The 46806-nt window shown below is 40.9% G+C and carries 46 protein-coding genes, 1 tRNA gene and 1 riboswitch (1 of these 48 cut by a window edge); of the genes, 5 read left to right on the forward strand and 42 right to left on the reverse strand.

The window, feature by feature from the left end:
- The 6 genes from HYS07_00420 to lysS form a co-directional block, all read right to left on the reverse strand.
- A protein-coding gene (locus HYS07_00420) for a protein arginine kinase (GenBank protein MBI1869638.1) crosses the window boundary here: on the reverse strand, window positions 1–317 show its beginning. 730 nt of this gene lie to the left of the window's left edge; 317 of the gene's 1047 nt are visible here — the first part of the coding sequence; its start codon is at window positions 315–317; its stop codon lies off the left edge, out of view.
- A 14-nt stretch (window positions 318–331) separates the two neighbouring features.
- Window positions 332–829, reverse strand: a complete 498-nt coding sequence (locus tag HYS07_00425) for a UvrB/UvrC motif-containing protein (protein ID MBI1869639.1) — start codon at window positions 827–829, stop codon at window positions 332–334.
- A gap of 117 nt (window positions 830–946) precedes the next feature.
- Window positions 947–1846, reverse strand: coding sequence for a branched-chain-amino-acid transaminase (gene ilvE / locus HYS07_00430; protein ID MBI1869640.1), 900 nt, complete (start codon window positions 1844–1846; stop codon window positions 947–949).
- A gap of 172 nt (window positions 1847–2018) precedes the next feature.
- Window positions 2019–2705, reverse strand: a complete 687-nt coding sequence (locus HYS07_00435; GenBank protein MBI1869641.1) for an ABC transporter ATP-binding protein — start codon at window positions 2703–2705, stop codon at window positions 2019–2021.
- Window positions 2698–3951: a lipoprotein-releasing ABC transporter permease subunit gene (locus HYS07_00440; protein ID MBI1869642.1), complete on the reverse strand. Its 1254-nt coding sequence runs from the start codon at window positions 3949–3951 to the stop codon at window positions 2698–2700. Before HYS07_00440 ends, HYS07_00435 begins: the two co-directional genes overlap by 8 nt.
- A gap of 113 nt (window positions 3952–4064) precedes the next feature.
- On the reverse strand, window positions 4065–5492 hold the full coding sequence (gene lysS / locus HYS07_00445; GenBank protein ID MBI1869643.1) for a lysine--tRNA ligase: 1428 nt from the start codon (window positions 5490–5492) through the stop codon (window positions 4065–4067).
- 132 nt (window positions 5493–5624) lie between these two features.
- Between lysS and HYS07_00450 the strand changes: the two genes are divergently transcribed.
- Together HYS07_00450 and HYS07_00455 are read left to right on the forward strand one after the other, a co-directional pair.
- Complete coding sequence (locus HYS07_00450; protein MBI1869644.1) at window positions 5625–7121, forward strand: TolC family protein; 1497 nt, start codon at window positions 5625–5627, stop codon at window positions 7119–7121.
- Between the two features lie 46 nt (window positions 7122–7167).
- Complete coding sequence (locus tag HYS07_00455) at window positions 7168–7410, forward strand: sulfurtransferase TusA family protein (GenBank protein ID MBI1869645.1); 243 nt, start codon at window positions 7168–7170, stop codon at window positions 7408–7410.
- 60 nt (window positions 7411–7470) lie between these two features.
- Here the strand turns inward: HYS07_00455 and HYS07_00460 are convergent, their stop codons facing one another.
- The 6 genes from HYS07_00460 to HYS07_00485 form a co-directional block, all read right to left on the reverse strand.
- Window positions 7471–8151: an endonuclease V gene (locus tag HYS07_00460; GenBank protein MBI1869646.1), complete on the reverse strand. Its 681-nt coding sequence runs from the start codon at window positions 8149–8151 to the stop codon at window positions 7471–7473.
- Window positions 8152–8536: 385 nt separating this feature from the next.
- Window positions 8537–8699, forward strand: a riboswitch (cyclic di-GMP riboswitch).
- A gap of 195 nt (window positions 8700–8894) precedes the next feature.
- Window positions 8895–9437 (reverse strand): LptE family protein, encoded by a 543-nt coding sequence (locus HYS07_00465; protein MBI1869647.1) that lies wholly within the window; start codon window positions 9435–9437, stop codon window positions 8895–8897.
- Window positions 9438–9453: 16 nt separating this feature from the next.
- A complete protein-coding gene (gene bamD / locus HYS07_00470; GenBank protein ID MBI1869648.1) occupies window positions 9454–10494 on the reverse strand; it encodes an outer membrane protein assembly factor BamD in 1041 nt (346 codons plus the stop codon).
- Between the two features lie 199 nt (window positions 10495–10693).
- The gene (locus HYS07_00475; GenBank protein MBI1869649.1) at window positions 10694–11686 is read right to left on the reverse strand and encodes an electron transfer flavoprotein subunit alpha/FixB family protein; all 993 of its coding nucleotides are present in this window, start codon (window positions 11684–11686) and stop codon (window positions 10694–10696) included.
- A complete protein-coding gene (locus HYS07_00480) occupies window positions 11687–12469 on the reverse strand; it encodes an electron transfer flavoprotein subunit beta/FixA family protein (protein ID MBI1869650.1) in 783 nt (260 codons plus the stop codon).
- Between the two features lie 157 nt (window positions 12470–12626).
- A complete protein-coding gene (locus HYS07_00485) occupies window positions 12627–13781 on the reverse strand; it encodes an acyl-CoA dehydrogenase family protein (protein MBI1869651.1) in 1155 nt (384 codons plus the stop codon).
- A 177-nt stretch (window positions 13782–13958) separates the two neighbouring features.
- On the opposite strand from HYS07_00485, the gene HYS07_00490 reads away from it, so the two are divergent.
- Both HYS07_00490 and HYS07_00495 read left to right on the forward strand, forming a co-directional pair.
- Window positions 13959–14729: an enoyl-ACP reductase gene (locus HYS07_00490; GenBank protein MBI1869652.1), complete on the forward strand. Its 771-nt coding sequence runs from the start codon at window positions 13959–13961 to the stop codon at window positions 14727–14729.
- A 124-nt stretch (window positions 14730–14853) separates the two neighbouring features.
- Complete coding sequence (locus HYS07_00495) at window positions 14854–15618, forward strand: enoyl-ACP reductase (GenBank protein ID MBI1869653.1); 765 nt, start codon at window positions 14854–14856, stop codon at window positions 15616–15618.
- A gap of 87 nt (window positions 15619–15705) precedes the next feature.
- Here the strand turns inward: HYS07_00495 and fabF are convergent, their stop codons facing one another.
- The 11 genes from fabF to recG form a co-directional block, all read right to left on the reverse strand.
- A complete protein-coding gene (fabF, locus tag HYS07_00500) occupies window positions 15706–16950 on the reverse strand; it encodes a beta-ketoacyl-ACP synthase II (GenBank protein ID MBI1869654.1) in 1245 nt (414 codons plus the stop codon).
- 253 nt (window positions 16951–17203) lie between these two features.
- Complete coding sequence (locus tag HYS07_00505) at window positions 17204–17449, reverse strand: acyl carrier protein (GenBank protein MBI1869655.1); 246 nt, start codon at window positions 17447–17449, stop codon at window positions 17204–17206.
- A gap of 72 nt (window positions 17450–17521) precedes the next feature.
- Complete coding sequence (fabG, locus tag HYS07_00510; GenBank protein MBI1869656.1) at window positions 17522–18262, reverse strand: 3-oxoacyl-[acyl-carrier-protein] reductase; 741 nt, start codon at window positions 18260–18262, stop codon at window positions 17522–17524.
- A gap of 67 nt (window positions 18263–18329) precedes the next feature.
- The gene (gene fabD, locus HYS07_00515; protein MBI1869657.1) at window positions 18330–19268 is read right to left on the reverse strand and encodes an ACP S-malonyltransferase; all 939 of its coding nucleotides are present in this window, start codon (window positions 19266–19268) and stop codon (window positions 18330–18332) included.
- A gap of 106 nt (window positions 19269–19374) precedes the next feature.
- On the reverse strand, window positions 19375–20349 hold the full coding sequence (locus tag HYS07_00520; GenBank protein MBI1869658.1) for a ketoacyl-ACP synthase III: 975 nt from the start codon (window positions 20347–20349) through the stop codon (window positions 19375–19377).
- Window positions 20350–20355: 6 nt separating this feature from the next.
- A complete protein-coding gene (gene plsX / locus HYS07_00525) occupies window positions 20356–21372 on the reverse strand; it encodes a phosphate acyltransferase PlsX (protein ID MBI1869659.1) in 1017 nt (338 codons plus the stop codon).
- A 65-nt stretch (window positions 21373–21437) separates the two neighbouring features.
- On the reverse strand, window positions 21438–21629 hold the full coding sequence (gene rpmF, locus HYS07_00530; GenBank protein ID MBI1869660.1) for a 50S ribosomal protein L32: 192 nt from the start codon (window positions 21627–21629) through the stop codon (window positions 21438–21440).
- A 14-nt stretch (window positions 21630–21643) separates the two neighbouring features.
- The gene (locus HYS07_00535) at window positions 21644–22102 is read right to left on the reverse strand and encodes a DUF177 domain-containing protein (GenBank protein ID MBI1869661.1); all 459 of its coding nucleotides are present in this window, start codon (window positions 22100–22102) and stop codon (window positions 21644–21646) included.
- A 175-nt stretch (window positions 22103–22277) separates the two neighbouring features.
- Window positions 22278–22775: a pantetheine-phosphate adenylyltransferase gene (gene coaD, locus HYS07_00540; GenBank protein ID MBI1869662.1), complete on the reverse strand. Its 498-nt coding sequence runs from the start codon at window positions 22773–22775 to the stop codon at window positions 22278–22280.
- 167 nt (window positions 22776–22942) lie between these two features.
- The gene (rsmD, locus tag HYS07_00545; GenBank protein ID MBI1869663.1) at window positions 22943–23518 is read right to left on the reverse strand and encodes a 16S rRNA (guanine(966)-N(2))-methyltransferase RsmD; all 576 of its coding nucleotides are present in this window, start codon (window positions 23516–23518) and stop codon (window positions 22943–22945) included.
- 1 nt (window position 23519) lies between these two features.
- A complete protein-coding gene (gene recG, locus HYS07_00550; protein MBI1869664.1) occupies window positions 23520–25622 on the reverse strand; it encodes an ATP-dependent DNA helicase RecG in 2103 nt (700 codons plus the stop codon).
- A 273-nt stretch (window positions 25623–25895) separates the two neighbouring features.
- On the opposite strand from recG, the gene rpmB reads away from it, so the two are divergent.
- Window positions 25896–26126 carry a 50S ribosomal protein L28 gene (rpmB, locus tag HYS07_00555; protein ID MBI1869665.1) on the forward strand — a complete coding sequence of 77 codons (231 nt, stop codon included), beginning with the start codon at window positions 25896–25898 and terminating at the stop codon, window positions 26124–26126.
- A 9-nt stretch (window positions 26127–26135) separates the two neighbouring features.
- On the opposite strand, the gene HYS07_00560 is transcribed toward rpmB, so the two are convergent.
- From HYS07_00560 to HYS07_00650, 19 genes are all read right to left on the reverse strand, one after another.
- On the reverse strand, window positions 26136–27302 hold the full coding sequence (locus HYS07_00560) for a type II secretion system F family protein (protein MBI1869666.1): 1167 nt from the start codon (window positions 27300–27302) through the stop codon (window positions 26136–26138).
- A gap of 25 nt (window positions 27303–27327) precedes the next feature.
- On the reverse strand, window positions 27328–28992 hold the full coding sequence (recJ, locus tag HYS07_00565; GenBank protein ID MBI1869667.1) for a single-stranded-DNA-specific exonuclease RecJ: 1665 nt from the start codon (window positions 28990–28992) through the stop codon (window positions 27328–27330).
- Between the two features lie 210 nt (window positions 28993–29202).
- On the reverse strand, window positions 29203–30636 hold the full coding sequence (locus tag HYS07_00570) for a type II/IV secretion system protein (protein MBI1869668.1): 1434 nt from the start codon (window positions 30634–30636) through the stop codon (window positions 29203–29205).
- Between the two features lie 166 nt (window positions 30637–30802).
- Entirely contained in the window at window positions 30803–32419 is a 1617-nt protein-coding gene (locus HYS07_00575; GenBank protein MBI1869669.1) for a hypothetical protein, read from the reverse strand.
- 195 nt (window positions 32420–32614) lie between these two features.
- A complete protein-coding gene (locus tag HYS07_00580) occupies window positions 32615–33418 on the reverse strand; it encodes a hypothetical protein (GenBank protein MBI1869670.1) in 804 nt (267 codons plus the stop codon).
- 104 nt (window positions 33419–33522) lie between these two features.
- Window positions 33523–33930, reverse strand: a complete 408-nt coding sequence (locus HYS07_00585; GenBank protein ID MBI1869671.1) for a VanZ family protein — start codon at window positions 33928–33930, stop codon at window positions 33523–33525.
- Window positions 33931–33960: 30 nt separating this feature from the next.
- Window positions 33961–34689 (reverse strand): metallophosphoesterase family protein, encoded by a 729-nt coding sequence (locus HYS07_00590; protein MBI1869672.1) that lies wholly within the window; start codon window positions 34687–34689, stop codon window positions 33961–33963.
- Between the two features lie 170 nt (window positions 34690–34859).
- A complete protein-coding gene (locus HYS07_00595) occupies window positions 34860–35141 on the reverse strand; it encodes an acylphosphatase (GenBank protein MBI1869673.1) in 282 nt (93 codons plus the stop codon).
- 1 nt (window position 35142) lies between these two features.
- Window positions 35143–35631 (reverse strand): thioredoxin-dependent thiol peroxidase, encoded by a 489-nt coding sequence (gene bcp / locus HYS07_00600; protein MBI1869674.1) that lies wholly within the window; start codon window positions 35629–35631, stop codon window positions 35143–35145.
- A gap of 181 nt (window positions 35632–35812) precedes the next feature.
- Window positions 35813–37627 carry an adenylate/guanylate cyclase domain-containing protein gene (locus HYS07_00605; GenBank protein MBI1869675.1) on the reverse strand — a complete coding sequence of 605 codons (1815 nt, stop codon included), beginning with the start codon at window positions 37625–37627 and terminating at the stop codon, window positions 35813–35815.
- A gap of 227 nt (window positions 37628–37854) precedes the next feature.
- Window positions 37855–38736, reverse strand: a complete 882-nt coding sequence (locus HYS07_00610; protein ID MBI1869676.1) for a diaminopimelate epimerase — start codon at window positions 38734–38736, stop codon at window positions 37855–37857.
- Window positions 38733–40382 carry a cation:proton antiporter gene (locus HYS07_00615; GenBank protein MBI1869677.1) on the reverse strand — a complete coding sequence of 550 codons (1650 nt, stop codon included), beginning with the start codon at window positions 40380–40382 and terminating at the stop codon, window positions 38733–38735. Before HYS07_00615 ends, HYS07_00610 begins: the two co-directional genes overlap by 4 nt.
- 182 nt (window positions 40383–40564) lie before the next feature.
- On the reverse strand, window positions 40565–42763 hold the full coding sequence (glgB, locus tag HYS07_00620) for a 1,4-alpha-glucan branching protein GlgB (GenBank protein ID MBI1869678.1): 2199 nt from the start codon (window positions 42761–42763) through the stop codon (window positions 40565–40567).
- 29 nt (window positions 42764–42792) lie between these two features.
- Window positions 42793–42867 (reverse strand) — tRNA-Pro (locus tag HYS07_00625).
- A 181-nt stretch (window positions 42868–43048) separates the two neighbouring features.
- A complete protein-coding gene (locus tag HYS07_00630; GenBank protein ID MBI1869679.1) occupies window positions 43049–43696 on the reverse strand; it encodes a protein-L-isoaspartate(D-aspartate) O-methyltransferase in 648 nt (215 codons plus the stop codon).
- Between the two features lie 12 nt (window positions 43697–43708).
- A complete protein-coding gene (locus tag HYS07_00635) occupies window positions 43709–44398 on the reverse strand; it encodes a glycosyltransferase family 2 protein (protein ID MBI1869680.1) in 690 nt (229 codons plus the stop codon).
- A 14-nt stretch (window positions 44399–44412) separates the two neighbouring features.
- Complete coding sequence (locus HYS07_00640; GenBank protein MBI1869681.1) at window positions 44413–45240, reverse strand: lysophospholipid acyltransferase family protein; 828 nt, start codon at window positions 45238–45240, stop codon at window positions 44413–44415.
- Window positions 45218–46351, reverse strand: coding sequence for a hypothetical protein (locus tag HYS07_00645; protein MBI1869682.1), 1134 nt, complete (start codon window positions 46349–46351; stop codon window positions 45218–45220). Before HYS07_00645 ends, HYS07_00640 begins: the two co-directional genes overlap by 23 nt.
- Entirely contained in the window at window positions 46348–46641 is a 294-nt protein-coding gene (locus HYS07_00650) for a hypothetical protein (protein MBI1869683.1), read from the reverse strand. The genes HYS07_00645 and HYS07_00650 overlap by 4 nt, the downstream gene beginning before the upstream one ends.
- Between the last annotated feature and the right edge of the window lie 165 nt (window positions 46642–46806).

Here is a 46806-nt window from a genome sequence, read left to right on the forward strand (position 1 = left end):
TGTTCATCTGCGCTGATGGTCACAGCCCGATACTCTTTGGCTTGAGCATGTTCGCGACTGATCAAATGCCTCTCAAGCAAAATTTTTCTTTCAATCTCCGAAAGATCCTCGAATCGAATCAAGAGGTATTTAGGCGAAGGAGGATAATGACGAATCGCTTTTTCAATCGTTTCGAGCAATTCCTTAATTTCGTCTTCTGTCGCCCAATGGGAAAATGGAAACCCAACGACATTGCGGGCCAGCCTCACACGGCTCGAAACCACAATGTCAGCATCGGGCCCGCTTCCTTCCAGCCATGCCGCAGTTTTACTGATCATGGTATCAATATCAATCACGAATGCCTCCGCTTGGCTTCTTTTAATTCTTTGATACGGTCTCTGAGTCGAGCAGCATCTTCAAAGGCCTCACGGGTAATCGCCTTCGTCAGCTCATCCTCTAAAGTCTTTAACTCTGTTTCCTGAGAGGTATGTTTTGACCAACGTTTGGGCACCTTACCGACATGGCGAGAGGCCTTATGAATGGCCTCAAAGAGAGGCTTCAAAAAATCCTGAAAGGCCACATAGCATTCTGGACAGCCAAATCGGCCAATGTCCTTGAACTCCCGATAGGTCATGCCACATCGAGAGCACTCTTGGGTCCCATGGGCTATTTCAGTTTCTTCAATTTCCGCCAGGCCGCTTAAAAGATCTGAGACAGAGAATTTGGAATAAATATCAATCCCTTTCCCTTTGGCACAGCCTTCACATAGATTGATCTTGACCATCTGATTATTAACAATCTCAGTATAATGAACTGTGGCTTTTTTCTTTTGACAGACTTCACATTGCATAAGGGACAAACTCCTGAATTAAAGTCAAAAATCAAAATGCAAAAATCAAAATGACAAATCAAAATCTAAAATGATCACCCATGACAAGGACACAGAACCATTTTAATTTTTAATACGTCATTTTGCATTTTGATTTTTGATTTTTGATTTTCTCACCATCACTCCCTCCCGAGCAGTCAATTCCTTATAAGCCTTCGCAATCGCCAACGTATGACTTCCAGGCTTGCCATTTCCAATCACTCTTCCATCAATATTAACTACGGGAACAACCTCAGCTGCGGTTCCGGTGAGAAAACATTCATCGGCATTATACAAATCATGACGAGAAAGAGTCTGAGCTGAAACTTCAAATCCAAGAGGTAAAGCCAGATCCATCACGGCATTTCGTGTGATCCCATCGAGAAATCCATTTTCCAAAGAGGGCGTCATCAGTTTTCCCTGCTTCAAAATAAAAATATTATCCCCCGTGCATTCGGCCACAAAACCATTTTGATTGAGCATAATGGCCTCCTGATAGCCCGCATGAAGCGCTTCAATCTTGGCCAGAATATTATTCAAATAATTGAGCGATTTTACCCTTGGGTTCACTCCCTCGGCCCAATTTCTGCGGGTGGCCACAGTAATAACGTGCATTCCATCTTGATAAGTCTCTTCGCTGTAAAGGGCAATCTTATCAACAATGATAATGATCTGGGGACGAGAGCATTGATTGGGATCGAGTCCCAGAGAACCCACCCCCCGCGTCACCACCAGACGAATATAAGCATCATGATAAGGATTTTCCAAAACAGAGGCTATCACTGCTTCGATGAGCTCTTTTTTAGACACAGGAATGGTGAGTAAAATTGTTTTGGCTGACTCATACAAACGATCCATGTGCTCCTCCAGCTTAAAAATCTTATTTTTATAAACCCGAATCCCCTCAAATACTCCATCCCCATACAAAAAACCATGGTCGTAAACAGAAATTTTTGCTTCCTCTTTTTTAAAGAACTGCCCATTGATATACACTTTCATCGAATACACCTCTTTTTTGATTTCGAGAAGAGTCCATGGTCCACGGTCCACAGTCCACAGAAATAAACTCTTCCTTTTAAACTATCGACTGTCGACTGTGGACTGTCGACTATTTTCATTCACTTATGTGGACAAAACATTTGCTGAACAAATTATAACACAATCCTTACTCTTAGCCTTGAATCGTTCCATCCTTCAAATAAAGCACCCGATCGGCCCTTTTTAAAAACTCAGGATTATGTGTGACCATCAAAATGGAAAGACCTTGAGTTTTTCTTAAATTTTCTAAGAGATCTAGAATCGCCTCTCCGTTTGCCGCATCCAAGTTCCCTGTCGGCTCGTCGGCTAGCAGAATTTGAGGCCGATTCATCAAAGCCCTCGCAATTGCAATTCGCTGCTGTTCTCCCCCTGAAAGTTCCTGAGGACGATGGAGTTTTCGATTGGCTAAACCCATCAGCTCAAAAAGCTCATCCATCCTTTTTAATGCATCTTTGGAGAGACGATGCTGAGAAAGTAAAACCGGCAGAAAAATATTTTCATAAGCCGTCAGTTCAGGCAAGAGATGATAAAATTGAAAAATAAATCCAATATGCTGATTACGCAAAAGCGAAAGGGCACGATCCGAAAGCTGGGTCAAATCTTTCCCCAGGACAGAAATTCGACCTAAACTGATATCATCCAAACCTGCCACCAAATGAAGCAAGGTGCTTTTGCCACTCCCGGAAGGGCCCACGATCATGACAAACTCACCCTTATGAAGAGAAAAATTAATTTTTTTAAGAACCTCAACTGAATTTTTTCCTAAAAGAAAGGATTTTTTGACACCTTCAACTTTGATTAAGGAACAATCATCATTCATATCGAATCGCTTCCACAGGCTTTAATCGAGCTGCTTGAAAGGCAGGATATAAGGCAGCCAAGAGGCTTAGTACTAAAGCAGACAGGGCAATGAGAAGAGACTGCTTGATATCAATGAGCGCAGGAATTTTATCCAAATAATAAACATCTCTTGGAAAAAATTCGAATCCTGTCCACTTCTTCACTGCATTGGCAATGGGATTTAAATTTAAAGAGAGAAAAATCCCCCCTGCAAAACCCAAAAAAGTTCCCACAGCCCCAATTAAAAACCCCTGAAATAGAAAAATCCTTAAAATAGATCCCGAGGTTGCACCTAAAGCCCTCAAAATGCCCACTTCCTTCACCTTTTCCATGACCATCATAATGAGACTTGACGAAATATTAAATGCGGCAACCAGAATAATCAAAAGTAAAATCCAAAACATCATCCATTTCTCTGTGACAACGGCTCGAAATAAATTCTTATTCATCTCAAGCCAGGTTCTCACCAAAACCGTTTTTCCTATTTTGTCTTTAATCAACTGCTTGATTTGAAAAACATCACTTGAATCGCGAATATTCACACTGATCCCTGAAACAGATTTTCCTAAGGCGTAAAGCTCCTCGCCTAACTCAAGAGAAATATAAATGAGATTCAAGTCGTACTCATACATTCCGGAATCAAAAATACCCGTGACTTGAAAACGCAAGGCATGAGAAGAAAGCCCCAGGGGAGTAGGAATAGAAACAGGAGATAAAAGTTCTACCGTATCCCCTAATTTCAAATGAAAGAGATGTGCAAACTCATTTCCAATAATCATCCCCCTTTTCCTGGAGCCCGTATCAAAAGTAAATTTCCCTTGAGCGATATAAGATTGAATGGACGTCGTCCCCTCTTCTAAAAGGGGGTCAATCGCCCGAATAAAAACCCCATAGACCTTTTCATGAACCCTGGCCAAGATCTGGCCTGAAACAAAAGGAGAAGCGGCTTCGACCTCAGGAAGTCCTTTAAGGAGATCCAAAACTTTTTGGGGTTCCTCAATCGGATGATCTCCCCCGACGGTAATCGGAGAATAAACGCCTAAAACTCTTTTTTTTAAATCCCGATCAAAGCCACCCATGACGGAAAGGACCACGATCAAAGCCATGACCCCCAAGGCAATTCCAAAAATAGAAAAAATATTAATCAGGGAAATCCATCGATGGCGATGACGACCTCGCAGGTATTTGACGCTGATAAATAAGGAAAATGGAAGACGTGTCAGCATAAGATAAGTTAAAAGTTAAAAGTGAAAAGTGAAAAGTGAAAATAAAAAACTAAAAAAGTTTGGGGTCTTTGTTTTGAATTTTTCATTTTTAACTTTTCATTTTTAACTTTTTTTTACTCTGGCCTTAATTGCGGAAAGAGAACCACCTCTCGAATCGATGGCGCTCCCGTTAGAATCATCACCAATCGATCAATGCCAATTCCTAATCCCCCCGCACAGGGCATTCCATATTCCAAGGCCCGTACAAAATCTAAATCAGAATCCTTTCCTGATTCGCGTGTCTTTTCCTCAAAGCGCTTGGCTTGTTCAAGAGGGTCATTTAACTCAGAATAGGCATTGGCCACTTCCAACCCCTGAATAAAAAGTTCGAAGCGTTCTGCACGTGTCGGGTCTGTCAATTTAGTTTTTGCCAAGGGACAAAGCTCCAAGGGATAATCAATAATAAAAGTCGGTTGAATCAATTTTTCCTGGACCACCTTATCAAAAATTTCATTGATGACTTCCATGTTAGACCATTGGGGATCAACAAAAAGACCTAATCGCTTAGCCTCTGGAATAGGATTTTCTAAAGGAAGGGCATCTAACCCTGCATGAATTTTAATCGCCTCAAAATAATCGAGACGCTGCCAGGGCAAATTAAATTTTAAAATTTCTTTTTCCCCTTGAATCTCTCGAGTTCCAATCACTTGATCGCACAAATTCAAAAAAAGATTCTCCGTCAAATTCATCATATCCTCGTAATCATCATAGGCGGAATAAACCTCGAGCATGGTGAATTCAGGATTATGAAATCTAGAAAGACCTTCATTTCGAAAATTGCGATTAAGCTCATAAACCTTTTCAAGCCCGCCGACCAAGAGTCGTTTCAGATAAAGCTCGGGCGCAATTCTCAAATAAAGATCTGTGTCTAATGCCTCATGATGAGTCACAAAAGGTTTTGCAACAGCCCCTCCAGGAATGGCCTGCATCATCGGGGTCTCAACTTCTTGGAAATCAAGACTGTCTAAAAACTTTCTAACATGACGAATAATCCCGGAGCGAAGCTTAAAAAGTTTACGAACTTCCCCATTAGAAATAAGATCGACATAGCGTTGACGATAGCGAATCTCAACATCTTTTAACCCATGCCATTTTTCAGGTAAAGGACGAAGCGACTTGGAAAGAAAAACAAAATTTTTAACAAGGACCGTTATCTCGCCCGTATGGGTCTTAAAAAGTTCACCTTCGATCCCCAAAATATCGCCAATATCCACCTTCCCAAAAAGGGTAAAGAGTTCCTCTGCGATGAGATCTTTTTTGAGGTAAAATTGAATTTTCCCGCTGCGATCTTCCAAGTTGCCAAAAAGCGTCTTCCCATGCCCCCGTAAAGCTATCACTCGCCCAGCCAATTTGACGGCTAAACCTTCATTAAAAGAACTCGAGCATTCAGAAAGTGAATGGCTTCTTACAAATTTTCGCCCATAAGGTTCAATGCCTTGAGAAAGAAGAAAGGAAAGTTTCTCTTTCCTTTGACGAAAATATTCATTTTCAACATCGCTCATTAAAAACCCCTTTAAGCATTGGAATACAGCGTGAAAGCTTAGTATAGCGTAAGAAGGGTGTCAAGCACAGTCAACGAAAAATAACTCCTTCCCGCTTTGTTTCAAAATATGATAGTCTTTTCCAAAATTCATATGAAAAAATCTAGCCTGATCATAGCAATCGTTTTACTCGCTTTTGCCGGAACTTTTCTTAATGCTTATGCAGATGAAAGAACTGATTTTTCTCTTCAGCAAGCCCTAGACCAAGCCCTTGAATCTAACTTATCTCTGAAAGTAGAACGAATATCTCCTCCCATTTCAAAATTAGATATCCAAAAAAACAAAGGCGTCTTTGATCCCAATTTTTCTTTAAAATCAAATTATGATGATGGCCGAACACCTCTAACCAAACAATATTCGATTGCAGCTGGAGGACTTCTTCAAACCCAATCCAAAACCATGACTTCATTAGGTGAACTGAGAGGAAAAATTCCATTGGGAACCCAATATCTTTTGAATTTTAAATCCATTCGGGACTCGAGCACCTTTAACCGATTTGACGCTGAATACAGTCAGGTCGCTTCATTCACGCTTATACAGCCTCTTCTAAAAGATTTTGGAACCGGCACCAACACAGCCTGGATTCGGATATCGAAGAACAACTTCACAAGTTCCAAGTTAAAACTCAAACAAACGATCATCGATTTAGTGAGCCAGGTCGAGTCAACTTATTGGGACCTGGTTCTGGCACGTGAAGACCTCGAAGTGAAAAAAGAATCTTTGAAATTGGCCCAATCGCTTTTTGAACAGACTGAAACAAAAGCAAAAATTGGAACGGTGTCTCCTTTAGAGGTTGTTCAGGCCCGTGCAGGAGTCGCCACCCGAGAAGAATCATTACTGCTTGCAGAGCAAGCCATTAAACTTCAAGAAAATAATCTTAAGAAACTTTTATTTAAAGATATGCTCCTTCATCGAATGACCCAACCCATCCCAACTGAACAAGCTCAGCCTGAATACCACGAAGCATCCATTGATGAAAGAATAAAATGGGCCCTGGAAAATCGACCCGACTTAAAACAAATGAAACTCGAACTTGAAAATCAAAATATTCTTTTGAAATACTATCAAAATCAATCTCTTCCCCGTCTTGATCTTCAAGGGACACTCGGCTTGAATGGGCTCGGGGGTGGATTTGCCAACGCTCTCGATAACACCTTCAGTGAAGATAATCCCCTCTGGGGAGTCGGCATCAATGTGACTTATCCTTTAGGAAATAGAACTGAAAAAGCAAACGTTCAGCAAAGTAAACTCCAAATTAAAAAATCTCTTTTGGAACTTAAAAAGCTAGAAGATAATATCATCATTGACACCGATACGCTCACCAGTCAGGTCGCCACGTTATGGAAGAAAATTCAGGCTTCCGCTCTCTCCAAACAATATGCTGAAGAAGCCTTAAAGGCCGAACAAAAAAAATACGAGGCAGGAATCTCCACCAGCCATAATGTCCTAGATTTTGAAGAGGATCTTGCCATTGCGAAGTCTAATGAACTTCATTCACAAGTTGATTATATGAAGGCTTCAATCGAACTCGATCGAACCCAGGGAACGACTTTAGAGACAAATCATATTCATATTTTTGAAGAAGAATGATCACAAAATCAAAAATCAAAAGTCAAAAATCAAAATTAAGGTAGAAATTTATTTACAAAAAAACTCCGAAATTAAAAATCAACTCAATACCTTAGGGCTCTTGTGTCCTGAGCCCATCATTGAAACTGCAAAAAGAATAAAGAAAATAAAGAAGGGACAAGTCCTTGAAATCCTCTCAGATGATTGGGGAATGAAAACAGATCTCCCAGCCTGGTGCAAAAGTACCGGACACATTTTGATAGAGATTAAAGAAGAAAAGAATTATTTGAAATGTCAGGTTAAAAAATGAAGAATGAAAAATGAAAAATTGAATACCACAAACGTTTTTAATTTTTTTACTTCTTACTTTTTACTTCTTACTTTTTACTTTTAATTGTCCCACCCATCGATCCGCCTCACGGGTTGGTTTAGGAATACGATATCCATCACAAAAGGAAAGCACGAAATCAACGGCGCTCTTGTGATTCATTTGATGACCAGGAGACACAAAAATAGGTCGAACTCCTTTTCTTGTTCTTAAGACGACACCCACTTGTTTTTCTTGATCAATCAAAGGCGAAAAGCATCCTTTGTCTATCCCCGGCTCGTGGTAGGTCCCTATCAACCGTGATTTTGCACATCCAATGGTTGGCTTATCTAAAATAATTCCAAGATGACTTGCAATCCCTAATCCCCTAGGATGGGAAATCCCTTGACCATCAAAAAAGACTAAATCAGGTTCATGTTTTAAAAGTTGAAAAGCCTTTAATAAAATAGGCCCTTCGCGAAAGGCCAACAAGCCAGGAATATAAGGAAACGAAATTTTTGACCGTGCAAAGACTCTCTCCAACTCGATACCATCTCGCAAACGATAGATAATAATCCCTGCAATCCCTTCTTCCCTATCAAGATCGAGCGCAATATCCGACCCGGCAACGGTTTCAACATTTTTAGGTCCATCGCTAAGTATGACCTGACGTGCTAAATTCTTCTGAATCTCAAAAGCCTCCCGAGGGGAAACATTCCATGAATGAATTTCTTTAATTTTCATAACCTTCTTTTTGTAGCCATCTAACCCGAATTTCTCATCACATTTCTACTCAGAGCGCCAATTCCGCCTCGTCTGCGTCGTCAGACTCGGTCGGCCACACTCAACATACTGTAAAGTATGCCTCGCATGTCCTCGGTCGTCAACCTCCCCTCCAAAGCGGACTTGACGGTCTCGCTACGAAATCTGATGAGAAATCCGGGCTAAAGTAAATTTTTTATTTTTTCCTAATTTTACCTTCTTTAAATACATTCCTAACTACTTACAGGAAAAGTAATTACAATACTATATCTTTTCATCAAATTTTTCCCAAAAAAAAATTGACAACTCTATCATTTAAGTGCTACGCTTTACCTGATGTAGAGGGAGTTGAAAACTGAATAGCAGGGCCTGAAAAAGGTAAACTATTCGAAAGAATAGGGCGCAAAGTTCCAGACCTGTCAGAGCCGAGAGTCGAGATAGCACATTTGCATGGGAGTCGATCTCATGAAGGTTTGCTAAATCGATTCCAAATCTCGATTCTCGGTTGTTACGGTGGCTGAACTGCCAAGGCTTAGGGGTTGACAAAAGGGTTTGTTCCAGAGCCTATTCTTTCGATGTTAATAAAAAAGAATATGGCTCTATTTTTTTGAGCAAATCATAAAATTAAAGAGAATAGAACCGATCGTGACAGGTCCCAAGACCTGTCCAAGAGAGGTGCTTGAGGGAAGTGTGCCCCCCCTCGCTTTCCCAAGCACCTCTTATTTTTACCATCCTTCAACCACGGCCTCGACAACATGATGGGAGAGATCTTCTTCTAAGGTAGGAAGTTGACTTTTTTCTTGTTCGGTGAGACTACCCACAGCGGTTCTTTCTACTTCTCTAAAACTGCCGGCAATAAAATAGGTGGCCTCCCCTTCCACTCTTCGATCTTTCCAGAGGGGCTGACCCGTTTTTAAATCAATCAAACTAATTTTTGTAATGAGCCGCAACCGATACTCACTCACATCCTTAAAATCTTTTCCTGTAAATCTTAAGGGTTCCCTGCGATACTCCAAAAATTCGCCCTCTAAGCGTACATCCGCATCTTCCTCTTCCACCACTCGAAGGGTTCCATCAATTTGAAATTGATTAATAATTTGGTTGGTTAGGCTCATCTCTATTCCAGGTTCAGGTGTGAGATTTTTGAAGGTTGGAATCACAATTGTTTTCAAATTGGAAGGCAAAATCGAACCCACACGATAACCGCAACCCCCTAAAACCAAGGCTGTAAGAAGTGTAAAAGATACGAAAATTTTTGGTTTAATCAAGTCAGGATCCTTTCTTTTATGAAATTTCAGGGGAAGGAGATTCTTTAGCCCCCAACGCCTCTATTCTCTTTTTTGCAGTTTTTCCCTCTTCCATGTCTGGAAAAGTTTCCAAAAGCTGTTGATAATAAACCTTCGCAGACTTTTTATCTCCAACCTTGTTGTAATAAGCAGCAATTTGTAAAAGCCCTTGGGCCTTACGCGTATTCAATTCTTGAATCTTGGCTTTCACTTCTTCAGTACGGCGGCTTTCAGGATATTCTCTCAAAAATTCCTTAAAAAGTTCAAGGGCCTTGTCCGTTGCAGCCTGATCATAAGAAGCACCGCGGGATTGCTTATAAGCACAAAGCCCCATTCGATACTTCGCCTCATCACGCAAACTACTTTTGTTATGATTTTTTAAAAGCGTTTTATAAGCCTCCATCGCTTCTGGATATTTCTTTTGTTTTTCATAAGCACGACCTATTCCAAACTGGGCTTGATCTGCCAAATTTCCAAAGGGAAAATTTTCTACAACCTTCTTGAAAATTTCAATGGCAATGTCCATGGAGGGAAATAAGGCCAGCTTGATAAGCTTTAACTTCCTTTTCTTTCCAGACAAGAAAAGACTTCCAATTTTATATTCCTCTTCAACAATTTTTTCAATATCTGGGTATGAAGGATACTTTTCTATCAACAGTTGATCGGCTTGATACGCTTCATAATAAAATCCTGCCTTCTGATAATTCTCCGCTTCACGCACCAAAGCCATCGTGGCCCAAGAACTGGTTGGATAGGCCTTAACCAATTTCTTATACTCTTTTGCAGCCCGTTCCCAATCGCCCTTTTTCTCAAAACTTTCTGCATGCTGAAATTGTGCCTTTGAAGAACCCTTCACGGCATATTTTGGATTATACCAATTTCCTGTCTTTGGATCCCAAATCCAAACCGCCTGACTCGAGGTCACAAGAGAGGAAAGAAGAAAAGAGAAGGCTAAAACGGTTACGCAAAGAAGGCGAGGAAAGGAGCAAAACCTTACTCGTATTTTTTCCAATAATCTAGGTTGATGATTCATTTTCATGGAGTCATTTCTAGTGATGAACATTGGGGGACATCTTACGTCAATTCAAAAGAAGCTGTCAATAATGAAAATCCAAAAATCAAACATTAAAAATCAAAATGACAATGTAAAACTTAAAATGTCTCCCTTGCATTAGCATCATAAATTTTGGATTTTAGTATGTCATTTTGCATTTTGATTTTTGAATTTTAAATTAACTTTATTTCCCCAGCACCTCTTTAAATTTCTTTGTAAGGGCAGGAACCACCTCAAACAAATCTCCAACAATCCCATAATCCGCAATTTGAAAGATGGGGGCGGCTGAATCCTTATTAATGGCAATGATTGTATCAGACTGCCGCATTCCAAACAAATGCTGAATGGCGCCAGAAATCCCACAGGCAATGTAAATCTTCGGCTTGACTGTTTTTCCCGTCTGCCCCACCTGATGAGGATAGGGAATCCACCCCAAATCAACTGCAACCCGGCTTGCCCCTACAGCCGCATCCAAGACCTCGGCCAATTCGCGAATGATTTTAAAATTTTCAGGGACTTTAAGGCCCCTCCCTCCTGAAACGATGATACTGGCCTCTGCCACATCTTTTTCCCGACCCGGATCTTTATGAAAAGCAATGACCTTTGACCGTCCCTTTAAAAAGATTTCTTCCAAAACAGGTATTTCATGAATCAAACCCTTCCGGTCTTGATCAGGGTCAAGAGCCCGTATGGATCTGGGCTTGATCGAAATAATCTGAGGCCGATGCCCTTTAAAAAGAACCTCTGCGAGCCTTCTTCCACCAAAACAGGGACGTAACATCTGAAGTTGATTTTCTTTGATTGTAAATTGCGTAATGGAAGACGAGAAACCGCATTTGAGCTTGACCATGAGTCTTCCACCCAGCCAACGCCCAACGCTGGTTGCTCCCAAAACAATCCATTCAGGATCTATTTTTTTAAGCACATCAAAACAAACTTCCGCATAAACCTCACCCGCAAGATTTAAAAATCTGGAATCCTTTGCCCAAAAAATCTCATCTCCCCCACTTTGAATCAACCTTTTAATCTCTTCCTCCTTCTCAACACCTAAAACGACTACAGCAACCTTCAAAGAAAGGGGATCCGCCATCTTCCTTGCAGCCGCGATCAATTCAAAGGAGATTGATTTTATTTCTCCTCCCGCCACCTCCACTAAAACCGCAATATGGGTTTTCAATTAAATCAACTTCTTTTTCAAAAGTTCATTCACCAACTCCGCCGCAGCCTCCTCAGCTCTCCCGGAGAAAATTTTTACTCCCTCTTTTTTTGGAGGATCCTGAACTGCACAAACTTGAGTCTGTGCACCTTGATCCCCAATAAGAGATACCTCCAATTCCAACTCTTTAAGCCCCCATATAGGGATTGGGACATTTTTGGCTGCCATTTTCCCCTTCAAAGAAGGAAGACGAGGCTCATTAATTTCTTTTACAACACTGATGAGGGCAGGAAGCTGGACCTCAATCTCGTAATATCCGCCAATCACCATTTGCTCCAAACGAAGAACCCCCTCCTTAATTTCAATGACTTTACGAACATCCATCACAAAGGGAAGCTTTAAACATTCTGCAATGGCAGAGGAAATAATTCCATTCTCACCATCACTCGACTGTTTCCCTGAAATAATCAGGTCAAAGGGAGAATTTTTCTCAATGGCCCTACTTAAGATGAAAGCTGTTCCTAAAAGATCTGAACCCGCAAAGGAAGGATCACTTAAAAGAATACCTCGATCAGCCCCTACCGAAACAGAAAATCTGAGGAGATTCAGCGCAGTAGGTTTTCCCATACTGATTACAACCACTTCACCTGTTAAACGTTCCTTTAAACGAACGGCCTCTTCAATCGCATACTCATCAGAGGGATTGCAAATAAGGTCAAGCCCTTCCCTCAAAACATGAAAATTTTGCTGAAAGGTCTGATCCTTGGTATCCGGAACTTGTTTGGCAAGAGCGATGATCTTCATATATTAAATCCAAAATCCAAAAATCAAAAACCAAAATTAAGGAGCTTATCTATTTAAATCCAAAATCCAAAAATCAAAAACCAAAATTAAGGAGCTTATCTATTTAAATCCAAAATCCAAAAATCAAAAACCAAAATTAAGGAGTTTTTGATATTTTTTACGTATATTCTTTCAGCAAATTAGCTGCAATCATGTTTCGCTGAATCTGATTAGTCCCTTCATAAATCTGTGTAATTTTGGCATCTCTCATCATTTTCTCAACGGGATAATCTCTCATATAGCCATACCCACCCAAAATTTGAACTGCATCGGTCGTTACCTTCATGGCCATATCTGATGCGAAAAGTTTCGACATCGCAGCTTCTTTGGTAAAACGACTGGTTTGGGAAGCATCAAATGCCTTTGCCACAGCATAAGTAAGCGCCCTTGCAGCCTCAATTTGTGTGGCCATATCTGCCAGCATGATTTGAATCGCCTGAAAAGATGAAATGGGTTTTCCAAACTGCTTACGATCTTTCGCATAGGCCGCCGCTATATCCAAAGCGCCTTGTGCAATGCCTACGGCCTGGGCAGCTACACCGGGCCTTCCATGATCAAAATTTTTAAGGGCAATGACAAAACCCCTCCCCTCTTTACCTAATAAATTTTCTTCAGGGACCTTGCAATCCTCAAAAATCAGGGTTCGCGTTGCCGAGGATCGTATTCCCATTTTATCTTCTTTTTTGCCAAAACTAAAACCTTCCATTCCCTTTTCAAGAATAAATGCGGATGAGCCTCTGGGCCCTTTTGAAGCATCGGTCGTTACAATGACGGTATAAATCTCTGCTTCTCCACCGTTGGTGACCCATTGCTTCGTCCCATTCAAGATATATTGATTCCCTTTTTTCTGGGCTTTCGTCGTAATAAAGCCAATATCACTGCCCGAGCTGGGTTCTGTAATTGAAAAAGCGGCCAATTTTTTTCCTGAAGCAACATCGGGGAGATATTTCTTCTTCTGCGCTTCATTCCCAAACATAATGATGGGATAACTTCCTAAACCGGTCGCTGCGATACTGAGGGCGATACCGCCGCAAGCCCGGCTCATTTCCTCCACAACCAAAACCAGCTCCATCAAACCTCCACCTAGTCCTCCATATTCTTTGGGGATATAAACGGAAGTAAGACCGGTTTCACCAAAAACTTTAACAAGTTCCCAGGCAAATTCATTACTATGATCGTATTTTTCTCGGACGGGAACTACTTTTTCTTCCGCAACCTGGCGGGCCAAAGCCCTAATCTCTTTTTGCTCATCGGTTAAAAAATAATCGAGCATGTAAGCCTTTCTAATTGAGACGCAAGATGTTTGGTTGATTCCATTTTAACACCCCCTTGATTTTTTTCAAGGGGATCGCACAAAAAAAGGTTCAAAGTTCAAAGTTTAAAGAAAACTGATCTCATGCGTTTTTTCCCTTGAACCTTGAACTTTGAACCTTTAGACTCTTTTAAAACTATGGGACTTCTCGAAGGAAAAAACGCGATTGTTTTTGGCGTGGCCAACAAACGCAGTATTGCATGGGCCATTGCTCAAGCTCTTCATCGGGAGGGAGCCCGTCTTGCTTTGACTTATCAAGGAGAGCGAATCGAAGAAAATGTTCGTGAGCTTGCAACAACTCTAAAAAACCCCATTATTCTTCCTTGTGATGTCACTAAAGATCATGAAATCGCTTCCGTTTTTGAAAATCTTTCGAAATTGTTTGATCATTTAGACATTTTAATTCATTGTGTTGCCTATGCACGAAAAGAAGAGCTTGAAGGACGCTTCATTCATACCACACGAGAAGGTTTTCGCATTGCGCTAGACATCAGTGCCTATTCGCTTCAAGCACTGGTTCGAGGAGCCCTTCCCCTTCTTGAGAAAAAAGGAGGAAGCGTTATCGCCCTCACTTATTTAGGGGGATATAAAGTTGTTCCTCATTATAATGTGATGGGAGTTGCTAAATCAGCGCTTGAAACCTCCATTCGATATCTTGCTTACGAATTAGGAGAAAAGAATATTCGTGTCAATGGCATCTCAGCCGGCCCCATCAATACCCTGGCCGCTCGAGGAATTTCCGGATTTACTAAAATGCTTGAAGTTTATCGCCAGAGAGCTCCTCTTAAAAGAAATGTGAGCGCATCGGAAGTTGCTGATACTGGCCTTTTTATGGCTAGCGATCTATCTAAGGGAATCAGTGGGGAAATTATCTACGTCGATGCAGGATATCATATTACAGGGGCTTAAAAATACAGTTTAAAGTTTAAGGTTCAAAGTTCAAGGACTCTACGTGCTAGTTTTTTTCTTTCAACTTTCAACTTTCAACTTTCAACTTTCAACTTTTAACTTTGAACTACTTAAAAAGGATTCTATGTTATTAAAAGATAAAAAAGGGATTATTTTGGGCGTTGCAAACAGTCGAAGCATTGCCTGGTCCATTGCACAAGCCTTTCATGATGAAGGAGCTAGATTTGCCATGACCTGTCAAAATGAAAAAATAGCAAAAAATGTTCGCCGCCTAGCGTCTAAGCTCAGTTCTTGTCCTCTCCTTTCTTGTGATGTCACTTCAAACGAGCAAATCGAAAATGTTTTTCAGTTTCTTAAACAAGAATTTGGCACTATTGATTTTCTTATTCACAGTATCGCGTATGCCCCCCCCAAAGAATTGCGAGCGAAATTTACCGATGTTTCAAGAGAAGGATTTGCTACAACCTTAGAGATAACCGCTTTTTCACTCACTGCAGTCATCCAAAAAGCCATTCCTCTCATGCCCAAAGGAGGAAGTATTATGACTTTGACTTCACTGGGAGGATGGAGAATTGTTCCCAACTATCACGTCATGGGAGTTGCTAAATCAGCTCTTGAGTCGAGTGTACGCTACCTTGCAAATGATTTAGGAGAGCAAAACATTCGCGTGAATGGAATTTCTCCAGGCCCTATTCGAACGGTCTCAGCGATGGGCATTCGAAGATTTTCTCAAATGCTTAAAACCCACCAAGAAAGGTCCCCTTTAAGAAGAAATGTCAAAGGGAGTGATGTTGCTAAATCCGCTATTTTCCTAGCCAGTGATGCTTCAAGCAATATTACAGGTGAGATTTTATTCGTCGATGCGGGCTATCATATTATTGGGATTTAGTCCTAACGAAATTGAGAATTGACAATTGATGATGAAGGTAAAATAAATTAATTCCTAAATTATCAATTTTCAATTATTCATTTTCAATTATTTCTCAAATCTCTTAATAATTAAAGTCGCATTATGCCCACCAAATCCTAAAGAATTTGAAAGGGCTATATTGACTTTTGCTTTGCGGGCTTGATTGGGGACATAATCTAAATCACAGTCCGGATCAGGATATTGATAATTAATGGTCGGAGGAATCACTCCATCACGAATAACCAAAGAACAGACAATCAGTTCAACAGATCCGGCAGCTCCCAAGAGATGCCCCGTCATAGACTTGGTTGAGCTAATGGGCACTTTCTTCGCACTCTCTTTAAAAACTTGCTTAATGGCTTGGGTTTCTAATTTATCATTTAAAGCAGTCGAGGTGCCATGAGCATTGATATAATCGACATCCAAAGGATTAATCTCAGCATCTTCCAAAGCCATTTTCATACACCGCGTGGCTCCTTCTCCGTCTGGAGCAGGCGCCGTCATATGGTACGCATCACCCGTCAGGCCATAGCCAATAAGTTCGGCATAAATACGTGCGCCTCTTTTCTTTGCATGCTCTAATTCTTCCAAAATTAAAATTCCTGCACCTTCTCCCATGACAAAACCATCTCTTTGGCGATCAAAGGGACGACTGGCCCGAAGCGGATCATCGTTACGTGTGGACAAGGCATGCATGGCACAAAAACCACCTAATCCTAAATTTGTAATTGCCGCCTCTGCCCCTCCCGCAATCATGGCATCGGCATCTCCATGAAGAATCAATCGTGCCGCCTCTCCAACCGCATGAGCTGAAGTGGCACAAGCCGTTGCGATACAAGAATTGGGTCCTCTAGCCCCCGTCTGAATGGAAATTTGTCCGGGAGCCATGTTCACGATGAGCATTGGAATTAAAAAAGGGGACATTCGGGAAGGACCCTTTTTAAGCATGATGAGATGCTGCTCTTCAACGGTTGTAATCCCACCGATTCCGGATCCTACAAGCACTCCTACACGATTTGAATCAACCTTATTCACTTCAAGATGAGCATCTTCCAAGGCCATTTTAGCTGCAACGACCGCAAAGCGAACAAAAGGATCCATCCGTTTAAGTTCTTTTGGCCCAATGTATTTCGAGGGATCAAAATTCTTCACCATGCAAGCAAAACGTGTATCAAATTTGCTCACATTAAAACTCTTAATGGGTCCAGCAGAACTTTTCCCTTGAACAATATTACTCCAAAATTCATCAAGGTTATTTCCACTGGGAGTCACAACCCCTAAACCCGTAATCACCACTCTTCTTCCGTGCATCAATTTTTATCTTCCTTAACTATGAAAAACGAGTCCACGGTCAACGGTCAACAGTCTATAGAAAATAAACAATTCCTTTAAAACTGTTGACCATTGACTGTCGACTGTGGACTGGAAACCATTTTCATCCACATGTGTGGCCAAACGTTTATGACTACAACTATAAAAACAGGAGCTCGAAAAAATAAAAAAAGCATTTCCCACTTTTCAATTATATAAAAAAGAAAGGGGAAATGCTCCTCTTATCCAAGCTTTAAGCACTCTTAGATTTCTGCTTTTCCTCTATGTATCGGATGGTATCCCCTACCGTTTTTAGCCTTTCAGCATCTTCATCGGGGATTTCAGCATCAAATTCCTCTTCGAAGGCCATCACAAGCTCAACGGTATCAAGGGAGTCAGCCCCCAAATCCTCAATAAAGGACGCCTCCGGAGTCACTTCTTCCGGATTCACCCCTAACTGCTCCACAATAATTTTTTTAACTTTCTCTTCGACTGACATTCAATGACCCTCCTCTCTTCTCGTAGGCTATGTTTACGACTCAACTTCATCATTTCCAACAAGGTGATCGTTTTAAGTTACCAGGCCTCCACAAACCTGAATCACTTGTCCATTTACATATCGAGATAAATCACTTGAAAGAAACAAAACAACGTTGGCTACATCCTGGGGAAGTCCAAAACCACCCATGGGAATTTTTTTGAGCATTGCTTGCCGTACATCTTCTGGCAACTTCTCTGTCATTGCCGTTTGAATAAAACCTGGGGCTACAGCATTTGCTGTTATTCCTCTAGAGGCAAGTTCCCTGGCTACTGACTTCGTAAAAGCAATCACACCTGCCTTAGAAGCGGCATAATTCGCTTGACCTGCATTCCCCACCAGACCAATCACAGAAGCAATATTTATAATTTTACCCGTCCGATTCTTCATCATCGAACGTGCAACAGCCTTCGTAAAATTAAACGTGCCCTTGAGATTGATATTTAGAACTAAGTCCCAGTCCTTTTCTTCCATGCGAACCAGGAGGGTATCCCGCGTAATGCCTGCATTGTTCACAAGTATATCAATGGTCGAAAATTTGTCAAGCGCATTGTCCACCACAACTTTAACTTCTTCAGCATTGGATACATCCACCTTAAAAAATTCTGATTTACGGCCAAGGGCACGAATCTCATTGACCGTTTCTTGCCCCGCCACTTCATTCATATCACAGACAGCAACATGGGCCCCCTCTTTTGCAAAGGTGAGCGAAATGGCCTTTCCAATTCCTTGAGCAGCACCTGTGACAAGCGTATTCTTACCCTCGAGCAACATCTGGCCCCCCTTTCAAAAATAATTAAAAATTAACAATTGAAAATTGATAATTGTCCATTCTCAATTTTCAATTCTCAATTGCGTTTTTTATTTTCTCCAAACTTTCCACATCCTCGACATTAAACATTTTCGTGTCCGGTGCAATTTTTCTCTGCAAACCGGACAAGACTTTACCACATCCCACTTCAATAAAGAAATCAAAACCTGCTTTAACCATCGAACGAATACTTTGTTCCCAAAGAACCGAATGAGTCACCTGCTCGATTAAAAGATTTCGAATTTCTTGGATGTGAGAAATCTCTTCTCCCAGAACATTACAAAAAAAATGAGCTTGCGGTTGAGAAATAGAGAAACCTTTCAAATATTCTTGTAACTTCGCTTGAGCACTTTCCATGAGAGGAGAATGAAAGGCCCCGCTGACCTGAAGCGAAATCACACGGCGTGCCCCCCTTTCCTTACAAGCATGAGAAGCACGATCAATGCCTCGAGCCGTACCACTGATGACAATTTGCCCAGGGCTATTGACATTGGCAACGGTTACAACATCCTCATCGACAATTGACTGACAAATTTCCTTAATCTGATCATACTCAAGCCCCAAAATGGAGGCCATGGTCCCAGACTTTTCTAAACATGCCTCTTCCATAAATTTCCCACGAGAGGAAACAATTTTAAGAGCATCTTCAAATTTAAGGCTTTTTGCAGCGGTTAGAGCCGTAAATTCTCCCAGGCTCAAACCAGCCACAGCTTCTATTTGAATCTCGGGAAAAACAGATTTTAAAACAGCTAAAGAGGCAAGACTTGTGACAAAAATGGCGGGCTGGCAAACTTTGGTTGAGGTTAATTCTTCTTCGGGTCCCTCAAAACATAATCGACTCAAATCAAAACCTAAAATGTCATTGGCCTTTAAAAATAATTCTCGGGCAACTTCGTATTGCGAAAAAAACTCTTTTCCCATCCCAACATATTGCGCCCCCTGCCCAGGGAACAAAAGTGCGATTTTCAAATGTTAACTCTTCCTGTTAAAATTCAAAGACTCATCCGCTTCAAAAGTTTTTCATCAATCTCTACCACAATTTTGATTTTTGATATTTGATTTTCGATATAGATTCTTACCACCGAATCACCATTCCTCCCCATGTAAAGCCAGCGCCAAAGACAACAATGAGTAAGCAATCTCCCGATTGCATCCTTCCTTCTTTACGGGCATCATCCAAGGCAATGATAATAGAAGCCGCAGAGGTATTGCCGTAGCGATCTACATTGATATAAATTTTTTCGCTCGGAAGAGAAAGCTTTTTGGCCACTGCATCAATAATTCTTTTATTGGCCTGATGAGGAATAAATAAATCAACGTCCTCTCTTTTTAAACCACATTTAAGGAGGGTTTCATCAGCCATTCTGTACATCAAATCAATGGCGTTTTTATAAACTTCTCGGCCATCCATTTTAATAAAATGAAGTCGTTGATCAATGGTCTCGTGAGTTGCGGGCATCATTGAACCTCCGGCAGGAACCTTCAGTAAATCAGCTCCTCGACCATCCGATCCTAGAACCGCGCCTAAAATTTGATGATCCGCATGATTTTTCTTTAAAACCGCCGCCCCTGCCCCATCCCCAAAAAGAATACAGGTTCCACGATCTTTCCAATCAACCATGGAGGAAAGTTTTTCAACCCCAATCACTAAAGCCGTCTGATACTGATCCGACTCAAGAAATTTTTTTGCAACTTCCAGGGCAAAGAGAAATCCCGAACAAGCCGCGTTAAGATCAAAGGCAAAGGCCTTCGAAGCTCCTATTTTTTCCTGAATGATACAGGCCGTCGAAGGACACAGCATATCCGCGGACATGGTCGCAACAATCAAAAGATCGACTTCGGAAGGATTGATTTTTGAATCTTGAAGAGCCTTTTTTGCGGCATGAGCCCCCATATCGGACGCATAAAAATCATGAGAAGAAATTCGTCTTTCTCGAATGCCAGTTCGCTCAAAAATCCATTGATCGGTGGTTTCAATTGTTTTTTCAAGATCAAAGTTGGAAAGAATTTTTTTAGGTAAATAGCAACCTGTGCCAACGATACCCACCATATTTGTCTAAACCCCTTGGGAAAGAGACGAATTCAAGCGATCCATTTCATCTTCAATATGCCGATTCACTTTGTTTTGAATACATTCGTCTGCAACACGAATCGCATTCTTAATGGCCTTTGCATTCGAGCGTCCATGAGAAATAATACAAATTCCATCGATCCCTAAAAGAGGCGCCCCGCCATATTCCGCATAATCAAAACGGCGCTTGAGTCCGTCAAAAGCCTTCTTCACGAGAAGTGCCCCAATTTTTAAAGTCCAGGACTTCACGAATTCCTGTTTCAATAGATTTTGAATAAGACGAGCACTTCCCTCGGTGGCCTTCAAAGCCACATTTCCAACGAATCCATCAGTGACAATCACATCAGCAATATTTCTAAACAAGTCCCGTCCTTCGACATTGCCAACAAAATTAAGCGCAGTTTTTCTTAAAATTTTAAAAGTCTCTTTTGAAAGATCATTCCCCTTTGACTCTTCTTCTCCAACATTTAAAAGACCAATTCTGGGATTTTCCTTTTTGAGGGCATATTTGGCATAGCACATTCCCATCACGGCAAACTGAATCAGATGATGAGGCTTGCAGTCCACCGTTGCCCCTGCATCAATCAAAATATTGGTTCCCGAAAGGTTAGGCATGATGGTCGCAATGGCAGGTCGGTCAATCCCTTTTAAAAATCTTAATTTTAATTTGGTTGCCGCAACACAGGCTCCGGTATTTCCAGCGGAAACAACCGCCTCGGCTTGACCTTTCTTAACCAGTTCAACCGCACGTGTGATGGAAGCATCCTTCTTTTTTCTTAAACCCGCAACCGGGGTTTCATGCATGTGAATGACTTCAGAGGCGGGATGGATTTCAATGTTAAGTTCTTTGGCCCTTTGAGGAGAAATAAACTCATGAATACGCTTAGGATCCCCCACAAGAATGAGGATTCGATCTCGGATGGTTTCTGCCGCCAAAATAGTACCTTCTACAATCTCTTTTGGGGCATAATCTCCGCCCATCGCATCAATGGCTATACTCATTTTACCTCGTTTAATTAATGGTCACCGGTGACCAGCAACCGAAGGGCTGATTCGCCTCATCAAAACTAACTCGCCTTGGCCATTTTAATTTGAATGACTTGACGTCCTTTATAGTACCCACAGAGCGTACAAACCCGATGGGGCAAAGAAGGCTGATGACAGTTTGGACATAAAACGGTCTCGAGTGGCACATATTTATAATGTGTTCTTTTCTTATCTCGCCTGGAACGACTGTGTCGATTCGTTTGTAAAGCCATAACATACCTCCATTCTAAAATAAATCTCCCAATTTTCCTAACGGCCCTTTTAAAACCCTCTTTTCTAGGCAGCCACATTTTCCAAAATTCAAGTTCTTACCACATTCTACACAAAGCCCTTTACAATCTTTTTGGCAGAGGGGCGTAATGGGTAGGCCGATTAATATATCCTCGCGAATAGGCTCTGTCAAGTCAATTATATCCCTTCCCTCAAGTTCACAATCGTACGAAAACCCTTTGTTTTCAATGAGATAGGTAAATGATTCTGAACACAGGCTACAGATTAAAACCACATCCGTCCAGACTACGCCTCCTACAATAAGTTTCCCTGTAATTTTATAAGCCTTTAAAGAGATATGAATATTTTCTTTAAATCTTTCTTCTGAGGGACCAATATCAATAATCCGAGGGGATTCCTCCCCTTCTAAAAGAAGGCCTTCTTCAGGAATACGTTCAATATAAACTTTCATCATCAATAGCCTCCAATAACCCCTCCAACTCCCCTTATTTTAAGGGGAGAGCCACCCTCTTATATAAGAGGGGATGGGGGAGTTAATTCATTTTCATCCTTCTTTATGACTGAAAGTCATGGATGTTTCATATTGAACATCCACTTAAAAAAAGCGTCCAGCGGTAAGTTTTGAGTTATTAAGAACGAAAAAGCTTCGAACGAAGTTTTTTCCCTACATGAGAAGGGACAAAGTGAGAAATGTCTCCCCCTTTCGAAACAATTTCCTTAATCATACGCGAACTTAAATAGGAATAGGATTCTCTGGACATGACAAAAATAGTCTCAATTTCATCACAGAGTTTTTTATTCATAAGTGCCATTTGAAATTCATATTCAAAATCTGAAATGGCCCTTAAACCCCGAATCACAACCGAAATCCCGTTTTGACGACAATAATCAATGAGTAAACCATCAAAATGAACAATCTTAACCCCCTTTAAATCGTTTAAGGACTCACGAATCATCTGTAAACGTTCTTTCAAAGAAAAGAGGGCTTTCTTCCCTTCATTTTGAAAAACAGCCACGGTCACTTCGTCAAACAATTGAGTTGAACGACGAATCACATCCAAATGCCCATTCGTGAGGGGGTCAAAACTGCCTGGATAAATCGCTTTCTTAAGCACAGCTTTTACCATAACATCTTTCTACTCATGTGAATGAAAATGGACTGCAGTCCACAGTCAACAGTCAACGGTCGACAGTCAACAGTCAACGGTCGACAGTTTTAGAGGAATTATTTATTTTCTATGGACTGTGGACCGTGGACTATGGACTCACTTTTGTAACTATTATAAATCAAAAATTAAAATTGTGGAAGAGAGGGAATTTCCCCTTTTTTATAAAAACTCACACTTGTTTGTCCATATTGCCTAATATCATATTGTTCCAGAGAATCCATCATCTTCACAGAAGACCACTGAGAAGGATGCTCAACCACAAAAATCCCTTCTTTGGATAAAATTTGTGAAACCCCTTTCCATAGATCTTGAATCCATATCTCCTTGAAAAAAGAATAAGGGGGATCTGCAAAAACCAGATCAAAAAACTTTTCACGCCTTTTAAAAAAAGAAAGTGATTTAAAAACATCCATCGTTAAAATTTGACTATTTTGAAAGTGGAGCGTTTCAAAATTTTCGCGAATGACGAGAGAGGCCCTTTTTGATTTCTCAACAAAGGTGGATGCCTCGGCCCCGCGTGAAAGACTCTCTAGACCCAAAGCACCTGACCCAGCGAAAAGGTCCAAGATATCCGCCCCCATAATGTGAGAATCCAAAATATTAAATATCGATTCTCTCACCCGATCAGCCGTCGGACGGACCGTGTCCCCCGGAAGTGTCTTTAAAAGCCGCCCTTTGGCTAAACCTGCAATGATACGCATGTCATCCCACACTCAAAAACTGTGTTTTTTCTAAAAACTTTTTTTGAATTAAATGATGTAATTTTTGATTGTCTTGATCCTTTAAAAATGGGTCTTCGTCTAAAATGGCATTTGCAGTCTGACGAGATCGATGAATCAATTCATGATCGGTTAATAAATGACCAAAGCGAATTTCGGGTAGTCCATGTTGCCTCGTTCCCAAAAATTCTCCTGGACCTCGAATCGTCAAATCAGCCTCTGCAATTTTAAATCCATCACGCGTTTTCACCATCGCTTCCAATCGCCGAATCCCTTCTTCTGTACGGGGTTCAGCCTCCAGGATACAATAAGCCGAACGAGGCCCTCGCCCGACACGCCCTCTCAACTGATGGAGCTGCGCCAAACCAAAGGCATCCGCATTTTCGATCAAGATCAGACTTGCATTAGGAATATCAATACCCACTTCAATCACTGTTGTTGAAACTAAAATATGAATTTTTTGATCCCGAAATTGATAAATCACCTCGTTTTTTTCTTCAGCACTCATTCGGCCATGAATAAGCCCCAAAGTCAATCCTCTAAAAACCTCCTGAGAAAGTTGATGAAACATTTGAGTGGCCGCTTTGAGTTCACTTTTTTCAGATTCTTCCACAAGAGGATAAATAATATAGGCTTGAGCCCCCTTCTCAACCTCTCGATGAATAAAATGATAGGCGTCATTCAACTTTTCTCTTTTAATCCAATAAGTCGAAACCTTCCCACGCCCAGGAGGCATTTGGTCTAAAACGGATACTTCTAAATCTCCATAAACCGTCAAAGCAAGTGTTCGAGGAATCGGGGTTGCCGTCATAATCAAAACATCGGGTTCAAATCCTTTATTTCTAAGAAGCGCTCTTTGAACCACCCCAAACTTATGTTGTTCATCAATAATGACCATGCCTAATTTTTGAAAGCTGACTTTTTCTTCTAAAAGAGAATGGGTTCCCACTAAAATTTGAATGTTTCCCTCCGACAAATTTTGAAGGGTTTCTCTTTTTATTTTCACTTTTTCATCTCCCAAAAGGAGCCCTATCTTAACTTCTAGAGGCTGGAAAATTTTTTCAAAAGTTTTGCGATGTTGTTGGGCCAAAACCTCTGTCGGCACCATGAGCACTCCTTGAAAACCGCTGCGAACAGCCATATAGAAGCTTGCACAAGCAACTAAAGTTTTTCCAGACCCCACATCGCCTTGAAGCAATCGGTTCATGGGAAATTCTTTTTGAAGATCCTTGCCAATTTCTGAAATGACTCTTACTTGAGCTTGAGTCAAAGGAAAGGGAAGGCTTTTTACAAAAGATTGAACAGATTCAGAAATTTTTTCATAACAAAATGTCCGCTTAAGCTTTTGATAGGTTTTCTTTTTAAAGCCCAACCAAAGTTGAACCATAAAAAATTCCTCGAAAGCCAATCGCCGTCGAGCCTGATTCATTCCTTCGAAACTCTCTGGGAAATGAATAGTTATGATGGCCTCTTTTAAACCCATGAGATGATTTTCTCTTAAGATTTCTTCAGAAAATATCTCCTCCAAAAATTCATGAAACAAGTCACAGGCATTTTTAACAATTAAGCGCATGGCCCTCTGTGAAATTCCTTCCGTCAAAGGATAGATCGGAACAATTCTCCCCGTATGTAAAAGATCACTCGTATCCCCTATTAAAACTTCATAGTCAGGAGCCATCATCTGAAGCTCTCGCCCATACCATTGAACTTTTCCACTCAAGATCACGCGATCACCCACTTTAAAACGATTTTGTAAATAGGGTTGGTTAAACCATGTTGCAAATAGAACCCCCGACTCGTCTTCTACTGCCAATTGAAAAATTCTAAAAAAACGACGGGTCTCTTTAAGGCCTGAAGCCACAATTTTTCCCTGAATGGTTTGAAATTCTCCATCATGAAGTCTACGAATAGGAGTAAAAGTCCTACGATCTTCATAACGACGGGGGGCAAGATAAAGAAGGTCTGAAACCCTTTCAAGACCTAGCTTCTTGAAAAGCAAAGCCCTCTTTGGCCCAACCCCTTTCACATATTGGCAAGGAATATCTGTAGAATTCCGGTCAGATACAGCTTTTTCAGCTACGAGCATTTATATCTCCTTCTTTATCCCCGGTCTCCAGTCTCCTGTCTCCTTTTTTCGGTTACTGTAGACTCATTTCATAGTTAATTTAAAATCCAAACATCAAAAATCAAAATGACATATTTAAATCCAAAATTTCTAATGCTATCGCAAGGGGGACATTTTAGATTTTGCACTGTCATTTTAATTTTTGATGTTTGGATTTTGATATTTTTCGTTATTGACACACCACTACAATGTATGAGATATTCTGCGCACCATAAAAATATTGGAGTATGAATTATGTCACAAATTTGTGTTGTTTGCGGTAAAAAACCTGTTTCTGGGCACCGAGTTGCACGCCGAGGGCTTTCAAAAAGAAAAGGCGGTGTGGGAGAAAATGTTACGGGAATTACGTTACGTCGTTTTATGCCCAATTTGCAAAGAGTGAGAGCCCTGATTAAGGACGCCGTCAAAACGGTTCGGGTTTGCACACGGTGTCTCAAGGCTAATAAAATCCAAAAAGCGGCCTAAGACTAAATTTTACATTCCTCCTTGTAGTATAGGAAGAAGAACTCCAATCACTAAGAATCCGATCAATCCTCCAACCAACATTAAAAGGACCGGTCCTAGTAAAGCTGTAAAACGGTTGAGGATTGTTTCGAGTTCTTTCTCGTAATATTCTGAGAGTCTGTTACAAACTTCAATAAAATTTCCGCTCTTAAATCCCATCGATAACATTTTCAAGAAACCCTTTGGAAAAATAGAATTCAATTCATCTTCTTTTTCTAAGTTTCCCCCTTCTTCTAAATGCCTGTGCAGGGCTAACAGCTCTTCTTCAATTAAAAAATTTTTTCTTGCGGAAAGTGAAAAAGCCTCTGGAATTTGAAATCCGCTCATCACCAAAAATGAAAGATGTCGAGTCACCTCACAAGCATTTCTCTTTTTTAAAATGGATCCTAGACCCGAAAAACGCAAGAAAAGCTTTGCCCATTTTCTTTTAAGAGATAGATCGATTTTTGGCCCCCACAAATAGATCGCTAAAACAAGAATGCCAAAAAATCCAAAAACCCATTTCATCGAATGTCCCAAAAAAAGAACACCTTGAGTCAAACGAGGAAGCGGTTTTCCCTGTTGAATAAAAAGTTCGATTAGGGAAGGGAAAACCCATTGAAAAACGAGAAAAAGCACGCCTAAACTGACTAAAAATAGAAGTCCCGGATAAATAAGACTTTCAATCCAGCGATTTATCATCTGTTTTTTTTCTTCACAATCCTGAGAGATCCATTCTAATGTTTCAAAAATTTTTCCTGAACTCTCTGCAACTTTAAGAGCCCTGGACACAAACTCAGGAAATAAATGAAGCCCTTCATGGGCTTTTTCTAAATCAAGCCCTGCCTTTAACCGATGAGCCAAGAGAAAAAGGGATTTCTGGACTTGATCCTTTTTCCAACCCCTTGCCAGTTCAAAAAAAGCATCATCCAGAGTAAAACCTGTCTTTAAAAATAAAGCGAGTTGGCGTGTCATCAAGGCAATTTCGGAAAGAGGAGGAGAATGTTTGGAGAGGGATTTCTCAAGAACATGAATTCGAGTCGCTCCAATTCTCATTTCAAAAAGGATTCTTTGAACAGCCTGAATATGATCGGCCTCTAAAAGACCCTTCATTTTCTTTCCTGAAACATCAAAACCTGTATATTCAAAAATAGGCATACGAAATAACGTCGTTCGTCGTTCGTTAAAACTTAAAATCTTTAAAGATAAGCTGAGGCTTCATATTCCTTTGATAAGAATTGATCGCAACCTCATAAACCGCTTGAAATGGGCAAGAGAGAGAAAATTGAGAAATGAGATCCGCTTGACCAAAAGCAATCCCCTCTACCCTCTCGTTATTTTTATTTTTCAAATGTAATTTCAGATGATTCTTTCCTACTTTATAAGGTTCACGTTCTAACTGTAATTCCTTTGTCAGAAAAAGAGGGGATGAATTTTCCTGACCAAAGGGACCTAATTTTTCAACCTCCTGGGCAAAGGATAAAGAAACAGACTCTAACGGGATTTCTAAATCGATTTCTAGACTTGGAATTAAATCATCACTTGAAAGGACTTGATGCGCATGTTGATTAATGCGTTCTCTAAACTCTGGAATCTTCTTTCTCAAAATTTTTATCCCTGCCGCATAGGCATGTCCTCCGTAACCTTCTAATAGTCCTTCACAACTTTTTAAGGCTTCGCACAAATGATAACCCCGAATACTCCGGGCAGAGCCCTTGCTCACCCCCTCTTCCGTTGAAATAATAAAAACAGGCCGGTGCATTAATCTTAAAATTCTAGAGGCAACAATCCCGATCACGCCTAAGGGCCATTCTTCTTTATGAAGGACGAGAACCCAATCTTCACCTCCATTGGTTTGAGCTTGCAAAAGATCTGCGGCTTCCTCATAGGTTGCCTGTTCTAATTCCTGACGTTTGCGGTTACTCAGGTCTAATGTTTGTGCAAGCGTACTCGCTTTTTCTTTTTCTTTAACTAAAAGAAGATGAACGGCATCGTACGCCGTCCCCACTCGACCTGCTGCATTGAGGCGAGGGGCAATTTTAAACCCCACGTCAGAAGTCGTAATCGATCGACCTTCAAGGCCAATTTCTTTGAGCAGCATGGATAAACCTAGACATTCAGTTTTTAAAAGCCTCTCTAAACCTTGTTTAACAAAAATTCTGTTTTCTCCTTTAAGAGGAACCAAATCTGCGACCGTTCCCAATGCAACCCGATCCAAAAAATCTTTAAGATCAATTTTATTCGCCCAATCAGCTTTTTGTTCTAAACCTCTCTTTACCAAACCATGCGCTAATTTAAAAGCAACGCCTACAGCGGCCAAGGGATGAAAATGATTTTTTTGAGTCATTCTTCGAGGGTGGATAACAGCAATAGAAGGAGGAAGCTCATTTTTTAACTCATGATGATCGACGACAATCACGTCAATTCCTTGCCGATCAGCCTCTTCAATTTCAGCAAAAGCCGTTCCCCCACAATCTACGGTAATCATCAGAGGAATTTTTTCTACAACCGCCTTTTGAATGGCCTCTCTGCTCATCCCATAACCTTCACTCACTCGATCAGGAATGTAGGGTTGAGCATTGATCCCTATTTTCTTTAAAATATCACAGAGAAGTGCAGTCCCTGTAATTCCATCGACATCATAATCTCCATGCACCATGACCTTTTCATTTTTATTAAGTGCTTGAAAAATTCTCGCCACCGCTCGGTCCATCCCTTCAAATAAAAAGGGATCCGACAAATCCTTAAGCCTATTTCCAAGAAAATACCTTGCATCCTCAACCGTCTCAATTCCTCTTTGGACAAGAAGTTGAGCTAAAGTATTTGAAACCTGTAAAGATTTAGACAAAAAAGAAGCCTCCTCTAAATGTGAGGGTTTCAACTTCCAAATTTTTCCAGTGTTTACCGTTTGTTCCACAAATATCCTTATCTTTAGAGACCTCTCAAAAAGGTCCCAGAGGGAAGCACGCCTGCAAGCGACTGCGGAGGCGTACTTTTTTCTGTACGCCGACAAAGAAGCGCAGCAGGCAACGCAGCAGATGGGCCTTTTTCAGAGGTCTCACCCAACCACTCTTAAAACTTCCTCCCGGCTTGTTATACCCTTTTCAACTTTCTGAAGACCTGCCATTTCCAAACTCATCATTCCTTTGCGTCTCATCTCTTCACGAAAAACGCGACCATCAGAGCGCTGAGTAATCCAATGTCTAAAATCATCATCCAGGGGAAGATATTCAAAAACACCTGTACGCCCCCGAAAACCTGTTGAAAAACAAAATGAACAACCTTTTTTTTCACATTTTAAACAACATTTTCTGGCCAATCTTTGAGAAATAACCGCCATTAAAGCAGAAGAAATTAAATAGGGCTCAATCCCAATATCCAAAAGGCGTGCCACGGCCCCTGGAGCATCTGTGGCATGAAGCGTTGTTAAGACTAAATGACCTGTCAATGCAGCTCGAATGGCAATTTGAGCTGTTTCTTGATCTCGAATTTCACCGACCAAAATCACGTCCGGATCTTGCCTCAAAACGGATCTTAAACCCTGAGCAAACGTCAATCCCAAGTTGGGACGGACAGGAATCTGCGTTATTCCTTCAATTTTATATTCGACGGGATCTTCAATCGTCATCACATTTCTTTGGGCCAAATCTAGCTCCGAAATAAAAGAATAAAGCGTCGTCGTCTTCCCACTCCCCGTAGGGCCCGTAACCAAAATCATTCCGGTCGGCCGATCCATCAAAAGGCGCAAATGCTGGTAATGTTCACGATTCATTCCCAATTCATCTGCACGAATCAAGAGATTTTCACGATCGAGCAATCTCAAAACCACTCTTTCCCCTTGAACCGTAGGAACCACCGAAACACGGACTTCGATTTCTCGATCGGAGGATCGAATCGAAAATCTTCCATCTTGGGGTAATTGCCGCTGGGTCACATCTAATTTTGCCATGACTTTAAGTCGGGAAATCACTTCCTCCTTTAATCCTTGAGGAAGGGAATGAACCTCATGAAGAAAGCCATCTCTTCGATAAAGAACGGTCAGTGCCGAAATTTTGGGATGAAAATGAACGTCCGTGGCTTTTTCTTGAATCGCCTCAAGTAAAATGGAATTAACCATCTTGACTGCCGGAGCCTCACTCCTTTGCCGAACGAGATCTTCTCCTTCCCGTATCTCTAAATGAGGGAAGAAATCCGATTCTTTTTTTGTATTTTCAAGTAATTTTTGAGGGGCTTTTACTTTAGATTCCATCCATTTTCTTAAAACATTTTCAATCTGGTCTGTAGGCATTTCTACGACTTCAAGAGGGGTATTTAATACCATAGATAAATTGTCAATGGGGTAAAAGGGAACTAAATTTGCCGCAGCCACTTTTAATTTTTCACCGATCCACTTTAAAGGAAGTAATCGAAAGGTAAGGAGGTACTCGAGAGATATTTTTGATAAAACATCTTTTGGAATTTCTTCTCCTAAAATTTGATCTAATACTTCCATATTTTTCCTTATCGCTTACAGGTTATATGCAAAATAAAAGTAGTCGCCCCATTTATGGGGCCGTGCCCCTTACCCCTTGCATAATCCCCCCACCTCATCCATTCGAAATGGCGGGTAGGTGGGGGGATAAATCGGGCGACTACAATAGTCTGGCTTGGGGACCTGTTTAAATATTTGAATTTAGAATTTGTTTTTTCTTCTCCGTGATTTCTGACATCTTTTCTTCAGTATCCAAAACATGAGGGCAAATAAAAATTAAGAGATTGGTCTTAACCGTTTGCTCTCCCTTTCGGGTAAAAGGAATTCCTATGATGGGAATATCCCCTAAAATTGGAACCTTTTGAATCGTCTTATCTTTCCTCTCACGAATGAGCCCGCCAATGACAGCTGTCCGAGAATCCCGAACCGTAATCATCGTATGGGCCTCACGCTTAGAGGTTTCAACCGCCCCTTCAAAGGACTGGCCAATCACATCCTCCACCTTTTGATCCACTTCCATTCTCACCCATCCATCATCAGCAATATGCGGTTTTAAACGAAGTGAAAGCCCAATATCTTTAAATTCAAAGGTTCTAACGGTACTTCCTTCAGGCGTCACTTGGGCATTTTTAATAAATGCACGATTTTCTCCTACCAAAATTTCAGCCTCTTTATGATCCGTGGTTAAAATTTGAGGCGTCGAAAGAATATTAATGTCCGAATGATTTCGAAAGGCATTAATCAAAATTCCTAATCTTGGAATTTCTAACGTGCCCACCTGAATCGTGTCATGAATAAAAGCTGTTGCGGTCCCTGGAAATTTTCCTCCCGTTAAAACATGATGGGCAATATCCTCAGCTCGATTGACCCGATCTTGCCCAAATCCTTCCTGGGAGCCATAAACCACCCCTTCGGCAGCCAACCATTCAATCCCTAAATGTTCTGATTTATTTAAATTAACCTCGGCGACCAGGACTTCGACCAAAACCTGTTTTTGAGGAAGGTCTAACTTCTGAATCGTTTTACGAAGCGCTGAAAAACGCCCCTTGGGAACATGAATCAAAAGAGAATTAGTGGAGACATCTGCGACAACAAAAGATTCTTTTTCTTCCAACTTTATTCCCTCCCGTTCCAAACTTTTTGATTCTTTTTCAAAAAGTTGACTCAAAACCTGAGCCACCTCTTCAGCATTCGCATGTTTCAATAAAACAACATGAATAACTGAAGAAACCTCACTTCCTTTACGATCTAAATCTTCTAAAATCAATGCAATTCGTTTCATGTTTTCTGCTCGATCTGAAACAATCAAGGTATGGGTAGGAGGATAAGAAGTGGCATGTCCACCCTTACTCAAAAATGAATTAATAATTCCTGAAATTTTTTCAACATTTCCATACTTGAGAGAAAAAATCTGTGTAATAAAATGCTCTCCCCCTGCAGGGGATTGTCCAGAAGAAAGCATTTCGGGACTGGCTTGACTCGCATTTTCAATAGGAACAATTTTTGTCACTTGTCCGGACGAAACCATACTGTAACCGCTTACAGTCAGAACGGATTCTAAAACTTTGCGGAGTTCGTTAATCGGAATTTTAGTGGGGCCTAGAATGGTTACATTTCCCTTTACTCCTTCATCCACGATAAAATTTTCACCCGTGGTCTCGCTCACAAATTTAATCACCAAACGCAAATCTGCATTTTCAAAATTAAGTGAGACCGATCGATCCTCAGAAAAACCTGCTGGGCCAAAATAAAAAACAATAAGGCCTATAAAAAAAACAATTTTAGCAAAAAATTTGAACTTCATTTATTCTCCTCTAGCAACAAAGAATTTGAACCCAAGGACAGCGATAGGAAATGAGAACCGAGACGCAAAAGCTTGAGCCATATTGGCCTGAAGACAAGGTCCCCGCAGGGGGAAACGTAGGCATACACTGACAGGTGTCTGTCGAGGCTTTCTGAAGGACAAGATGGCCAAGATCTTGCGTCGAATTCCATTTTCCTATCGCTGTCCTTGGGTTGAATTCTTATCGTCTCTTTTTTGATAAATCAATTGAATATTTTTTGCCCCTCTTTTCACATCGACCACTAAATTGTCCTGTTCCCACTCATTTTGCAAGGAAAGAAGAACGGATAAATCTGTTACATCGCGTCCGTTGATTCTTTGAATCACATCTCCGGTCCTAAATCCTAGTTTTTCTACCCTGCTTTCAGGTCTGACATTTAAAAACTCATAGCCTTGAGCCCGTCCACTTTCAAATAGAGGTAAAATACGAACCTCCGTTAAAAGTTCGGCCCAATGCTTCAAAATATCTTTTAAAGAGTTTGAATCCAAAATCCAGTGATTTTCATCGGTTTTTTGGAGAAGGAGGGGTAATTCCCTCTCTTGAATCTGATGAGAACGACGAATCGTTTCTCCGCTTGAATTTTCCAAAAGAACTTCTTCCTCAGAAAGATGTTTAATATGCCAACCTCCAATTTCTTCTCCCTCTTGAACAAGAGATTGATGGTCCTGGTACGATAAAACCCCAAAAATCTTTGAACCCGCCGAAGCCGTCCCTAAAAACTGAATCGGAACAGATTCTTTTTCTCGGAGGGATGCCCCTCCCAAGATGGGTTCTTTAAAATGAAGAGACGCCTCCTCTTTAAAGGATGGTTTAATGGCCTGATGAAGGCCGGCCCGTTGCGTCATTTGGATTTGATCTTCCCCTTTAGAAAAAGAACCTGCTCCTAATTTTAGAATTAATAGAGCCGCCAACCCTGCCAAAAGGAAAAAATTAAACCCTTTTAGATATTTTTGAAGCATCCAACCCTTCATAAGACCTCAACGGTAAAAATCCAAAAATCAAACATCAAAAATCAAAATGACATATTAAAATTCAAAATTGATCTATGTCATTATCCTAAAAGTTATTTTAGATTTTGATCTGTCATTTTGCATTTTGACTTTTGCATTTTGAATTGATTCATCCTTATCGCCATCACCCCTAACACAATCGCTGCCCCAGCAGCATCCGCAAGCCAGTCCATCAAACTACAAGAGCGGTGCGGTACAAAATACTGATGAATCTCATCCGAAAAGCCATAGCTTGCTGTAAAAAACCAACTCAAAATAAATGGCCGACTCCTTAAAAAAAACAAGCGTTCAAGCAAAATCATCCGATAAAAAAGAAATGCCAAAACTCCATATTCAATAAAATGAACAAACTTATCCGCATTTTCTGGTTCAAGCAAGCGAGGAAGATGGGCTTGGCTTGAAAGAATAAAAATAAGAATACAATAAAGCAAAACACACAAACGCCTAAACCAAAGCTTCACATGAGTCTCCACACAAATTTTCTAAAAATATTACCGCCCTATTTCCAATCTTTTTGCTAAAAAAGAAGGCAAACCCGCCTTTAATATTTTTTTCTGAGTCACCCGAAAATCATATTCAACCCTGCGAAAATATACCGAAAAAGTTTGAGAATCAAAAAGACAGTAGGAGGCTCTAGAATCTAAATCTCTGGGTTGTCCTACACTGCCTACATTGACAATATATTGAATCTCTTCTTCCAATTTAAAATCAGGAGGAGACTTTATTCCTTGAATTTCTCCCTCCTCAGACCAAAAAACAACGGGAACATGTGAATGTCCAATGAAAAGAATCTTTTCTCGAAGAAGTTTAAACTCTCGAAACGCGTCCTCCTCATTTAAGAGATATTTCCAATTTTCTGGATCAGATAACGTAGCATGAGCCAGGCAAAAGGACCCCGAAGAACGGACCAGAGGTAAAGCCCCTAAATAATTTTTTTCTTCTTGATCTAACTGATCTTTTGTCCACTCAATCGCTCGACGGGCACGAAGATTAAACCAATCAAGCCCAAGCCTACCCGAAACCGCATAATCATGATTCCCTGCCACAACAACTTCCGCCAAGTCTCGAACCTTTTTCAAGCAAATGCTCGGATCTGCCGCATAGCCAACAATATCCCCCAGACAGAGAAAATGACTCACTCCCTCATCTCGGGCATCTTTCAAGACAGCTTCTAAAGCTTCCAAATTCGAATGAATATCAGAGAGAATCGCGTAAAGCATAGTGATCCAGAAAAAAATCAAAAATCAAATATCAAAAATCAAAATTGTGGTAGAGATTTATGAAAAACTTCTGAAACACATAAACCAGCATCTACCCTTTTAAACTGCAAAACCATTTTAAATTTTAATATGTCATTTTGATATTTAATTTTTGATTTTTGATATAGCTTCTACAAGCTATACCGAATTGAGAAGTCTTGAAATATACCTGTCGCCTCCAGCCAGCGCACCTCCATGCCATAAATACACTTTGACAAAAAACTTCTGCGAAGCCTCTGAAGAAAATTCTCTAAAATTTCCTCATCTCCCTCTATCACAAGTTCCACCTTTCCACCCCTTAAATTACGGACGAAACCCGTTACGGGTAACTCCCGCGCAATATGATCAGCCGTCGCCCTGAAGCCAACGCCCTGAACATTTCCAGAAAAAAAGGCATGAACTTGACGCATCATTTTACTTTCCAGAACTCACCTTCTCCCCCTCTAACTCCATCAATTTTTCTTTCACTTCTTCTATATGTCCGTCCACTTTGACATTCGGCCAAAAAGCAGCAACATTACCTTTGAGATCAATTAAATACGTACTACGAATGACTCCAAAATATTCTTTCCCATAATTCTTCTTGAGTCCCCACGCCCCATAACTTTCTAAAAGTTTGTGTTCTGGATCTGAAAGAAGTGTCACTTTCAATTTTTCATTTTCAATAAACTTACAGTGGCTCTCAATTGAATCAGGACTGACACCTAAAATGACGGCATTCAATTTCTTAAAATCCACCAAATCCTGTGTAAAACCAATGGCCTCTCTCGTACAACCTGGGGTGCTGTCCTTTGGATAAAAATAAAGGACAATCCACTGGCCTTTAAAATTCTTTAAAGAAACTTCATTTTTATTTTGATCGAATAATTTAAAATCCGGAGCCTTATCCCCTACCTTGATCATTTGAACCGTAGCCATATTCACCTCCTTTTAAATTGATTCATTAACGCAAAATATCTTGCCATAAAACTTGATTTTACTATTTTCTACCCACTTTTCCAAATAAAGAAAAGAAGAAGGGTTTGAACTTTTTTGAGCGCTGCCTTTTTCTATCGACTATAGACCGTAGACTATGGACTCGTTTTCATGGTCGAATCCTCCACAAGCCAAAGCGCTCTTCGCCAAATCCTTTCAATTGGGCATCAATCGATTCTAGATGAAAACTCTCTTTGGAATGTTCAACCCACTCCTTGACTTCTGGATCGCTCAAAACCGCTTGGGAAATCACAACATCCCCTCCCAAGGAAAGATGTTCCAATCGAGCAGCCATGTTCACAGTCGAACCAAAATAGTCTAACCGTTCATTCAAGGTAACAGCAATGGATGGACCATAGTGAAGACCTGCTTTTAAAACAAGCGCTTGACGATCTTGAGAGGGAGAACTCAAAAGATTTTGGGCCTTCAAAATAGCTCGAATGCCACCAATGGGCCTTCGAAAAACAGCCATCACCGCATCCCCAATGGTTTTAACCAAGGTTCCACCTTCCTCGGCAATAGCTTCTTTCAAAACATCAAAGTGATTCATCACCAAGCCAAAAGCAGAGGCATCCCCTACTTCTCGATAAAGTTGCGTTGAACTTTTTAAATCAGTAAAAAGAATGGTTAAACTCCCTACCGAAATTTGTTGATCGGGTCTCAAAACCTCTTTAGAAAAAAGATCTCTAAATTTTTGAAGCGAAATCACCTCAGCTGCAGTAGCCGCCTGATCAGTCCAGGCGAGGCGTTCCAATACAAAAAGTTTCTCTTGTCGTGTTTGATTGACCATTTTAAATTCGACCGATGGATTAAGACTTAATTCTTCTTGAGGCCAGCCTATTTCTGAAAGGACTGTTTCAATATTATATTTTCCTCCCTCACTCACCTCTACAAATTGGCCACCTGAAACTTTGTAAGCTCTCAAAAGATAACGCCCTTTTTCAAGAACCAAGGATAAATTTCTTTTTTCTTGCGCAGGAATCAACTGCTGAGCCACAATGTGCGGCGTACGTTGAGGACTTCCAATACAAAACTCACGCGTCTCCACTTGACGAATGGAAGGATTGGGACGAAACGTAAGTTCAACCAAACGTTCAAAATTAAGTTCAAAATCAATATGACAGCCGCCACAATGAGCTTTTGATTCAATATTTTTTAAAGAAGAATGTGCTTTTCCACCCCGACACATCGGACAAAGCAAAGTCCACTGAAATTCTAATAAACCCTCACGTGTTGCCAGAAGACACAACTCTAAAACGGATCGACGGGGAACGTTCCAATCATCGGCTAGGGTATAGGGACGAATCCTTGAAAGCGAGAGATCATCGGACTTTTCAATGACATCGATGAACCGTTCTACAAGTGATTCAAATCCCTTTTCTTGAAAAAGTTTCGCCTTCAAAATTTTTAAACGTTTTTGACCCCCATCAACAAATTTGACCTTGACAGGAGAATTTAAAAAATCCGTCTTTCGAGAAGCTCGAAGATCATATTGATGGATGACTTGAGAAAATTTTTTAAAGGTCAAATACCTCATCTGAAGTGAAATAAAAGCCTGAGCGATGAATGATCTTGCCTCAATCCACATTCCATATTTAAGATGGGTCCCCCCATTTAATTGAGGATCAAGCTCTACCAAAACCTTTAATTGAGTCATTGGCCCTTTTGAATAACGACGAACCACTCCAAAACGTCTCGGGAAAATCCATTCGAATGGATTTTCCTCCCATTCGATCTCGACACCTTTCATTTTAAATCTCCAACGCTTATTAGACTCATCCGAACCATTTGAAGAAGTGGGTTCCACCCCCGGAAGTCCGACCAAAAAATTAAAACGGTTGGTATCTGAAACCCAAGGCCATAAGCTTTCAGGAGACGAGGCAAGCTGCCACTCCCATGTATAATGTAATGATTTGGTGTTCATTTAATTAATCCATTGACTCGACATGAACCCAAGAGGGAAAGAAATTGCTTTTTGAAGACCGTTGACGAGGCCTCCGACCATGGGGGTTAGACGAATAGTCGAACCGAGGAGGCCGAGTCGCCGAGTGAATTTTCCTCGGGGGGAAAAATTCACGTGTCGGCAAAAAGCAATTTCTTTCCCTCTTGGTACACACTCTATCATGATTGCTTTTGCAACCATCCAAACTGTTACAAATTTTTTATTATTCCAATTTTTTCACAAAATTCTTTGGAAAACATCCCTTCTCCCACGCTCGACACGGCCCCTGTCATAAAAACATGTCCAGAGGACGAAATATCCACGCCAATCACACCCCCAGGCATATGAACTTTGATTGAAGAATCCACAAGTCCCAGCTTATAAGCCGCACTCGCCGCTGCACAACTGCTCGATCCTGAGGCAAGGGTATAGCCCGCCCCTCTCTCCCAGATTTCAATTTGAATATTTTCCCGATCTAGAACTTGCAAAAGTTGCATGTTAATTCTTTTTGGAAATATTGAGTGATTCTCAACTTGAGGACCCAATTCCATCGCAAGTTTTTTTGAAATTGATTTTAAGGGAATCACACAGTGAGGATTTCCAATCGAAAGACAGGTCACTTCATAGCTCTTATCCCCTAACGCAAGAGATTCACGAATAACCATTCGAGCCTTGCCCGATACGGGAATACACTCACTCTCAAAAGTGACTTTTCCCATATTGACTTTAATGCTCTTTGCTTCATCGTCTAAAATTTCAGCTTCAACCTTTCCCCCTAACGTTTCTAGCCCAAATTTTTTTGAAGTCACATATCCTTCTTCAAAAAGGTATTTTGAAAAAATGCGAATGCCATTCCCACTTTTTTCAGCCTCACTGCCATCCGGATTAAAAATCCTTAAATGAATTTCTTTTCCCTTGAGAACAGGACCATAGAGAATTCCGTCTGAGCCCACTCCAAAATTTCGGTGACAAATGAGTTGAATCCGCTCGGGAGTTAATTCAATTTTGGCCTTATTGGGATCGATCACAATATAATCATTGCCTAGGGCATGATATTTATAAAAATGAGTGATATTGAAGTGATCTTTCATCGGAATTTCCCCTCTAAAAAATTGGCCAAAAATTCTCCCGCCATCGTGTAGGGAAGCAGTACTTCATTGGCCCCAGACGTTAAAAGCTTTTTAACCTGATCGGTCGAATCAGCCGTTGCTACAATCACCGCATTGGGAGAAAGAGAACGACAAGCCTTTACAAGTTTCAAATTGTTGGTCCCCTTCAAAAGCATATCCGGAATGGTCAATAAAATAATCTGAGCCTCATCAATATGGGCATGTTCTAAAGTATCGATACTGCTAATATCCCCGAAAATACCTGCAATATTCATTTTTTTAAGTTCTTTTAAAACCTCTGGATTAAAATCAATCACCAACATCTGACTTAGTAAAGCAGGATTTCTTTGGGCCAACATTTCGACCAGGGATTTTGCGCCTCGGTGGAATCCCAAGACGATAATGCCATAGCTCACTCTTTCTTCTTCTAATTCTTTAAGCCCCCTTTTCCCTTTAAACCCAAGCTTAAGCATCAACCGATTAAATCGGGTAAAAATCGAGTGATTATATTTAATGGCATAAGAAGAAAAAACGGAAGTAAAGGCCATGGCATAAATCATCGTGGCCATAAATTTTGAATCGATATGTCCATAGCTCACTCCCAACAAGGCAATGACAAGAGAAAATTCACTGATTTGTGCAATGTTGAGGCTCGTGATAAAACTGGTTCGCCGCCCCGCCCCTGAAACCATTAGGAGAGGATAAACGGTTAAGAATCGGGACAAAATCACAAAGGCAACAATCCCTAAGCTACCTGCAATCATGCTGATTTGCGGGACAACAATCTTCATTCCCAAAGAAACAAAAAAGAGAGTCAGAAAAAAATCCCTTAAAGGAAGGGCCTTTGCCGTGACATGAATACTATAAGGAAAGGTAGAAATAGAAAGTCCCGCAATCAAAGCACCCATCTCTCGGGAAAGCCCTAGGGCCCCTGCAGCATAAGAGATCAGGGCACACCACCCGATTGAAATTCCAACCACCATTTCTGGAGATTTGGCAATTCCCTCATAAACACGGCTCAAGACAAATTTACTTAAAAGAAATCCTGCGCCCAAAAGAATAACACTTTTCAAAATTGCAAAGGCCAATAATCCCAATTGAGGATTTGCAAAATTGGGCTGAACAGCCAAAATCAAAATGGCCCACAAATCCTGAATAATTAAAATCCCGAGGGTTAAACGCCCTGGAAGGGTATCAAATTCAAATTTGTCATAGAGTAATTTGACCACAATGGCTGTACTGCTGAGGGCACATAAAAGGGAAAGATAAAGTCCTGAAAGATGGGGTCCCTTGATCCCAAACCCCAAAAGAGGAAAAACCAATAGACCGATCACTACACAAAAAATAAATTGCCCCACCCCTACCATCAACAATTGTTTTCCAGAAGCAATCACTCTTTGAAGATTTAATTCAAGTCCAATGATGAAAAGAAGGAGAATGAGTCCTAACTCAGAAATAATTTCAATACTGGCCGGATCCGAGACCAATTTAAATCCAACTTCAGGACCAATGAAAGCACCCGCGACCAAATAACCCAATATAATGGGCTGGCGAAGGCGATGAGCCAGAATCCCCATCAAGGTCGCAGCAATTACAGAAATTCCAATATTTTGAAGAAGACCATTCATGACCTAGTTTTTCCTAAGACAACCATGAAAATGACTCGGTGTTTTATCCCTAAAGTTTTAATCAGGGATCCCAAAAAAGCAACTTCGGATCTCGGATTGTGGATTTCGAATTTTAGGAATAATGATTCAAAAAATAACGCCCTTATCTTTTAAATCCGATATTCGAGATCCAAAATCCGAAATCATTTTGGTACCTCAAACCACATCACCGCCAAGGGCGGCAGATGAAAATTAGCAGAAAATGGCTGGCCTTGCCAGGGAATCTCTTCTGCCCAGATCCCTCCTCTATTTCCAACATTGCTTCCTCCATAACAAGCAGCATCGGTATTTAAAATTTCAGAATACCAACCCCGCCGAGGGAGTCCCAATCGATAATTTTGTCGAACAGTCGGTGAAAAATTACAGATCGAAATAAGTTGTCGTTCCTGATTTGATGCGGTACGAATAAAAGCAATGACGTTTGCATCTACATCATTAAAATCAATCCATTGAAAACCAGATGGTTCCCCATCCGCGTCCCAGAGCGCTGGCTCTCCTTTGTAAATACGATTCATATCGCGTATGAGCCTCTGCAGCCCCGAATGTTCCTCTCCCCATAAAACATGCCAGTCTAAACTCTGGCGATGATTCCATTCATTCCATTGCCCAAACTCACATCCCATGAAAGTGAGTTTTTTCCCCGGATAAGACCACATATACGCAAAAAGAGTCCTTAAATTAGCAAATTTTTGCCAGCGGTCCCCGGGCATTTTTGTTAAAAGAGATCCTTTGCCATGAACCACTTCATCATGAGAAAAAGGAAGAATAAAATTTTCTGTCCACGCATACAAAAACCCAAAGGTGAGAAGATTTTGATGATACCGCCGGTAAATCGGGTCTTTTCCAAAATAGACGAGTGTGTCATGCATCCATCCCATATTCCATTTGTAGCCGAACCCCAAACCTCCCGTATAAGTCGGCCGGCTCACCCCTGGCCAAGAAGTCGATTCTTCAGCCATCATTAAAATACCTGGATGCTCAGCATGGGCCACTTCATTTAATTCTTTTAAGAAATCAATCGCCTCTAAATTTTCCCTTCCCCCTTGTTGATTCGCCACCCACTCTCCCTCTTTGCGACTATAATCGAGATACAACATCGACGCCACCGCATCTAAACGCAGTCCATCCACATGATATTCTGATAACCAAAAAAGGGCATTGGCCAAAAGAAAATTTTTGACCTCATTACGTCCATAATTAAAGATGAATGTTCCCCAATCGGGATGTTCCCCTTGCCGAGCATCTAAGTGTTCATAGAGTGCAGTCCCATTAAAACGCCCCAGGGCAAATAAATCCTTTGGAAAATGAGCGGGAACCCAATCCAAAATCACCCCAATCCCCTTTTGATGCAAATAATCGATAAGGAATCGAAAATCATCTGGAGCTCCATAACGCGAAGTAGGCGCATAATACGAGCTCACCTGATAACCCCAAGATCCGCCAAAGGGATGCTCCATTAAAGGAAGAAATTCAACATGGGTAAATCCCAAATCTAAAACATAATCGACTAGAAGAGGTGCTACTTCCCGATACCTCAAAGGACGATTCCCCTCTTCGGGGACACGCCTCCAGGATCCCAAATGGACTTCATAAATAGAAATGGGACGACGTAAAATATTTTGAGATTTACGAGCTTCCATCCATTGATGATCCTCAAATTTATAAGTCGAATGATGAACCACTGAAGCGGTTCCGGGAGGCATTTCCATTTCCTGTGCGTAAGGATCTGATTTATGAATGAGTTCGCTATCGAGAGTGCGAATTTCATATTTATAGAAGACACCTGACTTTATCCCCGGAATAAAAAGCTCCCAAATTCCAGACGTCCCAAGACACCGCATCATGTGAAATCGGCCATCCCATCCATTGAAATCTCCTACAACACTGATACTGGCTACATTAGGGGCCCATACGGTAAAAGTAATTCCGGATACACCCCTCCACTCAAGAACATGACTTCCCAGTTTATCGTAGAGACGGTGATGCCTCCCTTGCGAAAAAAGATGAAGGTCTAATTCGCCGAGTGTAGGAAGAAAAGAATAAGGATCATGTATTCTAGAAATTTTTCCACCGATAGGATGAAGCTCAAGTTCATAAGAAAAAATTTCTGTTTCATCCGCAATAAGCACCTCAAAAAAACCGATGGGATCTATTTGAATGAAAGGCTGAGGAGAAAATCCACTCCTTAAAAGGAATAGACCCGAAAGGTCAGGTCGAAGAACTCTGGTTACAACGCCACGAGGAGTAAGATGCACTCCCAAAATCTGGTGGGGATTGGAATGCCTAAGAGAAATAAGATCATCTAATCCTTCAATCGGAAAAGCCAGTTTAGAATGATCCACGCATACCTCAAATTGAACCTTGAAAAATGTCGGGATGGGGAGATTCGAACTCCCGGCCTCCTGGTCCCGAACCAGGCGCTCTAGCCAGGCTGAGCCACATCCCGTTGAAAATCAAAATCCAAAAATCAAAACCCAAAATGACAATGTAAAACTTAAAATGTCTCCCCTGCAATAGTATTAGAAATTTTGGATTTTAATATGTCATTTTGATGTTTGATATTTGATTTTAAAATTTACGCTCACTAAATACTCAGGCCAGCAGCCTAGGCAGTATATCACCTGTATTCATTCCTTCCAACCCTGATCTCCAAGCAAAGGCACGAAAACACATCCCATCACATCTTTTTGAACAAACCCCTGACCTTTTCTTGTAAAAGTCATTAAACGCTGGGATGAGCGTTCTCCTAGGGGAATAACCAATCTCCCCCCCTCCTCCAATTGGTCCAGTAGCGGCTGTGGAGTCTCCGGAGCCCCTGCACTCACAATGATCCCCGCATAAGGTCCATACTCTTCCCAGCCTTGTGAGCCATCGCCCACTTTAAAATAGATATTCTGCAATCCTAAATTCTTTAAAATAGTCTTAACCGATTCCTGAAGAGATGGAATCCGTTCAATGGTATAAACCTCACATCCCAAAGTCGCTAAAAGAGCCGTTTGATACCCGGATCCGGTTCCAACCTCTAAAACCCTTTCGTGACCCCTGAGTTTCAAAAGTTCAAGCATGACAGCTACGATGTAGGGCTGCGAAATGGTTTGTCCCTCCCCAATCGGAATGGGCCAATCCTCATAAGCTTGCGAACGATAAGACTCATTCACAAAAAGATGTCGAGGAATAGAACGAAAAACATCTAAAACTCTTATCTCCTTAATACCTCTTGCTATTAATTGGTCATCAACCATTCTTTCCCGCTGTTTGATATATTTGTCTTCCATAAAATATTTTTTCTAATAATTATTTTGTCTTAAAAATTTTTTCTCGATAAAAAAACGAACCAGCAAACCTAGAAATCTGAAGGTATCGGGAAGCGGTCTAATCTTGCTCTTTTCATTTCCATAAATCGAAACGATAGATACAGATCTAATTTCTTTTGTAATAGATGAAGCCTCTAGAAACATCTCTGATTCAATATCAAATTTTGAAGCCTTTAAATGCATTCTCTCTACCAAAACTCGTTTCAAATATCGAAAACCACATTGACTGTCAGGAACCCAAACACCCGCTATCCAAGACAAAATTTTTGACATGAAAAGATTGGTTGCAACTCGAATCCATGGCATTTTTTGAGTTTGATACATTCGATTCCCAATCACCATCATGATAGAAGGGTTACGAGCCGCTTCCAAAAATTTTGGAATCTCGTCTGCACAATGTTGACCATCCCCGTCCATCAAAATCACTCCCTCCCATGACCCTTTCAAAAAATATTGAAGGCCTGTTAAAAGAGCAGCCCCTTTTCCACAATTTTTTGAGTGTCGAAGAAGAATTGCACCCGCTGAAGTCGCGATCCCTCCGGTTCGATCAGACGAACCGTCATCAACAACCACCACATCTCCATAGAACCGTGCTTGTCGGACCACCTCACCGATCTCTACCTCTTCATGATAAGCCGGAATCAAGATGCAAATAGGTTTCACTGGATATCCCTATTTTATTTCCACACTCTCTCAAAACAAAGCCACTGCGTAGGATCTAAGCAAATCATTTTTTCTAACGCCCTTGTGACCCGAGCACCCAACTCCTCTTCAGAAAGCCCCTTAGGATCAATCGCTTCATCAAAAAAAAGATCTCCCCCTCTTTCATTCCAAAGATATCCCCCAGGAACAATCAAAGCCCCTGTACGCTTCGCAAGAACAATAGGTCCCTTGGGAATCTTTGTTTTTTTCCCAAAAAAGATTGTATCCACTCCTGTTTTTGTAAAATCAATATCACCCGCGATGGCCAATAATCGGCCTTTTCTAAGGGCTTGAAGACATTGGGTTGTCGCATCTTTCTTCCAAGAAATAACAGAAAGTCCTTCCCTTTTTCTATGACGGCTAAAAAGGGTCTCTAACTGGGGATTTAAATGTTCAGAAAACACAGCACTCACTTCCAAACCCATTTTAAGCGTTTTATGAACCGCCATCTCCCAATTTCCAAGATGGCTTGAAAGAATAATCACACCCCGTCTTTCGTTATAAGCCCTTTTCAAATGATCCAACCCTTGAACCTGAATCTGTTTGATCCAATATTCTTTAAAACGAAATGGACTTAGAAAAAAAACGAGATAACGCCCAAAGGCTTCAAAAACTTTATTCACATTTTTCTGAAGAGAAGGAGAAAGACCGATGGTATGAAGATTTTCTTCAACAACCTTTCTACTTTGAAAGGTAAAGGATGATCCAAGTTTAAAAAGAAAAGGAATAAATCGCAAGCTCCAAGAAAAAGGAAAGAGCTTCAAAATAATTTCGAGAAATTTATAAAACAGAAACGGACGCACTTGAAATCTCAAAAAGAGCTTTTGCAATATCCATCGCTGCCTGAGGCTTTCTTAAACACTCAATTTTTTGCTTCATACCTTCAAGACGTGTGGGGTTATTTAAAAGATCATCCACCACTTTAGGAATTTCATCGATTTGATCAATCTTTAATGCCGCTTTATTCTCCACTAAAAATTCACAGTTTTTGGATTCCTGACCTGGCAAAGGTTTAAAAATCAGCATGGGAAGCTGTTTCACCAATGCCTCAGAACTGGTCAATCCCCCTGGCTTACTGATGATGAGATCTGCCATTTCCATGAGAATGTCAACTTCATTTACATAACCATAAATAGTCAAAGGAGTCCGACATTTCTTTTTCACAGCCTCAAGCTTATTTTTTAGAGAACGGTTGCGACCCGTGACCGCGATCACATGAATCGGCGATTGAACCTCTTGAAGTGCCATGACAATTTCCCTAATCGGAATCAGTCCCTGTCCTCCCCCCATAATCAAAATAACAGTCTCACTTTCAGAAATTCCATGCCATGATTTCAAAAGTCTACGATCCATCTTACGACTAAAAATGGGGTCCACGGGAATTCCTAAAACCTGAATCTTCCGAGGTGAAACTCCTCTTTCCACCATTTGTTTTTTGGTCATCTCGGTCGGAACTGCAAATAAATCTATTCCCTCTAAAACCCAGTAAGCATGAGCCACATAATCTGTCAGAATTCCAACAATCGGACAACCCATATTCTGAGCTGATTTATAGGAGGCGAGAACACCGCAAGGATAGGCTTGAGTACAGACAACGACATCGGGTTGAAATTCATTCACAAGTTGGAGAAGTCTCGCTGAATTGATTCGATGTGCCAGATCTCTGAATTTAGAAATTTTTTCTCTCACGAGAGAATTATCGTAAAGATACTCCCACAGTTCAGGAGTATTTTTAACAACTCCCATATAAGTTTTAATCACCAACTTTTCAAGAAAAGGACTAATATAATTTAAAGCATTCACATTCAAAATCTCGAGTCGATCGTCTAATCTAAGAAGGGCATTTTCAATCGACTTTGCAGCCATGTGATGCCCTGAATTAACCGAGATATAAAAGAGCAGAACCCTTTTCAACCTATATCCTCCATCTCCTCGACTTCATCATCATCGTCTTCCTCAGAAACTCCCTCTTCCTCATCAATCGTAGCAAGCACATCCTCGAGTCTGACCTCTTCTCCTTCGCTACAATAAATCTCATTCACAATCCCCGTGGTAGGAGAAGTAAAGTTAAAGGGTTTTCCTTCAATACTTAACTTGACGAATTTTTTCCCTTCTTTAATGCGATCCCCTTCTTCGACATACCAAAAAACCACCGTAGCGCTTTCATGATCCCCCGACAACTTATCTAATACAACCTCCCTCATTTTAGGCACTGCCTCCTTTTTTAATTACACCACTTTGTTAAAAAGTGTGTATCCGTAAAAAATCTTTTTACGTAAGTTGTTGATCGACGTAACTTACGTTAATGCAATGCATTGCATCATTTTTTATCTTGACACCCATTCCTAACTCCCGCTAGAGTAATACCG

Source organism: Chlamydiota bacterium, from assembly GCA_016178055.1.
Classification (GTDB): Bacteria; Auribacterota; JACPWU01; order JACPWU01; family JACPWU01; genus JACOUC01.

Excerpts from the sequence above, each read along its gene's own strand:
- HYS07_00435 (MBI1869641.1), bottom strand. The coding sequence starts at position 2,705 with ATGAATGATGATTGTTCCTTAATCAAAGTTGAAGGTGTCAAAAAATCC.
- recG (MBI1869664.1), bottom strand. The coding sequence starts at position 25,622 with ATGCTCGTAGCTGAAAAAGCTGTATCTGACCGGAATTCTACAGATATT.
- HYS07_00605 (MBI1869675.1), bottom strand. The coding sequence starts at position 37,627 with ATGAACACCAAATCATTACATTATACATGGGAGTGGCAGCTTGCCTCG.
- HYS07_00535 (MBI1869661.1), bottom strand. The coding sequence starts at position 22,102 with ATGATGAAAGTTTATATTGAACGTATTCCTGAAGAAGGCCTTCTTTTA.
- HYS07_00520 (MBI1869658.1), bottom strand. The coding sequence starts at position 20,349 with ATGGTGGGTATCGTTGGCACAGGTTGCTATTTACCTAAAAAAATTCTT.
- coaD (MBI1869662.1), bottom strand. The coding sequence starts at position 22,775 with ATGGTAAAAGCTGTGCTTAAGAAAGCGATTTATCCAGGCAGTTTTGAC.
- HYS07_00450 (MBI1869644.1), top strand. The coding sequence starts at position 5,625 with ATGAAAAAATCTAGCCTGATCATAGCAATCGTTTTACTCGCTTTTGCC.
- HYS07_00610 (MBI1869676.1), bottom strand. The coding sequence starts at position 38,736 with ATGAAAGATCACTTCAATATCACTCATTTTTATAAATATCATGCCCTA.
- HYS07_00505 (MBI1869655.1), bottom strand. The coding sequence starts at position 17,449 with ATGTCAGTCGAAGAGAAAGTTAAAAAAATTATTGTGGAGCAGTTAGGG.
- HYS07_00575 (MBI1869669.1), bottom strand. The coding sequence starts at position 32,419 with ATGAAGTTCAAATTTTTTGCTAAAATTGTTTTTTTTATAGGCCTTATT.
- HYS07_00560 (MBI1869666.1), bottom strand. The coding sequence starts at position 27,302 with ATGCCTATTTTTGAATATACAGGTTTTGATGTTTCAGGAAAGAAAATG.
- HYS07_00440 (MBI1869642.1), bottom strand. The coding sequence starts at position 3,951 with ATGCTGACACGTCTTCCATTTTCCTTATTTATCAGCGTCAAATACCTG.
- ilvE (MBI1869640.1), bottom strand. The coding sequence starts at position 1,846 with ATGAAAGTGTATATCAATGGGCAGTTCTTTAAAAAAGAGGAAGCAAAA.
- HYS07_00650 (MBI1869683.1), bottom strand. The coding sequence starts at position 46,641 with ATGAGGGAGGTTGTATTAGATAAGTTGTCGGGGGATCATGAAAGCGCT.
- fabF (MBI1869654.1), bottom strand. The coding sequence starts at position 16,950 with ATGCACGGAAGAAGAGTGGTGATTACGGGTTTAGGGGTTGTGACTCCC.
- lysS (MBI1869643.1), bottom strand. The coding sequence starts at position 5,492 with ATGAGCGATGTTGAAAATGAATATTTTCGTCAAAGGAAAGAGAAACTT.
- bcp (MBI1869674.1), bottom strand. The coding sequence starts at position 35,631 with ATGATCAAGGTAGGGGATAAGGCTCCGGATTTTAAATTATTCGATCAA.
- HYS07_00590 (MBI1869672.1), bottom strand. The coding sequence starts at position 34,689 with ATGCTTTACGCGATTCTCTCTGATATTCATTCGAATTTGGAAGCTTTA.
- HYS07_00615 (MBI1869677.1), bottom strand. The coding sequence starts at position 40,382 with ATGAATGGTCTTCTTCAAAATATTGGAATTTCTGTAATTGCTGCGACC.
- HYS07_00425 (MBI1869639.1), bottom strand. The coding sequence starts at position 829 with ATGCAATGTGAAGTCTGTCAAAAGAAAAAAGCCACAGTTCATTATACT.
- rpmB (MBI1869665.1), top strand. The coding sequence starts at position 25,896 with ATGTCACAAATTTGTGTTGTTTGCGGTAAAAAACCTGTTTCTGGGCAC.
- HYS07_00460 (MBI1869646.1), bottom strand. The coding sequence starts at position 8,151 with ATGAAAATTAAAGAAATTCATTCATGGAATGTTTCCCCTCGGGAGGCT.
- HYS07_00485 (MBI1869651.1), bottom strand. The coding sequence starts at position 13,781 with ATGCTCGATTATTTTTTAACCGATGAGCAAAAAGAGATTAGGGCTTTG.
- HYS07_00630 (MBI1869679.1), bottom strand. The coding sequence starts at position 43,696 with ATGGAAGACAAATATATCAAACAGCGGGAAAGAATGGTTGATGACCAA.
- HYS07_00580 (MBI1869670.1), bottom strand. The coding sequence starts at position 33,418 with ATGCTTCAAAAATATCTAAAAGGGTTTAATTTTTTCCTTTTGGCAGGG.
- rpmF (MBI1869660.1), bottom strand. The coding sequence starts at position 21,629 with ATGGCTTTACAAACGAATCGACACAGTCGTTCCAGGCGAGATAAGAAA.
- HYS07_00490 (MBI1869652.1), top strand. The coding sequence starts at position 13,959 with ATGGGACTTCTCGAAGGAAAAAACGCGATTGTTTTTGGCGTGGCCAAC.
- rsmD (MBI1869663.1), bottom strand. The coding sequence starts at position 23,518 with ATGCGTATCATTGCAGGTTTAGCCAAAGGGCGGCTTTTAAAGACACTT.
- HYS07_00570 (MBI1869668.1), bottom strand. The coding sequence starts at position 30,636 with ATGGAAGTATTAGATCAAATTTTAGGAGAAGAAATTCCAAAAGATGTT.
- HYS07_00480 (MBI1869650.1), bottom strand. The coding sequence starts at position 12,469 with ATGAAGATCATCGCTCTTGCCAAACAAGTTCCGGATACCAAGGATCAG.
- plsX (MBI1869659.1), bottom strand. The coding sequence starts at position 21,372 with ATGAGTATAGCCATTGATGCGATGGGCGGAGATTATGCCCCAAAAGAG.
- fabG (MBI1869656.1), bottom strand. The coding sequence starts at position 18,262 with ATGTTGCTCGAGGGTAAGAATACGCTTGTCACAGGTGCTGCTCAAGGA.
- HYS07_00595 (MBI1869673.1), bottom strand. The coding sequence starts at position 35,141 with ATGATGCGTCAAGTTCATGCCTTTTTTTCTGGAAATGTTCAGGGCGTT.
- bamD (MBI1869648.1), bottom strand. The coding sequence starts at position 10,494 with ATGAAAATGAATCATCAACCTAGATTATTGGAAAAAATACGAGTAAGG.
- HYS07_00495 (MBI1869653.1), top strand. The coding sequence starts at position 14,854 with ATGTTATTAAAAGATAAAAAAGGGATTATTTTGGGCGTTGCAAACAGT.